Origin of the sequence: Corynebacterium sp. PCR 32 (assembly GCF_037464985.1) — a bacterium.
In the GTDB taxonomy this organism is placed as follows: Bacteria; Actinomycetota; Actinomycetes; order Mycobacteriales; family Mycobacteriaceae; genus Corynebacterium; species Corynebacterium kroppenstedtii_D.
In genome coordinates, this window is the sequence record NZ_JBAHVL010000008.1 from 1 (window position 1) to 57,671 (window position 57,671).

Annotated in this window: 46 protein-coding genes and 1 tRNA gene (1 of these 47 running past the window's edge); 28 read left to right on the forward strand and 19 right to left on the reverse strand. The window is 57.1% G+C overall.

Annotation, left to right across the window (positions count from 1 at the left end; all coding sequences use genetic code 11):
- Nucleotides 1-147 precede the first annotated feature (147 nt).
- The 6 genes from V5S80_RS09010 to V5S80_RS09035 all read left to right on the forward strand — a co-directional run bounded on the left by V5S80_RS09010 (nt 148) and on the right by V5S80_RS09035 (nt 5,854).
- Nucleotides 148-1,731 (forward strand): FAD-binding oxidoreductase, encoded by a 1,584-nt coding sequence (locus V5S80_RS09010; protein ID WP_395170442.1) that lies wholly within the window; start codon nt 148-150, stop codon nt 1,729-1,731.
- Between the two features lie 20 nt (nt 1,732-1,751).
- Nucleotides 1,752-2,696: a diacylglycerol kinase family protein gene (locus V5S80_RS09015; protein WP_395170443.1), complete on the forward strand. Its 945-nt coding sequence runs from the start codon at nt 1,752-1,754 to the stop codon at nt 2,694-2,696.
- Between the two features lie 84 nt (nt 2,697-2,780).
- A complete protein-coding gene (locus V5S80_RS09020; protein WP_395170444.1) occupies nt 2,781-3,347 on the forward strand; it encodes a TetR/AcrR family transcriptional regulator in 567 nt (188 codons plus the stop codon).
- The gene (locus tag V5S80_RS09025; RefSeq protein ID WP_395170445.1) at nt 3,344-5,053 is read left to right on the forward strand and encodes a glycerol-3-phosphate dehydrogenase/oxidase; all 1,710 of its coding nucleotides are present in this window, start codon (nt 3,344-3,346) and stop codon (nt 5,051-5,053) included. Before V5S80_RS09020 ends, V5S80_RS09025 begins: the two co-directional genes overlap by 4 nt.
- The gene (locus tag V5S80_RS09030; RefSeq protein ID WP_395170446.1) at nt 5,050-5,361 is read left to right on the forward strand and encodes a hypothetical protein; all 312 of its coding nucleotides are present in this window, start codon (nt 5,050-5,052) and stop codon (nt 5,359-5,361) included. Before V5S80_RS09025 ends, V5S80_RS09030 begins: the two co-directional genes overlap by 4 nt.
- A gap of 61 nt (nt 5,362-5,422) precedes the next feature.
- Complete coding sequence (locus V5S80_RS09035; protein ID WP_395170447.1) at nt 5,423-5,854, forward strand: DUF2871 domain-containing protein; 432 nt, start codon at nt 5,423-5,425, stop codon at nt 5,852-5,854.
- 47 nt (nt 5,855-5,901) lie between these two features.
- Here the strand turns inward: V5S80_RS09035 and V5S80_RS09040 are convergent, their stop codons facing one another.
- Nucleotides 5,902-6,072 carry a hypothetical protein gene (locus V5S80_RS09040; protein ID WP_395170448.1) on the reverse strand — a complete coding sequence of 57 codons (171 nt, stop codon included), beginning with the start codon at nt 6,070-6,072 and terminating at the stop codon, nt 5,902-5,904.
- A 64-nt stretch (nt 6,073-6,136) separates the two neighbouring features.
- Between V5S80_RS09040 and V5S80_RS09045 the strand changes: the two genes are divergently transcribed.
- The 4 genes from V5S80_RS09045 (at nt 6,137) to V5S80_RS09060 (ending at nt 11,552) form a co-directional block, all read left to right on the forward strand.
- The gene (locus V5S80_RS09045; protein ID WP_395170449.1) at nt 6,137-7,762 is read left to right on the forward strand and encodes an ABC transporter substrate-binding protein; all 1,626 of its coding nucleotides are present in this window, start codon (nt 6,137-6,139) and stop codon (nt 7,760-7,762) included.
- Nucleotides 7,763-7,847: 85 nt separating this feature from the next.
- On the forward strand, nt 7,848-8,774 hold the full coding sequence (locus tag V5S80_RS09050) for an ABC transporter permease (RefSeq protein ID WP_395170450.1): 927 nt from the start codon (nt 7,848-7,850) through the stop codon (nt 8,772-8,774).
- A 97-nt stretch (nt 8,775-8,871) separates the two neighbouring features.
- Nucleotides 8,872-9,795: an ABC transporter permease gene (locus V5S80_RS09055; protein ID WP_395170494.1), complete on the forward strand. Its 924-nt coding sequence runs from the start codon at nt 8,872-8,874 to the stop codon at nt 9,793-9,795.
- 53 nt (nt 9,796-9,848) lie between these two features.
- Nucleotides 9,849-11,552, forward strand: coding sequence for a dipeptide ABC transporter ATP-binding protein (locus V5S80_RS09060; protein WP_395170451.1), 1,704 nt, complete (start codon nt 9,849-9,851; stop codon nt 11,550-11,552).
- A 12-nt stretch (nt 11,553-11,564) separates the two neighbouring features.
- Here V5S80_RS09060 and V5S80_RS09065 read toward each other — a convergent pair whose 3' ends face one another.
- Genes V5S80_RS09065 through V5S80_RS09080 form a run of 4 tightly spaced genes read right to left on the reverse strand, consistent with a single transcriptional unit; the run spans nt 11,565 to nt 18,307 of the window.
- Complete coding sequence (locus V5S80_RS09065; protein WP_395170452.1) at nt 11,565-14,204, reverse strand: ABC transporter permease; 2,640 nt, start codon at nt 14,202-14,204, stop codon at nt 11,565-11,567.
- Nucleotides 14,201-14,983 (reverse strand): ABC transporter ATP-binding protein, encoded by a 783-nt coding sequence (locus tag V5S80_RS09070; RefSeq protein WP_395170453.1) that lies wholly within the window; start codon nt 14,981-14,983, stop codon nt 14,201-14,203. The genes V5S80_RS09065 and V5S80_RS09070 overlap by 4 nt, the downstream gene beginning before the upstream one ends.
- A gap of 48 nt (nt 14,984-15,031) precedes the next feature.
- Nucleotides 15,032-17,224: a hypothetical protein gene (locus V5S80_RS09075; RefSeq protein ID WP_395170454.1), complete on the reverse strand. Its 2,193-nt coding sequence runs from the start codon at nt 17,222-17,224 to the stop codon at nt 15,032-15,034.
- A gap of 21 nt (nt 17,225-17,245) precedes the next feature.
- Nucleotides 17,246-18,307: a pseudouridine synthase gene (locus V5S80_RS09080; RefSeq protein ID WP_395170455.1), complete on the reverse strand. Its 1,062-nt coding sequence runs from the start codon at nt 18,305-18,307 to the stop codon at nt 17,246-17,248.
- A 130-nt stretch (nt 18,308-18,437) separates the two neighbouring features.
- Here V5S80_RS09080 and V5S80_RS09085 point away from each other — a divergent pair, with 130 nt between their 5' ends.
- The 4 genes from V5S80_RS09085 (at nt 18,438) to yidC (ending at nt 22,721) form a co-directional block, all read left to right on the forward strand.
- Complete coding sequence (locus V5S80_RS09085) at nt 18,438-19,514, forward strand: LLM class flavin-dependent oxidoreductase (RefSeq protein WP_395170456.1); 1,077 nt, start codon at nt 18,438-18,440, stop codon at nt 19,512-19,514.
- Nucleotides 19,515-19,645: 131 nt separating this feature from the next.
- The gene (locus V5S80_RS09090; RefSeq protein ID WP_395170457.1) at nt 19,646-20,545 is read left to right on the forward strand and encodes a universal stress protein; all 900 of its coding nucleotides are present in this window, start codon (nt 19,646-19,648) and stop codon (nt 20,543-20,545) included.
- Between the two features lie 132 nt (nt 20,546-20,677).
- Nucleotides 20,678-21,298 (forward strand): TetR/AcrR family transcriptional regulator, encoded by a 621-nt coding sequence (locus tag V5S80_RS09095; RefSeq protein ID WP_395170458.1) that lies wholly within the window; start codon nt 20,678-20,680, stop codon nt 21,296-21,298.
- A 79-nt stretch (nt 21,299-21,377) separates the two neighbouring features.
- A complete protein-coding gene (yidC, locus tag V5S80_RS09100; RefSeq protein WP_395170459.1) occupies nt 21,378-22,721 on the forward strand; it encodes a membrane protein insertase YidC in 1,344 nt (447 codons plus the stop codon).
- A 64-nt stretch (nt 22,722-22,785) separates the two neighbouring features.
- Here yidC and V5S80_RS09105 read toward each other — a convergent pair whose 3' ends face one another.
- Both V5S80_RS09105 and V5S80_RS09110 read right to left on the reverse strand, forming a co-directional pair.
- Nucleotides 22,786-23,154, reverse strand: a complete 369-nt coding sequence (locus V5S80_RS09105) for an Lsr2 family protein (RefSeq protein ID WP_395170460.1) — start codon at nt 23,152-23,154, stop codon at nt 22,786-22,788.
- 387 nt (nt 23,155-23,541) lie between these two features.
- The gene (locus V5S80_RS09110; RefSeq protein WP_395170461.1) at nt 23,542-24,168 is read right to left on the reverse strand and encodes a DUF6474 family protein; all 627 of its coding nucleotides are present in this window, start codon (nt 24,166-24,168) and stop codon (nt 23,542-23,544) included.
- A gap of 205 nt (nt 24,169-24,373) precedes the next feature.
- Between V5S80_RS09110 and V5S80_RS09115 the strand changes: the two genes are divergently transcribed.
- Entirely contained in the window at nt 24,374-26,236 is a 1,863-nt protein-coding gene (locus V5S80_RS09115; RefSeq protein ID WP_395170462.1) for a TM0106 family RecB-like putative nuclease, read from the forward strand.
- A 39-nt stretch (nt 26,237-26,275) separates the two neighbouring features.
- Nucleotides 26,276-26,938, forward strand: a complete 663-nt coding sequence (gene msrA, locus V5S80_RS09120) for a peptide-methionine (S)-S-oxide reductase MsrA (RefSeq protein WP_395170463.1) — start codon at nt 26,276-26,278, stop codon at nt 26,936-26,938.
- A 46-nt stretch (nt 26,939-26,984) separates the two neighbouring features.
- Here msrA and V5S80_RS09125 read toward each other — a convergent pair whose 3' ends face one another.
- Both V5S80_RS09125 and V5S80_RS09130 read right to left on the reverse strand, forming a co-directional pair.
- Nucleotides 26,985-28,223, reverse strand: a complete 1,239-nt coding sequence (locus V5S80_RS09125) for an MFS transporter (RefSeq protein ID WP_395170464.1) — start codon at nt 28,221-28,223, stop codon at nt 26,985-26,987.
- A 24-nt stretch (nt 28,224-28,247) separates the two neighbouring features.
- Nucleotides 28,248-28,853: a superoxide dismutase gene (locus V5S80_RS09130; RefSeq protein WP_395170465.1), complete on the reverse strand. Its 606-nt coding sequence runs from the start codon at nt 28,851-28,853 to the stop codon at nt 28,248-28,250.
- Between the two features lie 505 nt (nt 28,854-29,358).
- Between V5S80_RS09130 and V5S80_RS09135 the strand changes: the two genes are divergently transcribed.
- From V5S80_RS09135 to V5S80_RS09145, 3 genes are all read left to right on the forward strand, one after another.
- Nucleotides 29,359-30,345, forward strand: a complete 987-nt coding sequence (locus tag V5S80_RS09135; protein WP_395170466.1) for an L-lactate dehydrogenase — start codon at nt 29,359-29,361, stop codon at nt 30,343-30,345.
- A gap of 340 nt (nt 30,346-30,685) precedes the next feature.
- The gene (locus V5S80_RS09140) at nt 30,686-31,405 is read left to right on the forward strand and encodes a glycerophosphodiester phosphodiesterase (RefSeq protein ID WP_395170467.1); all 720 of its coding nucleotides are present in this window, start codon (nt 30,686-30,688) and stop codon (nt 31,403-31,405) included.
- Nucleotides 31,406-31,439: 34 nt separating this feature from the next.
- A complete protein-coding gene (locus tag V5S80_RS09145) occupies nt 31,440-32,360 on the forward strand; it encodes a DUF5926 family protein (protein WP_395170468.1) in 921 nt (306 codons plus the stop codon).
- Nucleotides 32,361-32,444: 84 nt separating this feature from the next.
- On the opposite strand, the gene V5S80_RS09150 is transcribed toward V5S80_RS09145, so the two are convergent.
- Nucleotides 32,445-33,719 (reverse strand): LCP family protein, encoded by a 1,275-nt coding sequence (locus V5S80_RS09150; RefSeq protein WP_395170469.1) that lies wholly within the window; start codon nt 33,717-33,719, stop codon nt 32,445-32,447.
- 25 nt (nt 33,720-33,744) lie between these two features.
- Entirely contained in the window at nt 33,745-36,645 is a 2,901-nt protein-coding gene (locus V5S80_RS09155) for a glycosyltransferase family 87 protein (RefSeq protein ID WP_395170470.1), read from the reverse strand.
- A 253-nt stretch (nt 36,646-36,898) separates the two neighbouring features.
- On the opposite strand from V5S80_RS09155, the gene pheA reads away from it, so the two are divergent.
- The 3 genes from pheA to V5S80_RS09170 all read left to right on the forward strand — a co-directional run bounded on the left by pheA (nt 36,899) and on the right by V5S80_RS09170 (nt 39,676).
- Nucleotides 36,899-37,981: a prephenate dehydratase gene (pheA, locus tag V5S80_RS09160; protein ID WP_395170471.1), complete on the forward strand. Its 1,083-nt coding sequence runs from the start codon at nt 36,899-36,901 to the stop codon at nt 37,979-37,981.
- Nucleotides 37,982-38,086: 105 nt separating this feature from the next.
- Entirely contained in the window at nt 38,087-38,998 is a 912-nt protein-coding gene (locus V5S80_RS09165; RefSeq protein ID WP_395170472.1) for a histidine phosphatase family protein, read from the forward strand.
- A 9-nt stretch (nt 38,999-39,007) separates the two neighbouring features.
- A complete protein-coding gene (locus V5S80_RS09170) occupies nt 39,008-39,676 on the forward strand; it encodes an aminodeoxychorismate/anthranilate synthase component II (protein ID WP_395170473.1) in 669 nt (222 codons plus the stop codon).
- Between the two features lie 141 nt (nt 39,677-39,817).
- On the opposite strand, the gene pknB is transcribed toward V5S80_RS09170, so the two are convergent.
- The 7 genes from pknB to V5S80_RS09205 form a co-directional block, all read right to left on the reverse strand.
- Entirely contained in the window at nt 39,818-41,932 is a 2,115-nt protein-coding gene (pknB, locus tag V5S80_RS09175) for a Stk1 family PASTA domain-containing Ser/Thr kinase (protein ID WP_395170474.1), read from the reverse strand.
- 3 nt (nt 41,933-41,935) lie between these two features.
- Nucleotides 41,936-43,717, reverse strand: a complete 1,782-nt coding sequence (locus V5S80_RS09180; RefSeq protein ID WP_395170475.1) for a serine/threonine-protein kinase — start codon at nt 43,715-43,717, stop codon at nt 41,936-41,938.
- 3 nt (nt 43,718-43,720) lie between these two features.
- Nucleotides 43,721-45,184, reverse strand: coding sequence for a peptidoglycan D,D-transpeptidase FtsI family protein (locus V5S80_RS09185; RefSeq protein WP_395170476.1), 1,464 nt, complete (start codon nt 45,182-45,184; stop codon nt 43,721-43,723).
- Nucleotides 45,181-46,545: an FtsW/RodA/SpoVE family cell cycle protein gene (locus V5S80_RS09190; RefSeq protein WP_395170477.1), complete on the reverse strand. Its 1,365-nt coding sequence runs from the start codon at nt 46,543-46,545 to the stop codon at nt 45,181-45,183. The genes V5S80_RS09185 and V5S80_RS09190 overlap by 4 nt, the downstream gene beginning before the upstream one ends.
- Nucleotides 46,546-48,033 carry a protein phosphatase 2C domain-containing protein gene (locus V5S80_RS09195; protein WP_395170478.1) on the reverse strand — a complete coding sequence of 496 codons (1,488 nt, stop codon included), beginning with the start codon at nt 48,031-48,033 and terminating at the stop codon, nt 46,546-46,548.
- A 14-nt stretch (nt 48,034-48,047) separates the two neighbouring features.
- Nucleotides 48,048-48,557: an FHA domain-containing protein gene (locus tag V5S80_RS09200; protein WP_395170479.1), complete on the reverse strand. Its 510-nt coding sequence runs from the start codon at nt 48,555-48,557 to the stop codon at nt 48,048-48,050.
- Nucleotides 48,558-48,807: 250 nt separating this feature from the next.
- Nucleotides 48,808-49,776 carry a DUF3662 and FHA domain-containing protein gene (locus tag V5S80_RS09205; RefSeq protein ID WP_395170480.1) on the reverse strand — a complete coding sequence of 323 codons (969 nt, stop codon included), beginning with the start codon at nt 49,774-49,776 and terminating at the stop codon, nt 48,808-48,810.
- Nucleotides 49,777-50,081: 305 nt separating this feature from the next.
- On the opposite strand from V5S80_RS09205, the gene V5S80_RS09210 reads away from it, so the two are divergent.
- From V5S80_RS09210 to V5S80_RS09225, 4 genes are all read left to right on the forward strand, one after another.
- Nucleotides 50,082-50,168 (forward strand) — tRNA-Leu (locus V5S80_RS09210).
- 156 nt (nt 50,169-50,324) lie between these two features.
- Nucleotides 50,325-51,788 carry an NAD-dependent succinate-semialdehyde dehydrogenase gene (locus tag V5S80_RS09215; protein ID WP_395170481.1) on the forward strand — a complete coding sequence of 488 codons (1,464 nt, stop codon included), beginning with the start codon at nt 50,325-50,327 and terminating at the stop codon, nt 51,786-51,788.
- Between the two features lie 410 nt (nt 51,789-52,198).
- Complete coding sequence (locus V5S80_RS09220; RefSeq protein WP_395170495.1) at nt 52,199-53,164, forward strand: ABC transporter ATP-binding protein; 966 nt, start codon at nt 52,199-52,201, stop codon at nt 53,162-53,164.
- Entirely contained in the window at nt 53,164-53,913 is a 750-nt protein-coding gene (locus V5S80_RS09225; protein WP_395170482.1) for an ABC transporter permease, read from the forward strand. Before V5S80_RS09220 ends, V5S80_RS09225 begins: the two co-directional genes overlap by 1 nt.
- Before the next feature lie 395 nt (nt 53,914-54,308).
- On the opposite strand, the gene V5S80_RS09230 is transcribed toward V5S80_RS09225, so the two are convergent.
- Nucleotides 54,309-55,892, reverse strand: a complete 1,584-nt coding sequence (locus V5S80_RS09230) for a succinic semialdehyde dehydrogenase (protein WP_395170483.1) — start codon at nt 55,890-55,892, stop codon at nt 54,309-54,311.
- A 47-nt stretch (nt 55,893-55,939) separates the two neighbouring features.
- Between V5S80_RS09230 and V5S80_RS09235 the strand changes: the two genes are divergently transcribed.
- Both V5S80_RS09235 and V5S80_RS09240 read left to right on the forward strand, forming a co-directional pair.
- Nucleotides 55,940-56,722: an SDR family oxidoreductase gene (locus V5S80_RS09235; protein ID WP_395170484.1), complete on the forward strand. Its 783-nt coding sequence runs from the start codon at nt 55,940-55,942 to the stop codon at nt 56,720-56,722.
- Between the two features lie 347 nt (nt 56,723-57,069).
- Nucleotides 57,070-57,671 carry the 5' portion of a TIGR00730 family Rossman fold protein gene (locus V5S80_RS09240; protein WP_395170485.1) on the forward strand. 481 nt of this gene lie beyond the right edge of the window, so the window shows 602 of its 1,083 coding nt (coding positions 1-602); it begins with the start codon at nt 57,070-57,072; its stop codon lies off the right edge, out of view.

The window sequence follows — 57,671 nt, forward strand, 5'->3', positions numbered from 1 at the left end:
GTGTGTGGGTGCCCCGGGGGTGCGGGCGACACCACAGTTACACTTGTCGCGCAACTGTAAAACAGATAGCGTAGAACTATGTCGGAACACTCCAAAACACAACAACCCACAAACACGGACCCAGACTCTGCGCTTCCCCTCCCGCCAATGGCACACAACCTCTGGGGCACACCAGACGAAGCCAAACCACTCGGCTCCTCAATCACACGCATCATCCAAAAAGTACTAACACATCAAAAACCACAACCCAGCAAAACATCAGCAGAAATCACACTCACACCCGTCGCACTCAGCGACGACGACCTACACACCCTCGCCACCATCGTCGGCACAAACCACGTCACCACAGACAAAGAACAACGGCTCCGACGCGCACGAGGCAAGTCCTACCTCGACCTCGCCACCTACCGCACCGACCGCATCGTCAGCGCCCCCGACGCCGTCGTTGCCCCAGCAACCGAAGATGAAGTCCTCCAGATCCTCCAATGGGCCGACAAAGAATCCGTCGCCGTCGTCACCTTCGGCGGCGGCACCTCCGTCGTCGGTGGCCTCACCCCCGAGAACGGCCAACACCGCGCTGTCCTCTCCCTCGACGTCGCACGCTTCAACAAATTAGAAGATGTCGACCCCATATCCAAAGAAGCCACCTTCGGCGCAGGACTCTCCGGCCCCCACGCCGAACTCATGATCGCCAAACACGGTCTGCAAATCGGACACTACCCACAATCCTTCCCCTACGCCTCAATAGGAGGATACGCAGCCACACGCTCATCAGGACAAAGCTCAGCAGGCTACGGCCGCTTCGACGAAATGGTGCGATCACTCACTGTCGTCACACCACAAGGAATCATGAACGTCGGCCATAACGCCCCCATGAGCGCCGCAGGACCAGACCTCCGCCAACTCTTCCTCGGCTCCGAAGGAACACTAGGAATCATCACCCGCGTTCGACTCCGCCTCCACACTATTCCCGAACACAAAGAATACGAAGCATTCATGTTCCCAGACTTCGACGCCGCCGTCCGCGGACTCCGAGAAGTCACCCAACAACACACAGGCCCCACCGTCATCCGACTGTCAGATGAAATTGAAACAGCAGTCAACCTGACATCCTCACCAGACAAAATCGGTGAAGCAACACAACAAAAAGGCTGCCGATGCCTCACCATGTACGAAGGCACACCAGAACACACCGCCTCCCGCCACGAAGAAACACGCAACTTACTACTCAAACTCGGCGCCGTTTCACTCGGTGACGAACCCGTCCGACACTGGGAACAAGGACGCTTCGGAGCACCCGTCCTCCGCGACGCCCTCCTCGACGCCGGCCTCATCTGCGAAACACTCGAAACCGCCACCGACTGGTCCAACGTCAGCCACCTCAAAAAAACCACCACCGCAGCCATCGGACACGCTCTCGCGAAACACGGCACACCATCACTCATCATGTGCCACGTCTCTCACGTCTACGAATCAGGCTGCTCACTCTACTTCACAATCCTCGCCGGGCGCAGTGAGAACGACCCACTCGACGAATGGTGGGACGTCAAATCCGCTGTAAGCACAGCAATCGTCACCGCAGGTGGCACCATCACACACCACCACGCAGTCGGCACCGACCACAAGGACTACATGGCCGGCGACATTGGCGACAACAGCCTCAACCTGCTCAAAACAATCAAAAACGCCATTGACCCGTCAGGGATTTTGAACCCCGGAAAACTCATATAAAAACTCATAAGGACACCGCCATGGCCCACCCCTCACCCCCACCATCCCTGGAACTACCCCGAGCCAACCTCAAGAAAGTAGCGCTCCTCTCCAACACTATGTCGGGAAAAGGAGCCGCCACACAAGCCGCCCTGACCGCACGGAAAATCCTGCACTCCCACGGCATCGACGTCACCGACCTCACAGGACCAACCCCCGAGGACTCCCGCCACCTCGCGAAAACCGCACTCCACAACGATGCCTACGACGCCCTATTCATCTGCGGAGGCGACGGCCTCGTCAACCTCGTCCTCCAATCCGCCGTCGACGCCGACAAGCCAATAGGCATCATCCCCGGCGGAACCGGCAACGACCATGCCCGCGAACTAGGCATCCCCCTCCACGCAGCACGCGCCACCCGAGCCCTCATCTCAGGAGTAATCACCACATTCGACGCAGGCCTGATGTACACCGACGACGGGGACCAACGCTACTTCGGGACCATCGCATGCGCCGGATTCGACTCCCTGGTAACCCAGCGCACCAATGACATCTCCTGGCCCAAAGGACGGGCCCGCTATAACGTCGCCACCCTCATTGAATTCCTCCAATTCCACTCAGTCCCAGCACGCGTCACCCTCGACGACGACACCGTGATCGACCGCCACCTCACCATGCTCGAAATCGGAAACACAAAATCATACGGCGGCGGAATGTACATCACCCCATACGCTGACCCACACGACGGCGTCTTCGACCTCACCTTCGTCGGACAAATGAACCGCATGTGGGCCGCCACCAAGATGTTCCGAATGATGAATGGCGATCACGAAGGAATCAATGAAATCACCCACTATAGCGCCAAAAAAATACGCGTTGACATGCCAGGAATCCAAGCCTTCGCAGACGGAGAACCCTTCTTCAACTGCCCAGTGACCTGCGAGGTCGTCCCCAACGCAGTGAACTACATTGTTCCACGACCATAAACCCCGGACGACAATAAACAACCACAACACACCCCACCCACCACGAGAAAGAGAACTCACGCGTTGGCCCAAGAACATCGTTCGATGGACACCATCGACTCCGCCATCCTCGACGCCGCACGACAGATCATCCTCGAAGTCGGCCTGCGCAGTACAAAAATGGCCGCGGTCGCACGCAAAGCCGGAATCTCCCGACCGACACTCTACGCCCGATACGCGAACCTCGACCTCCTCAGCCGCGCAGTACTCACCAAAGAAATCGAATCCCTCCATGACGGTCTACCACTCGCCGTCTCCACCATCGACGACCTATGCGACCTCCTCGTCACCATCGCAGACCGCGCCCGTCAAACACCACTCCTACAATCACTATTACGAAACGACACAGATATCATCGCCGAATACCAATGGCGCCGCATGGGACGCAGCCAGACACAACTCATCAGCATCCTCGCAGAACAACTACGCGAACTCCGCCGACAAGGCGAACTCACAACACAAGAATCCTCCCAGACCATCGCAACATTTATCCAACATCTAATCCAAAGCTCAGTGCTGTCGTACCAAGCCCTAGAACCACACATTTCCGACGCAACCACGTGGGCACAAAACCTACGCGCCATGGTGAAAGGATATTTAACCCAACAATGACACACCCATCAGCGACCACAGCACACCACTCCGCACTCAACACCGCACAACGAACACGCGACCTCACCGCACTGCGTGAGGGAGCACCACTCGACCTTATCGTCATCGGCGGAGGAATCACCGGCGTCGGAGTAGCACTCGATGCCGTCACCCGCGGGCTAACAACAGCCCTCCTCGAACGCCGCGATATTGGCCACGGCACCTCACGCTTTTCCTCCAAACTTGCCCACGGCGGCCTGCGATACCTCACCAAAGGCGAAATAGGAATCGCACACCACTCCGCCGTCGAACGCGGAATTCTCATGGAACACACCGCCCCGCACCTCGTGAAAGCATTGCCACAACTCACCGCCCTAGGCCCCGATACAAACCTGATCCAAAAGGCAGCAATGCGCGCAGGTTTTATCGCAGGTGATCTCCTCCGAATCACCGCAGGGACAAAAGCCACCACACTGCCACGATCACGTTTTGCCACCGCACAAGAAACCAAAAAACTATGCCCCGAGGTCACACCACAAGGCCTATTAGGTTCATGGATAAACTATGACGGACAAATGGTCGACGACGCCCGCGTCGCACTCGCCGTCGCCCGAACCGCTGCCAGCCACGGCGCCCACATCCTCACACGGATCAACGTCACAGAAGCCAACGGCACAACAATCACCGCAACAGACGACCTCACCGGAGACCACTTAACCCTCACCGCACGCGCCGTCGTCTCCGCCACCGGTGTCTGGGCAGGCGAGTTAGCATCGGATATCTCCGTACGCCCCTCCCGTGGCACCCATCTGATTGTTCACGCCAAACGACTCGGCAACCCAACCGGAGCACTCACCGTCCCACTACCAGGCTCAATATCCCGATACTTATTCATCCTCCCCGCCCCACTCGGCCGATGCTACATCGGCCTCACCGACGAGGAACAACCCGGACCAATCCCCGACGTCCCCCCGACCCCCGAGGAAGACATCAACTTCCTCCTCGAGAACATCAACCGCATACTGAAAAACCCACTGACACACGACGACATCATCGGAGCCTTCACAGGCCTCCGCCCGCTCCTCGAATCAGGCGACCACACATCAACCGCCGACATGTCCCGGCGACACGCAGTTCTCACCGCGCCCAATGGGCTGATCTCCGTCGTCGGTGGAAAATTCACCGAATACCGCCTCATGGCAGAAGACACGGTGAACCACATCATCACCGAACGCCACCTCGCCGCTGGACCATGTGTGACACAACACACCCCACTCATCGGATCCCCAACACACCCGCACTACGCCGTGAACGCCGACCGACTCGACGACCTGCCCGACGGGCTGATCCACCGATTCGGTAACGAAGCGCCCAACGTCATCGACGCAGCCACCATTGAACGCCCCCGCGACACCATCACAGGAACCGATATTCTACGTGCAGAAATCGAATACGCCGTCACCCATGAGGGAGCACTCAGCGTCGACGACGTCCTCGACCGTCGAACACGAATCGGCCTCGTCGAAGACGACCGCGCCACGACCTACCACGAAGTCGCCACAATTGTCGAAACAGCCCTGGCCAACACCCACTCGATCACACCCCACGACCATGCCAACGCCACCAACACCGGGACCACCACCCATGAAAACCATGCCACTCACCACACAACAGTGAAGAATAAAAAAGGAAACAACAGAACCAACCACCAAGGAGAAGAACGATGAACCTGACCACCATCCGCACCAGACTCCGCCACGCAGCGACCGGCCTACTGGGAAAAGCAACCACCTATGCACAAACCAACCAGCCCGGACGAGTAGCCGCCGTCGTTGCCACTGGATTAGCCACATCAAGCAGCAAAAAATCCAGGACCAGCAAGAACGAACACCCAGATGAGCGGATCAGTGGGATCACAGCCGCAAACCAGGCAGCAGGCGTCCCCGACCACACGCATGAGGACATCCTGGGAACTGGACAACGAACCAACGGTGTCTACGCTGCAGCCGTCGCCGCTGGAATACCACGACACTAGGACACAAGAACACGCTCCGGACAACCAGACGCTAGGCAGCTGCGTTGCTACGCTGACACATATGAGGAAGCTTTACGTTGCTGCCACCGCATGGTTAGCTATCGGGCTGATCGCCGGCGTGTTCTACCGGGAATTCACCAGAGCCCACCATTTCGACGGTGAGACCCAACTATCCGTCGTTCATACTCATGCGCTCATTCTAGGCATGACAATGAACCTTCTATTTCTAATTTTCGTCCTTATACTCCGCATCGACAACCACCCACGATTCACCGCATTCTTCTGGATATACAACCTTGGAGCCGCATGGACCGTGAGCTTCCTGGCTATCCACGGCATCTACAACGTCCTCGGAAAAGACTTCCCGACAACACTCGCCATGTGTGCAGGAATGGGCCACATCATTATTACTGTCGGCTTCACCCTTTTCTTCGCCATCCTCAATAAACACGTCAAGCGGTGGCAACGACAGCACACCGATACATCGCAGTGAACGACTCACTCATATTCTTCGCGGGGGGGGGCGACGTTTCCGGGACGTTAAATTTCAGCTAAACCGTACGTCGACGCCTCACGGGCACGTAATCTAAAACGGTATTTGGCTAAAACCGAACTATACAGGGCTTTTGCCCAACATCCGACGTCGATAACGAAAACCGAATCGACCAACACATAGCCCTCGTATGGTTCGCTTCCCTCGACAATGCTCATTTTCAGGTGGACCAGCCCCACCCGAGACATGCAGCAACAGTCGCCCCGGTACAAGGAGTCCCACATGCGTCGACGTTCAGCGGCCACCATTCTGCCAGCACTGGTGTTATTGACAACCACTTTGGTCGCCTGTGGGGGAGGTGCGACACTCGACGGCGCAGGAGACCCACACATCATCAGAACCGCCGCCTCCGAACCCCAAAACGGCCTCATCCCCACCAACACCAATGAAAACAATGGTGGACAAGTCCTTGATCTTCTCTTCCGAGGCCTCGTGGACTTCGACGACACGGGCAAACCACACAACGTCGTCGCAGAATCCATCACCGCTAACCCGGAAAACACCGAATTCACAGTCCGGCTCAAAGACGGGTGGACGTTCACCGACGGAACCCCCGTCACCGCAGACTCCTTCATTGATGCATGGAACTACGGAGCCGCCGGACGGAACGCACAAAAACAACAAGACTTCTTCTCAAATATCAAAGGATTTGACGACGTCAAAGACCCCCACAGCAACGTCGAAAAAATGTCGGGACTACAAAAATTAAGCGATAAAGAATTCACCATTTCTTTATCCCAACCGAACTCTCAATTCCCCATTGCCGTCGGCGCGAAGGCATTCTCACCTCTTCCGCACGCATTCTTCGACGACCCCCAAAGATTCGGCGAACATCCCATCGGCAACGGCCCATACAAACTCGACGGCCCACACGCATGGACACACAACGGTTCCATCCGAACCATCAAAAACGACACATACGCAGGCGATGACAAAGCACAAAACAAAGGCGTCACCGTCAAACTCTATGAAAACCTGGACACCGCATACACCGATCTCCAAGCCCGAAACCTCGACATCATAGGCCTCACCATTCCACCATCAGCAATACAAACGTTCAAAAAGGACTTCCCCACCACCAATCTTGTCAAACCAACCGGAGGAAACGGAGGATTCGTCATCCCACAATGGCTCGACCATTTCGGTAATGATGACGAAGGACACCTACGCCGGCAAGCCATCTCTATGGCCATCAACCGACAACAAGTCGCCGACAAAATCATGAACGGCACCCGTATCCCCATGAAAGAGTTCACAGCCACCACCCTCGGCGACACTCCCGACGTGAAGGGAAATGAGGTCCTCAACTACAACCCCGAAAAAGCCAAAGAACTATGGAACAAAGCCAACAACATCACACCATGGAGCGGAAAATTTGAGATCGCCTACAACGGCGATGGCGGCCACCAAGAATGGGTCGAAGCTGTCACAAACAGCATCCACAACGTCCTCGGAATCGAAGCCACAGGAAAGTCCTACCCAAACTTCAAAGCCTTACGCAACGAAGTCGCCAACGGCACCATCCACACCGCCTACCGAAGCGGCTGGCAAGCCGACTACCCCTCCCAGGCGAACTTCCTCCAACCCCAATTCGCCACGAACGGATCCTCAAACGACGGAAAATACACCAACAAAGACTTTGACCGCCTCCTCGACGACGCATTAAAAGAACACGACCACCAAAAAGCACAGGACATCTACACACAGGCACAAGAAATCCTCATGCGAGACCTCCCCGAAATCCCACTGTTCTACTACACCGCATCCGTCGCATGGTCCACATCACTCTCAAACGTGAACTACAGCTGGAACGGAACCCCCACCTATACCGGGATCACCACACGCTAACACCCACGCGTGAAACCACACCGCTAGGCAACCCCACATCCGCACCACCACATGCGGATCACGCCACAACACACTAAGGACCCCCATGCTTTGGTACATCGGCAGACGACTCCTACAAATGGTGCCCGTCTTCCTCGGTGCAACATTCCTCATCTACGCCATGGTTTTCCTCACACCAGGCGACCCCATCGCAGCACTCGCAGGGGATAAACCACTGAGCCCCGACATAATTCACTCCATCCGCTCGCAATACCACCTCGACAAACCCTTCATTATTCAGTACCTCCTGTACCTGCAAGGAATCTTCACCGGCGACCTAGGCCAAACCTTCTCCGGCCAACGCGTCAGCACCGTGCTCGCACAAGCATTCCCCGTCACCGTCAGGCTCGCACTCATGGCCATCGTCATCGAAACCATCTTCGGCATCGGATTCGGCGTCCTCGCAGGCTTAAAAAAAGGAGGCCTCTTCGACTCCACCATCCTCGTCGTCTCCCTCGTCATCATCGCCGTCCCCATCTTCGTCATCGGATTCGTCGCCCAATTCCTCGTCGGCATCACATGGGGCATCGTGCCCGCCACCGTCGGAGCACAAGCAGGATTCACCAACCTCATCATGCCCGCCTTTGTCCTCGGCCTCGTCTCCTTCGCCTACGTTCTGCGGCTCACCCGCTCCGAAGTCGCCGACGCCCTCGGCCACGACTTCGTCCGCACCGCCTACGCCAGGGGAATGAAACACCGAACCGTCATCCTCCACCACGTCCTGCGCAACTCCATGATCCCAGTCGTCACCTTCATCGGCGCCGACCTCGCCGCCCTCATGGGAGGCGCCATCGTCACCGAAGGCATCTTCAACATCAACGGAGTCGGCGGCCTGGTCTACCACGCTGTCATGCTCGGGGAAGCACCCACGGTTGTCTCCGTTGTCACCGTCCTCGTCATCATCTTCGTGATCTCGAACCTCCTGATCGACCTCCTCTACGCCCTACTCGACCCGAGGATCCGCTATGCCTAACCCACTGCACACCTCCCATCACACGCCATCGACCCCCACACCAGAATCACCAGCGACCACACCACCGGCACCATCGACGACCCCGGCATCACCACGAATGACACGGTGGGTCGCCGACACAGCAATAGACGACCACCCCTCCCGCGACGATCTCCTCAACGATAAAAAACCACTGAGTACATGGGAACAAGCATGGCAACGATTACGCCACCGCCCACTGTTTTGGATCTCCACAGTCATCATCCTGACAATCCTCCTGATCACATTCTTCCCAGGACTCTTCACCTCCACCGACCCCAAGGCCGCAGACCTCAGCAAATCCCTGGAAGGCCCCGAACCATCCCACCCGTTCGGCTTCACGCGCCAAGGCTACGACGTCTACGCACGCACCCTGTACGGAGCACGAGCCTCCGTCATCACCGGGGTATGCGTCACCCTCGCCATCACCATCCTGGGCACACTAATCGGCGCGGTCGCCGGATACATCGGCGGATGGCTCGACGCGGTACTCTCCCGACTCACCGATATTTTCTTCGCCATCCCACTCATCCTCGCCGGCATCGTCCTCATGCAACTGTTCAGCGACCGCAACACCGCCACCGTCGTCCTCGTGCTCTCTGCATTCGGCTGGCCACAAATGGCACGCATCGTCCGGGGCGCCGTTATGACAGTAAAAAACAACGACTACATCACGGCCTCACACGCCCTCGGCTTGTCGCGAGGAAAAATTCTCCTGCGACACATCATCCCCAACTGCCTCGCACCAATCATCGTCATGGCCACCACCTCATTAGGAATCTACATTGTGGCAGAAGCAACACTGTCCTACCTGGGCATCGGCCTTCCACCACAGACGGTCTCCTGGGGCAACGACATCTCCACCGCACAGCACACACTCCGTGCAGCACCATCGACACTGTTCTACCCGGCCGGTGCCCTGGCCATCACCGTCCTCGGCTTCATCATGCTGGGTGACGCACTCAAAGATGCCCTCGACCCGAAGGAACGTACGGCCCCATGACATCGACACCTCACACCTCACCGCACAGCGACCACACGCGCCCACTAGTGCACATGCGTGACGTCGACATCGCCTTCGGAACGACGAAGAAACCTGCCCCCACAGTATTCGGCGTCAACCTGGATATTTACCCGGGAGAAACCGTCGCCATCGTTGGCGAATCCGGCTCAGGCAAATCGACCACCGCACACTCAATCATCGGCCTCCTCCCCGGCGGGGGCCATGTGACAGGCGGAACCATCATGTTCGATGGCCGCGACATCACACACGCCTCATCCAAGGAACTCACCGCACTTCGCGGAGCAGAAATTGGGCTCGTCCCCCAAGATCCAATGTCAAACCTCAACCCCGTATGGAAGGTCGGGTTCCAGGTCAAAGAAGCTCTGAAAGCCAACAACATCACCACTGGCTCCGCAGCACACCAACGAGCAATTGACCTCCTGTCGGAAGCAGGGCTACCCAACGCTGACACCCGCGTCAACCAATACCCACACGAGTACTCAGGCGGTATGCGGCAACGTGCCCTCATCGCCATCGGCCTGGCAGCCAAGCCCAAACTCCTCATCGCCGACGAGCCAACCTCCGCACTCGATGTCACGGTGCAACAGCAAATCCTGGATCACCTCGATTCACTGACACGCGAGATGGGAACGGCGGTCATGCTGATCACGCATGATCTAGGTTTAGCCGCGGAACGTGCGGACCGGATTATCGTGATGAACCAGGGTCGAGTGGTGGAATCCGGCCCCGCGTTGGAGATTCTTCAAGATCCATGGCACCCCTACACGGAAAAACTGGTGGCAGCTGCACCGTCGCTGCGTGCCCGACGGCACGATGTCATTGAGCAGCGGCACAAGGGCGCGCAGGCCGCCGACGACACGGCCCTCACGCGCACGTCTCATTCCCACGAATCACGCGACACCAGTAGCCACACCAGTCATGATGAGAACGACCACATCATTGAGGTACGCGACCTAGGCAAAGACTTTCCGATCCCAGGCGGCCCACCGTGGAAGAAGACAAACATGTTCACGGCCGCAACAGATGTAAATTTCTATATCCGCCGCGGAACGACAACTGCACTCGTGGGAGAATCCGGTTCAGGCAAGTCAACCGTAGCGAATATGGTGCTCGGCCTCGTGAAGCCTACCCGGGGCACAGTGACCTTCAATGGTCACAACGTGACCAGTCTCACAAGGAAGCAGGAACTCGCTTTTCGACGTCGCGTACAGCCAATCTTCCAAAATCCGTACGGATCAATCGACCCCATGTATTCGGTGTACCACACCATCGCCGAACCGCTGAAAATCCACAAGATTGGCGACCGCGCCAGCCGTGAGAAAAAAGTGCGTGAACTGCTCGACCGTGTCGCCATGCCGGCAGCCATGATGCACAGGTATCCGGCGGAATTGTCAGGTGGCCAACGTCAGCGGGTGGCGATTGCCCGCGCGTTAGCAGTGGAACCGGAGGTCGTCGTCTGTGATGAAGCAGTATCGGCCTTGGATGTCTTGGTGCAATCCCAAATTGTGAACCTGCTCAACGACCTCCAGGCAGAGATGGGACTGAGCTACCTTTTCATCACACATGACCTTGCGGTAGTGAAACAGATTGCCGACGACGTCCTCGTCATGAATCAGGGCCATGTGGTGGAACGCGGGACGACGGACGACCTGTTCGACAACCCCCGCGAGGAGTACACGCGGCGCCTCATTGATTCCATCCCTGGCGGGAAGCTCGAACTGAGCAGCGCAATGTGACCCCTCGCGATTTTAGTCGTCGATGGCCTCAAGAGGGCTGATTCGTGACGCGCGGATGCTCGGCCATGCTGCAGCGATGATGCCGACCACCGCGGAGGCACCGAGCATCGCAATGATTTGTCCCCACGGGATAACGATATTCGTGATTCCCTGGGTTCTCATTGCGTTCATGAACATCCACCCAATGTAGAGCCCGATCCCCACCCCGATTAGTGCACCGTACAGGGAAAGGTGGATGCTCTCGAGGGTGATCAGTCGTCGGACTTGGGCGCGCACCATCCCGACCGCGCGGAGCATGCCGATTTCGCGGCGCCGCTCCGTGACACTGAGTGCCAATGTGTTAATAATCCCCAAAATTGCGATGACCACTGAGAGCGCCAGCAGCCCGTAGAGGATAGACAACAGTTGGTTGATAAGTTGCGCTTGTTGCCCCTTGAACTCGTCGCGCGTTTGTACCTGAACAATGACGTAGCGCTTGATCTTGTCCCTGATCCGTGCCTGCGTGGTAGCAACGTTAACCGAGGGGTCAGTGCGGATCGCGGTCATGAGGCTTCGCCACGTGTACTTACTCGGACTGACTTTTTCGACGTCACGCTGTGACACCAGTGCTGTGGGAAAGAGTTTGCTGTCCATGACCCCGATCACCGTTGATGTGGTGTGGGCATGGGCGGGTGCTCCCCCGTGGACACTCGTGCTGGGGTCCACGTTGGGGTTGTCGAGGGTGTCGATATCGATGGAGCTACCTATGTGGAGGTTGTGCTTTTTCGCATACTTCGTGTTGATGATGGTCCCACCTCGTGACAGATCCTCACTTCCGGCACGCATCTTGAGGTCGATGTGGCCGTGGGGATTGTTAGGGGTGAAGATGAGGTATCCACGGTTGGTGTCATCGCCACGTAGGGTGGCGTTGGCGAGAGTATAGAACGGTGCGATGCCGGTGACACCGGGGACAGATGCGATGTCGTGGTTCACCCCGCTAGGGAGGGAGAATGTGCTGCCCGTGGTGGCGCCGGGTGGCGTTGCGACGAGTTCTGAGGTGAGTTCGTTGTCCACGAGGTCCGACACGGTACTTTTCATCGATGCGCCGATCATACCGACGGAGCTCACAAGGGCGAGGCCAAGTGTCAGTGCGAAAGCCGTTGTCGCTGTTCGTCGAGGATTTCGAGATGCGTTGGTGGCAGCGAGAGTGCCGATAGCGCGCCACGGGATTCCGAGAATACGGCCGATCCCGCCGACAAGCGGGAGGGAGAGCGCCGCGGAGACTGCGAGTGTGCCAATGATGATGGCCACAGCTCCACCACCGATGAGGATCATCCGGGGGCGGATGGGAAGAGATGTGGTGTAACCACCCCACCAGGCGAGGCCGGCCCCGATGAGGAGGATGGCGAGGCCGGTGAGTGTTCGCCCGCGCAGGGGGGCAGATCGCCCAGTGGAATTCATGGTTTCCACGGGGTGTGTGGAGCCCGCACGCCAGGCAGGGGTCCACGCGCTTAGGAGTGTGACAACAATGCCGATGATCAGTGGCCACACAATGGACGGCCACGTCACTGGTATAGAGGCATCGGGCATGCTGAGGCCGGCATGACCCAAACCGGTCAGGAGGAGGCGGACAAGCCCAAACCCCGCGGCAATGCCAATGACTGATCCAATGACACCAATAATGGCTGCTTCGACGAGTACTGAGCGTGTGATGTGCCCACGCGACGCCCCGAGCGAGCGTAACAGCGCAAACTCGCGCTGTCGCTGCGCCACAATCATTGAGAATGTGTTCGCAATGATGAATGTGCCGACGATCACGCCGATTGCGCCGAATGCGAGGAGGAAATAGTTGATGAAGGTCAACTGGTCCGAGATGGAGGACGTCATAGCTGTGGAGGCGTCGGCACCGGTCTGGACGGTTGCGCCGGGTACGGCGTGGGAGATGGCGTCGATAGCCTGATGGGTGTCCGCGCCGGGGTTGAGTGCCACGTTGTAGGAGCTGATGGAATGTCCGGCGAGGGTGCGGAATTCATTGGGTATCATGCCGACGCCGGCCCATCCGCCGAAGTCGGTTGCGGTGGTGTAGAGCCCAACGACGGTGACGGTGGTTCGGGTGGCAGGGGTGGCGATGATGAGGTGATCGCCGATGGAGATGTGGTTTTTCTTGGCTGCGCTGCTGTTGAGTGTGACGTCGCCGGGGTGGGTGGGGTGGTGTCCGCTGGTGAGGGACCATGCGGTGTTGGCTTGGTTGGCGGCATCGTAGGAGGGGAGGATGTGGGCGTTGGCGCCGCCGGTGTCGATCATGGTGCCGTCGTCGTGGGCGACGGCGACGTTCATGTCGCTCATTTCGTTGACGGCGCGGACGCCGGGTACGCGGGTGATGGTATCGCGTTGGTGTGAGAAGTCGCTGGAGTGTCCTGGTGTGACGGCGATGTCGACACCGTCGTACATGGTGGTGACGATCTGTGTGAAGGATCTGTTGAGCGTTGCGGTGAAGATGAATGATCCGGAGACGAATGCTGTTCCGAGGACCACAGCTAGGACGGTGAGGGCGAGTCGGATTTTATGGGCGCGGAGGTTCCGTGAGGAGATGGTCCACATGGGGTGGCGGTGTGTGCGCATGGTGGTCGTGGCGGGTTCTCCTGTTGTTACGGTGGGGATGGGTGTGTTCATGAGGGTTGGTTGGTGGTGTTGATGTTGGCCATGGTGGTGAGGATGGTTTCTGTGGTGGGGGCGGTGAGGTCATCGACGATGTGGCCGTCGGCGAGGACGATGACGCGGTCGGCGTAGGAGGCTGCTCGGGGGTCGTGGGTGACGATGACGACGGTGTGGTTGTAGTCGTCGACGACGGAGCGGAGGATACCGAGGACTTCGGTGGAGGAGTTGGAGTCGAGGTTGCCGGTGGGTTCGTCGCCGAAGATGATGTCGGGGCGGCCGATTAGGGCACGTGCGCAGGCGACGCGTTGTTGTTGTCCGCCGGAGAGTTCAGAGGGTCGGTGGGTGAGGCGGGAGGTGAGGCCGAATGCGGTGACGATGTGGGTGAACCATTCTTTATCGACGCGGCGACCGCCGATATCCATGGGGAGTGTGATGTTTTCTGAGGCGGTGAGTGTGGGGACCAGGTTGAAGGATTGGAAGACGAATCCGATGCGGTCGCGTCGGAGGCGGGTGAGTTGCTTGTCGTTGAGGGTAGACAGGTCGGTGTCGCCGATGAAGGTGGAGCCGTCACTGAGGGAGTCGAGTCCGGCCATGCAGTGCATGAGTGTGGATTTTCCTGAGCCGGAGGGGCCCATGATGGCGGTGAATTCTCCCGTGCGGAATTCGACGGAGATGTGGTCTAAGGCGGTGACGCGAGTGTCGCCGGAGCCGTAGTGTTTGGAAATGCCACGTGCATAGGCGATAGGGGCGGTGGTGGAGGGGGTGGATGATGATGGTGTGGGGAGTGAAGTCATGGTTTGCCTAAGTGGTGAGGTGGGTTGGTGGGGTTTTGTGTGTGGTTGTTAGAGGTGGTGTGTTCGAGGGATGGTGTAGCCGGGGCGGAGTGAGCGGGGTAGGTGTGTATCGCTGTCGAGTTTGGTTGTGTGTTCCCACTGGATGGTTCTGGGGGGACTATTTTTTATCGTTGGGGTATAGGAACCTGGCTTCGATGAGAAGGTCAGTGAGGTGCCTTTGGTGACGGCAAAGGTGATGTTCCTCAAAAAGCGTGAGAATGACATTGGTGAGCGATATGTCTCGAACAATGAGACGAAGTCAGGGTTTTGAAGTGCTGTGCGTGCGGAATGAATGTGTTTTTCGTTTTCCCAGAATGGGCTGTCGGTGAGGGGCATGGCGGTGTCGGCGAGTTGCCAGTATGAGGGCAGTGATTTGTCGTGGCCGATGCGCCCGTTGGGTATGCGATGTTGGCGGGCGGCGAGGGGGTTGGCGAGTCCTACTGGATCAACGATGCGGACGTCAAGAGGTGCGTTCATGCTGGTCATTCCAAGGTTGAGGAATGAGACTGTCATGGGGGAGTTGTTGAGCCCGCTTGCTGTGCGGAGGGTGTTGTCTGCGTGGTGGGTGGTGGTGTCTGCACGAGATGATGGTGTGCCAAGGCGTGCCAATGTGTTTTTCTCGTCAGGGGTGGCGGCGAGAGGGATGGGGGTCCATACTCCGCGGATGTCTTTGTATGGGGTGGTCATGATTGAGGCGAAGGGATGAACCTGGGTTGGGGTGGATGGTGTGTGCCTGGTGTGGTTGTCGATCTTTGGGGTGAGGCCTTTCAGTGAGGGAATGTAATTGATCATGCTGGGAGCTGCCAAGAAGTCTTCAGCCTTTGTGAGGGGATTATGGGAGGAGTGGCCTGTCACGCCGGTCCAAAATTCGCGCTCGTCGACGATGCTGAGTCCTTTGACATCGGCGAGGGTCGTTGGTGGGGTGTAGGGGTGTCCGGTGCCGAGGCGGATTATTCCCCAGGTGAGGATGCCAGCACATCCGGCGACGGTGATGAGCGTGGGAACCAGTGATGAGTGGTCAGCATCGTCGAGATATTGTCGGGGGGTGCCCCAATCCGACGGGCGTGTGGTCGAGGTGTGTGTTCGGCGGCGGGTGGGGGAGAAGGCAGTGTAGTGGATGGGTACCACGCCAATGGGCATGAGGAATGCGAATAGGGGAAGAAGCCACATTCTCCCATGCATAAAGTCGCCCCCGATTTTGACGACATAGAGAGTGTGAACAATGGCGCAGATCATCATGACGGTGGCAGGAAGGGGAAGCCCCCGCCGTTCCACGTGGAACACTGCGATGGCGATGATGATGGCAACGGGGAGGATCAGCCACAGCCAATAGGGGCTGGTGAAGTCCAGGACATAGTGCCACCCTTGGTCCCAGTTGGAATCAGAGGCTGATTTTGCGACAGCGGTGTTGGGGACGAGGAGACCGTAATAGCCCGCCCGGAACACTTCGTAGATCATGGGGAGAGGAAGGGCGCAGGCAAGGAGTGTCCATCGGCGATGAACGATGAGAAGGATAAGGAGGGTGGCAGCTCCGTAGAGTGCAAGTTCTGGGCGGACGAGCCAGCTCAACCCAGCCCAGATTGCGAGGGCATAGCCAGATCGGGGGACGTTTCGGTGTGGCAGGGGCAAGGAATCCTGGCGTTGAGGGTTGTTGTGTGTCATGTGCCAGAACACCAACAATGTCCACAGGAGCGCGATCCACAAGAGTGAGAGTCCCCATTCCAGGCCAGAGGTAGTGAAGTCACGGGCGGGAGGGAGACATATATATAACAGGAGTCCGCAGGGAACGATGATGGTGCGTCGAGCACGATGGAGTGCCACTGATCCCAGTGCGGCGATCATCGCCGCGAGGACCGACATCACCAGCCCAGTGTAGATTGCGATGCTTTCAAGTCGTGCTGATGAGAGTGAGGCGATTCCATAAATGATGTATTGCCACAGTACGGAGGTATTGACCTCTACACGTTCGCCGGCGTTGAATACGGGGCCATTGTCAGCCAGAAGATTGCGGACGGTACGCAGGACGATAAGGCCGTCGTCGCTGATCCATCGGCGCTGCCACCCGCCAATGCCGAAAAATAATGCAATGGTGACAATGCTTAGCCACGAGGAGACCGCAGGGAGTGCGGAACCTGTGTCCGCACCGGAGCGTATGCCAGTGACGCTACCGAATCGAAACTGCTTAGGATCCCTTGTGGCCATGTCAGGATAGTAACACTTGCTTCACATCGTGCTGGGCCAAATCCTGCCGCTACCCGTGAGGTGAAGTATGTGCGTGAGATCTGGTGCGGTGACAGTAATCGGACGCTGGAGTATGGGATCAATCCAGGTCAACTCGGTAGAACGTAGACATAGTGGTTGGTGCCAGGCTTCATTAATGCGTCGCTGGGTGTCGATAGCCTCTGGAAGTATTCGCGGATATACCTGATCGCCGACAATTGGCACTCTGAGAGAATTGAGGCAGAGGCGCAGTTGATGTGTTTTTCCAGACAGAGGATGCAGAGTATAGAGAGCGTGTGGCCCCTGGCCTAAGGGTTCACCACACCAGCCGTCGAAACGTTGACGAAGGGCATACTCTTCGTCCTTCGTTAATCTGCGTATTGATGAGATGACGGTCTCAGCATTGGGTTCCCCCTCCTCCAATCGTGCCTGAATGTGTCCGTGTGTTTTCCCCATCCTCTGGCGTATATGGAGTTGGCCTGCCTGTGCACATGTATCGGCAAGATCACGGCGAAAAGGGGCAATAGCTTGGTATGTTTTTTGTACCTCGCGACGGGCGAACATGGTTTGATACGACGCTCGGTAGCGACGGTCCGTGGTAAAGAGTAAAAGGCCGGACGTTGGCCGATCGAGACGGTGCGCGGGAACCATGTCGTTGTTGCCGGTGGCACGTCGAAGACGAACAGTGGCGGTTTGTGTGATGTGTCGTCCCCGGGGCATCGTTGCCAGAAAGGGGGGCTTGTCTACGACAAGGAGGCCCGGTGACGAGTACACCGGGGTGCACTGTCCGGGAACTCGTGTTTCTTCAGCAGGGATGCGATAGAACCAGATTTCGTCATGAGGGTGAAGAATGTCGCAGGGGGTGAGAATCCGGCCACGCCCGTCACGGACGAGCCCATGGGCAAAGCGTTCGGCGCGGGCAGCGTCAGTATCGGAGGGGTGGCGGTGGCGCTGAGAGGAAATAAGGTGCTCGAGGAACTCGTCGGCGCTGATGGGCGATGCGTCTGCTGGTAAACGGGCATGTGATGGGTTGAGGCCATCACGAATTCCAAGTGCACGAACCATGCACATCAGCATAAACGGCTAGTCGACAGTGCAAGAACATGAGGACCTTGACTAGTCGACGCGTACCGTGGATACACGTATATGGTGGTGAGCCCACGAACAACACTGTAAGTCAAAGGAAGAAATAGCGATGGTACACCCTGGCAATGAGATGATCGACCAATCGGATGTGGATCTCAGCACGATCGAACTTGGGCTTCTTGACCTCGTCCCTCTTACTGACGCTATGACGGTGCGCGATGCTCTCCAGGCGACAATCCGTTCAGCTCAGGCGGCGGAGCGTTCTGGGTATGACCGTTTTTGGTTGGCTGAGCATCACAATTCACAGGCGTTAGCGTCGTCTGCGACGGCGATCATGATTGGGCAGGTGGCGTCGACAACGCATTCGATGCGTGTGGGGGCCGGGGGGATTATGTTGCCCAATCATGCCCCATTGCATGTGGCGGAGGAATTTGGGACGTTGGATGCTTTGTATCCGTGCCGGATTGAGTTGGGGCTCGGACGTGCGCCGGGAACGGATCCGTTGACGGCGCAGGCGTTGCGTCGAGGGAAGTCTGATGTTCCTGATTTCGAGTCTGATCTGGAGGAACTGCGCCAGTATATGGGGCCGACACCGCGCCAGGTCAGCGCCTATCCGGGCGTGCGGAGCAATGTGCCGTTTTACATGTTGGGCTCATCTGAGGATGGCGCGATGATTGCTGCGCGGGCGGGACTTCCATTCGTGTTTGCCAGTCATTTTGCTCCGTTCCGGATGTCGACGGCGCTTGAGACGTATCGTCAGAATTTCGTGGCAGGGGCCTATGGTGAGACCACGGGCAGTGGTGTCTCTGGGGCGTCATTATATAAACCGCATGTAACGGTGGGGGTTAACGTGATGGTTGCGGAGACGGAAGAGAAAGCTCGCCATCTTTTCACGACGCATGAGCAGGCGTTTTATGGAATTGTGACTGGATCTCGTGGGATGTTTACGCCGCCGTGCGATGAGCGTGTGGGCAATGCGATGGTGTGGCAGCAGGTGGATGCGGCATTGCAAGTTAAGGCTGTGGGGACGCCGGATCAGGTGAGGGAGAAAATCAGTCGTATTGTTCGGGCGACGGGGGCGGATGGTGTGATGGCGTCTGTTTATGCCTACGAGATGGATGATCGGTTGAGGGCAATTGAGATGTTGGGTGACGCAATGAGGTCTGCCTCGTCCGCGAGAAACTAGTACGTCATTGTGGGGGTGACGTTGTGCATATCGGGGCTATACCGCCATGATCTATGGGGGTATCGTGGGAGGTGAGCAACATGATGTGCGAGCACTAACGCTCGCATGAGTGGCCTCGAAAGAGAGATGTCATGGTCAAGCAGAACGTTATTGTTGTTGCCGTTGATGGCTCCGCTGCGTCGCAGATAGCGACACGGTGGGCTGCGCACACCGCGGTGAAGCGGGGTGAACCTATTCGCCTGGTCAGCACCTATTCTATGCCTCAGTTTTTGTACGCAGAGGGTATGGTTCCACCCCAGGAACTCTATGATGATCTTGAGGCAGAAGCCATGGAGAAAATTGAGGCCTCACGGACGATCATCTCTGAAGTTGATGATTCGGTTGAGGTTAGCTACCAGGTGGAAGAGGGGAATCCTATCGATCTGCTGCTTGATATTTCTCCGACTGTCACGATGATCGTGATGGGTTCTCGTGGTTTGGGGGGCCTGTCGGGCATGGTGTTGGGGTCGGTGTCGGCTGCTGTGGTGAGCCATGCACAATGCCCGGTGGTTGTGGTTCGTGAGGATTCAGCGGTCTCGTCGGCGACGAAGCATGGCCCTGTCGTTGTGGGTGTTGATGATGCGGGTGTTGCCGACGCAGCGATTGAGATGGCTTTTGCTGAAGCTCGCGCCCGGTCGGCACCGTTGCGTGCAGTTCATACGTGGATTGACATGCAAGTTCAGGCTTCCCTTGCGGGGTTGAATGCAGCGTATAAGCAGTGGGAGGATATTGAAGACGATCAGCGGCGTCTGCTTGCTGAACACATCGGTGGATACAGGGAAAAGTACCCTGACGTGGAGGTTGAGGAAATCGTTACACGTGACCGTCCTGTTCGGGCACTTGGCGATGCTGCTGAAGATGCGCAGCTGCTTGTGGTTGGTTCTCACGGTCGTGGTGGATTCCGTGGCATGTTGTTGGGCTCGACATCACGTGCTCTCCTGCACGAGGCTCCGTGTCCCTTGATGGTTGTGCGTCCCGAAAGCACAGTCTAGGCCTGGTGTCGTGTGGCTATATAAACACTCTAAGTAGTAAGTTGGTCGGATGGTGGTTGTTGATGCCATTGGGCTGGAGAACCCGGCTGTAAATCCCAGTAGACCCCTGTAGGCAAGGAGAGTGACGGCGACGTGCCAGCTGCAAAAACAACGACTCGTCGTCGCCGTGATCGACCTAGCCCTCGTCAGCGATTGTTGACGGCAGCGACTCGGTTGTTTACGACCGAGGGTATTCGTGTGATCGGTATTGACCGTATTCTCCGGGAAGCTGATGTTGCTAAGGCAAGTTTATATTCTCTCTTTGGGTCGAAAGATAACTTGGTGATCGCCTGTGTGGAACAGCTTGATCAGGAGTGGCGAGCCCGGTGGCATGAACTTGCAGATCAACGTGAGAAGCCGCAGGATAAGATTTTGGCTTTTTTTGACGTGTGTATTAATGAGGAACCGGGGAAGAACTATCGAGGGTCTCATTTTCAGAATGCGGCAAGTGAATATCCGCGGCCAGAGAATGATGGTGAACGGGGAATCCGTCAGGCAGCATTGGAACACCGACGGTGGCGTCGTGACACGATGGCTGAACTTCTTACGAAGAAATATGGCTATGCATCTCGGACGATTGCTGAACAAATCATGGTGTTCTTGGATGGTGGTTTAGCTGGGGCAAAGATGAGCCATGATGTTGTTCCGCTTCAGATTGCCCGGGAATTGGCGCGGCAGTTGTTGTCAGCGCCCCCCGGCAACTATGTCATCTAGCAATGATGTTGGTTCTCTCACACTATTCTCTCGTGGTGGTGCACTAGTCTGATCGTGGCGCAGCTTTGAGAGGTGTTGCATGTTCTACAGTGTTTTTGCCTATCCTGTCTCGGGCGTGATCAAACTGTGGCATGTGCTCCTAATCTCATTGGGTGTCGATCCGGTTTCGTCGTGGATCGTATCGTTGCTTTTACTGGTGATGACGGTCCGCCTCATTTTGCTTCCCTGTGCCTATGCGCAATATAAATCGACGCGGATTCATGTGAATTTGCGCCCAGTTATTTATCGCATACGGAAAGAATATGAGGATAGGCCTGGTCGTGCGGCGCGGAAAGAACGCATTGCTCGTGAGAACCAAGCGCGGAAGGCTGCTGGGTTTCGGGTGAGCGCGGGGTGTCTCCCGATCCTCATTCAGTTATCATTTTTCATAGGTTTGTATCGTGTGTTGATACATATGGCCCGCCCCATGGGGAATGATGATTCTGTTCGACATCAGCCGATTGGGTTTTTGACCAGCGCTGATGTGAGCCAGTTTCTTGAGGCGAAGGCGTGGGGGGTGCCTCTGCCAGCATATGCCGCGCTGTCGTCGCACCGTTTGAATGAGATGGGGACGGATAAATCAACGATCTACGCTGTAGTCATACCACTCGTGCTTATCGCGTCGATCGTCACGATGATAAATGTGACGTATTCGATATTTCGGAGTCACCGCCAGCTTGAGCATGAGAATGTTATCGCTGTCAGGATGCACAAAGTTATGGTTCCGGTGTCGCTGGCTGCTAGTGCAAGCCCCTTGGTGTTTGGGCTCATTGGTCCAGTGCCAGTGGCTATATTGTTCTATTGGGTGGGGAATAATTTATGGACGATGAGCCAAAATATTCTTCTCTATCGAACACTTGATAAAAAATATCCGTACACCCCGGAATTTGTGGAACATTATGAGCTCACCAAGGCTGCGCATGATGAAGACACACGGATGAAGAAAGAGAAAAAACGTGCTCTGGTGAGAAATGCGTGGCGGCGTCGGGCGGTGGGGATTGCCCATCCATGGCACATCCCGCGTTTATGGGTGGAGGGGCACCATGAGAAAGCGGTCTATAGGCAGCAGATGAGGCAGCGGAAACTTGAGAAGAAGCAGAAAAGGCTAGCCAAGAGAGCCGCGGATCGAGCAGCCGATAAACATGCGGCGGCACACTCGGCGGCGAGAACTATGGTGACTGACCAGGGCGGTCGTCATGCTCTGAAAGAAAATGTGGCGGCGCCCATGAGGTCACAGCCACAAGAAATCATTGACACACAGACTCGCGCTGCAATCGTGCCACAACGGGTAGCGCATACGATGGCAAAACCAGTGGAGCTTCGTGGCCCCTTATGCCCTGACTGGATGCCTGCTGAGCGCATTCATAAAAACTGCGATGAATAGCGCGGCATGCGCCATTCATCGCAGGAGGGCTTACGTTACGTAGACGGCGGGCATTGATTCCGGTTTAGGAATCCTTGTTTACAGGATGTGCGCGATCGTAGGCCTCGATGATGTCTTTCTTAATCTGGCCACGGGGGGCAACATTGTAGCCATTGTCGTTGGCCCATTTCCGGATTGCGCGGTTACGAGCCTTCGTTGCCTCTGACGACACGTTGTTGCGGTATGAGGAGCGTCGGCGACCACGGCCGCTTTCCTTTGTTGCCGAGGAAATGAAGGGCTCTAACACCTCGTGGAATTTACGGGCGTTGCCTTCGGACACCTCCAGCATGTACGCCGTGCCGTCAACGGTGAAGTGGATTTCTGTCGCATCGGACTCGGTAAGTTCGGTGCCGTCAAGGTCATCAAAAATTTGCGGAACGTATCGACGTGCCATTGTGATCTCCTCTTGTCAATGTTTTTCTAATGGTGAGAGAATCAGCCCGCTGAACCTTATGGTTGTAACCATATGTTGATAACACCATCTGCTACACCATTATGTGTACAACCTTGGACAATGTCTAATCAAGTGTCAAATCATGCTGACCCGTCATTCCTTGATTAATTGAAGTGACGTTTTAACAATCCGGTAGTGAGATAGAAGAAAAAAAGGGGGAAGAGGTTCCGAAATGGAAAAACCGGCCAACGGTGTCGGCCGGTTTTATTCTGGAGGGCTCATATCCCAACAGAAGGCATCTGTAACTTTTGTGACGTGAATAACAGGGAATAGGCGGAACACTTACCTCTTTGACAATGACAACCAGAGATGACGGTTAGTGTGAGATTATCGTGTGATTTTTCGATGAATCTCAGACTGCATAGCATCAAGTTCGCCTGATGCCTTGGATAGTGCCCTGTCGCGCTGCTGCTTCGGCATTTTCTCGGCACTCTCAATGTTGTTGAGCAGAAGCGTGAGCCGCTGATTGACATCCTTGGCAAACCCAGACGGGGTATTTTTCGCTTGATCGCGGATGTTTTCAATTCGAGCTTTCAGTGGGCCACCGTCACCACGAAACCGTGAGAGCTCTTGTGTGGAAAGGCCAAGTTTCTTGGCTTTGGTTGCCACGCCACGACCTTCAATCCCGTTGACGGCGCGATATATCAAAGGGATAACAACCGGTGCCGCAATGCGAATGGCGCTGGCGAACTTGACTGCCTTAGCGGGGGAGAAGCCTCGAGCGCGAATCTGCTGAACAGCTGACTTCGCAAGATCCTTCTCATGCTTGCGTTGATCCTTGCGATCCTTCGCATCCTGCTTCATGACCTTTTTGGCGGTCTTGTTCAGATATTTCTCTTTTTTCGCGTTAAGTTTCTTTTCGTCCTTCGCGCGGGACTTTGCCTGACGCTTCGCGATCTTCTCAGCTAATTTACGGTCACGACGTTTCTGACGTGCTCGCTTCAGTAATCCCATGATCCGTCCTCGTTGAGTCCAGAGTCGACGCCGTGGCGCGTCACCGGCCGGCCGTCGCACTGCGCTGTCGTGTTGGAATGGTCAGTAGGTCATCTCAATATGAACTACTTCTCTCCTTTTCTACTCTAACGGCTATCCTGCCATAGAGCGTTAATTCTGATCCCCTCATCACAGATTGCGCCTATCACCTGAAATAATGAACATAATGACTGCACCGACACCCCACCCCTCGGAAATACCGATAGACGCAACAGAGCTATCGGGATGTCGGTATCGCATTCGGCAGCGACGTACCCTTGAACGAGACGGAAACACACGACCATCACGCGGTCCCAGTTGTGCGCGACGGGCGCGATCTGAACTTGAACGCGCACGTGTTTTCAGCCAACTATGTGCCGATGGCGATGTCATTCCCGGTGTTGGCATGAGGCGCTCCCTCACCATGACAACCGCCGATTGTGCCGGCTGGTCATTGATATCTGACAGTGCCGGCCATAGCAGTTACGATGCACCACATGGTGATGGCCAGGCACAGGACGCTGCGGAGCTTTCCACCCTGGAAGCCTTAGCAGAGGGCGTTCGCATTATCGCGAACCCTCAGCTCACAGTGCGGATCCCCGTCGCATTGTTGCAGGACAACCGGCCAGGAGTTGATATTGTCAATCCGTGGTGGGCAGCTGAACCCACGAATCCGGCATTACGCGCGGATGATGACATCATCATTCGTACTGCTCCTGATTTGCTCGTTCGTGTGGATTCATCCCCCATCCCCCATGAGGCACGGTACATGCCAGTCAACGTGAGCACCCATCAGGGCATCATCCCGGATCCCAAGAACCGCATCATGTCCGTTGCCTTAGCACGATTGGGTGTATCGGCTCCCGTGTGGCGTCCTGGACGTGCGAAAACTCACTCGCCAGACGTCTACCCCTTAATTGCGGCTCATTATGCCCTCCGTGAGGTGGGATTATCGTCAGGCATGGTCGGTATCGTTGGGCAAAATTCTCCCGATGTCGCGGTATGGCCTGTCGACAAGGCAACCGGAGGATTCGCGGACGCAGTCCGAGTACCTATCTCTGCACAGCCACGAAAAATCAAAGCCTGTTCAACCTGCCGCTTCGAGGATGATTGCCATGCTGAATTGGAAGCCATGGATGATATCAGCCTCGTTCTTCACGGGGGACGAGCCGACACCTACCGTGCCGACGGCATTACCACTGTTCATCAACTCGCGAACGCTGCCTACGGTGAGGTGAGCATCATGGCCTATGCCTATACACAAGGCTGGACTGCCGTACACCGAACCGTCCAACCACAAGAAGTGGTACGCCGAGCCGACGTCGAAATCGACGTGGATATGGAAGCCTACCTTGATCGTGGATGCTACCTGTGGGGAACATGGGACGGTGTGGAATACCGCCCATTCATTACCTGGCAACAACTGAATACCGTTGCTGAAGCGCGAAATTTCGCACAGTTTTGGGCCTGGCTCATGGATCAGCGACAGCATGCCCACGAGCGGGGACAAAGTTTTGCTGCCTACTGTTATGGGGCACAGGGGGAGAACATGTGGCTCAAACGATCTGCTCAGCGTTTCGGAGGACTCACCTTCCCCCGAGACGCGAACCCGACCTCCATCACAGGCCCCACGCCCACTGTTACTGCGCCTACCCTTGCAGAGGTTAACCAATTCATCCGCTCCCCAGAATGGGTTGATGTCTATGCCGCCGTCAACAGTGCATTAATTGGCTCCTCCGGACTTGGATTGAAAACGGTGGCACCACTAGCGGGATTTCACTGGGAGGACTCCGACATGGACGGTGAAGCATCCCTAGCAGTGTTCATGCAGGCCCAGGGTATCGACCCACGCACCACGTTGACGGCCTCCACCGAAGCGCAGCCCGACGGTTTCGCTACCATGACTGACACCGACGCCCGTGCTCTCCTTCTCCGATACAACAGGGACGACTGCCGTGCCACCGCTGCGGTCAGGAACTGGCTCACAGCAGGCGCACCCGGAGTACACACCATGCCCACCGAGCCACGTTTCACAACTGACGTATTGTGATGTGAACCGCATGAACCCCCATCCAACTAGACTGCACGTATGGGATTTCTCTTCGATGCGCAGCCCACACCAACACACCTTGTGAGCAAGGACGACGCCCTCGTAGGGCGTAAAGAGTCAATCGTGCCGGTCCCCTCAGCACATACCGTCACCGGAGCACCCATCGATGGGCCGTGGCCTGATGGACTGCACAGTATCGTCCTGGGATTAGGTTGCTTCTGGGGAGCAGAAAAACTGTTCTGGACGATGGATGGTGTCTGGAGCACTGCAGTGGGATACGCTGGCGGCTACACCCCGAACCCCACCTATCGGGAAGTATGCACGGGCAAGACAGGCCACGCGGAAACGGTCCGTGTGATCTATGATCCGGCAACGCTGCCCTATGCGCAGCTCATTCGTGCATTCTTTGAAGCCCACGACCCGACCCAGGGCTTCCGGCAGGGCAACGACGTGGGAACCCAGTATCGCTCAGTGATCTATGCTGAGAATGAGGATGACGTGCGGGCGGCTCGCGAGATCGCAGAGTCCTTCGCTCACCGCCTTGCTGCCGCCGGTTACGGCGACATGACCACGGAGATTTCGCTGCTTAGCGACACCCCGACGGGCATGATGTACTTGGCAGAAGACGAACATCAGCAGTATCTCGCCAAGAACCCTGGTGGGTATTGCCCCGTTCACTCAACAGGTGTCGAGTGCCAATGAGAAATACGGCGGCAGAATAGTGCTGGTTGCGTGAGGACACCGAATGCTACGGTTTCGGCTGTGGCGAGGTATCTGGCACCGATGCTGACGATGGGGTAGTGGCTGCCATCAATGCTGCGATCACCATCGTCACAGTAAGGCTGGTGAGCAGCCACATGACCAAGCCGTTCCATCCCCACGCGTGAAAGATGCGGCCAGACAGCCAGCCAACAAGGGATGACCCCATGTAATAGCAGAACAAATACATGGACGACGCCTCCGCGCGGTTTCTCGTCGCGGCAACCCCAACCCACCCGGATGCCACGGAATGCGCTGCAAAGAAACACCCAGTGAACAGGACGATCCCTAGTACGCTGCTCATAAGCTCAGGGGAGAACAACAGTGCCATGCCAGCTATCATGCCGATCGTTGCACCGACAAGGACACGCGCCCGACCATACTTCTCAACCATCGCCCCCGCGCGGGTCGAACTCCACGTGCCGGAAAGATAGAGGACAAAGATAGCGCCAGCAAGCCCCTCGCTTAGGTGAAAATGGCTGGTCAAACGGTAACCCACGTAGTTATAGACCGATACGAATGCGCCCATGAACAAAAAAGCGAGGGTGAACAACGCGCTCAGCCGTGGATCCTTCACATGCTGGGCAATAGCGTGGAACTCTGAACGGAGGGTCAAGCTTTTTGGTTGAAAACGACGCTGATCGGGTAACGACCAGGATGTAATCAGTGCGACAATAATCGCTACCGCGACTGTCACTGCGAGAGCCCACCGCCATGATGCGAATTCGAGAACACCCGATGGAATCACACGCCCAGACAGCCCGCCAACCGACGTCCCCGCTACATATAACCCCATCACATGAGGAACATGCTTGGGATGGATCTCCTCCGACAAATATGCCATCGCCGTTGCCGGTACGCCAGCAACCGCCACTCCCTGAAGAGCGCGCAACGCAATCAGCATCTCGACTGACGTCGACAAGGGAAGAAGAAGACCCACCACTGTGGCGCACACTGCGCTGACCATGATGACACGCCTGCGTCCGACATGCTCAGAGACCACTGACGCCGGGATGATCGATAACGCGAGCATCCCTGTCGTTGCAGACACCGTCAATGACGCCGTCGCTGGGGTGACAGTGAGATCCTCTGACAGCACTGGCAAGAGGGCCTGTGTGCAATACAGGGCATTAAACGACGCTAACCCCGCACCCACCATGGCAAGAATGACCTTGCGGTACATGGGTGAGCGCGGGGTGTAGCCGTCAGGAAAGTCTTCACTAGTCATATCCTGACACCTGACTGGGGTGCGTTACTTCGCGACTGCCTTGGCGTAACGCTCGGCAACGTCCTCCCAGTTAAAGACGTTCCATACTGCCTTGACGTAGTCAGCCTTGACGTTCTTGTACTGCAAGTAGAAAGCGTGCTCCCACATATCGAGCATCAGCAGGGGAGTGAAGTCAACCGATACGTTGCCCTGCTGGTCGGTCAATTGCTCGATGATAAGTCGGCCGGCAATGTGGTCAAACCCAAGCACAGCCCAGCCGGAGCCCTGAAGGCCAGTTGCGACGGCAGAGAAATGGTCCTTGAACTTGTCGAAGGAACCGAAGTCGCGGTTGATAGCCTCGGCGAGATCGCCGGTAGGCTCGCCGCCACCGTTCGGAGAAAGGTTCTTCCAGAAGATCGAGTGGTTGGTGTGTCCACCGAGGTTGAATGCGAGGTTCTTGGAGAGTGCGCGAATTTCGTTGGCATCAGCGCCCTCTTCGCGAGCTTTTTCTAAGTTTTCCAACGCCGCGTTGGCGCCAGCAACATAAGTTGCATGGTGCTTGTCGTGGTGGAGTTGCATAATCTCACCAGAGATATGGGGCTCAAGAGCGTCATAATCGTAGGGGAGGGCGGGAAGTTCATAAACAGCCATATCATTACCTTTCATTCGTTGTTCACGCGCGCCCTCACTAACCTGGCGCGCACGTTCGTGCGCACTGTGATTATTTCAACATTGTGACCTGCACAACGAATCTGTGCGCGCCACCCAGTGTTGTGGAAGCTGAGGGGTTTTGCAAGCTTTCTCGGGGAGAAATTTCTCTCTATTTTCGGAATTGTCACAGTCAATGAGTGCAGGTGTAGGGCACAAAATAAGAAAAACCCTTATCAATGGGGAAAAATCCATAAGGTTAGGTGACCCTGGGTGGAATCACAACCATACCCCCTCAAAGAGGGGGAGTGTGGCAATGAGAACCCTCTCACCCACGACAAGAACACCACACCGAACCAATCAGAAACGGGGGACCGCTGTGTGATTGCCCACAAACTCACTAGAAAAACCGGACAAAAGCGGGCACACTGACACGACAAGGACAACCTACGGCACCCCACGCCGTCGCCCTTCACAGTTGGCACCCCATCCACTGGAGGAACCCCTCATGTCAAACCACACCACCCGTCACCTTGGCAACAAAATTGTCCTCATCGGCGCAGGCGACGTGGGAATCGCCTACGCATTCGCCCTCATCAACCAGGGCATCTGCGAAGAACTCGCCATCATCGACATCGACCAGAAAAAAACCACCGGCAACGTCATGGATCTCAACCACGGCGTCGTCTGGGCCTCCGGCCCCACCAATGTCACAGTCGGAACATACGATGACTGCACCGACGCCGCCATGGTCGTCATCTGCGCCGGTGCCGCACAAAAACCTGGTGAAACCCGCCTACAACTCGTCGACAAGAACATCACGATCCTCACCAGCATTATTAACGAAGTCATGACACACGACTTCGACGGCATCTTCCTCATCGCTTCCAACCCAGTTGACATCCTGACCTACGCAACCTGGAAAATCTCCGGCCTGCCGAAAGAACGCGTCATCGGATCAGGCACAATACTTGACTCCGCACGATTCCGCTCCATGCTAGGCGACATGTACGACGTCGCGCCCACCTCGATCCACGCCTACATCATCGGCGAACACGGCGACTCCGAATTACCAGTCCTATCCTCCGCCACCGTCGGCGGCGTATCGATGCGCAAAATGCTAGAGAAAGACCCCGAACTCCACGGACGTTTAGAAAAAGTCTTCGAAGAAACCCGCGACGCCGCCTACACCATCATCAACGCCAAAGGCTCCACCTCATTCGGCATCGGCATGGGACTCGCACGCATCACACGCGCAATCCTCCACAACCACAACGTCGTTCTCCCCGTCTCCGCATACCTCAACGGCGAATATGGCGAAGACGACATCTACATCGGCACACCAGCCCTAGTGAACCGCAGCGGGATCCAACGCGTGATCGAGCTAGAGATGGACCAACACGAAACCGACCGCATGAAAGCATCCGCCGCACAACTCCGTGCCATCAAAGATCGCTTCTACGGACCACACGCCGACCACCAAACAACGACATAACACCGAGACCCACCACTGTGGGCCCCACCACCCAGAGAACAGTTAACGCGCGCATTCGCAACCATCACGTTATGCTAAAAGTCACATCTGACGAATGCGACAACGACCCACCCAATGCAGTGACCGCACCGCTCCATCCCCAGCGCACCCGTCCATCATGGCACGCGGTAAACAACCGATGGACCCCGGATCCCACTGCATGCCCCAAGCCTGTACACGGATCACGGATGTGCCCCACGCCCCACATTCCCACCATCGACGCGACACACATCCGCGACACCACCGCACACACCGGGCTGCCACCACGCGCAGATAACATCGACGCCGACAAAGGACGCCCATGGAGATCATCGCCCACCGTGGAGCCAGCTGGGACCAGCCTGAACAAACATTATCCGCCTACCACACCGCCTTGGACGACGGAGCCGACGGAGTCGAATGCGATATTCGCCTCACCAAAGACGGCCACATCGTATGCGCTCACGACCGCACCTTCGAACGAGTCGCAGGAGACAAACGACCAATCGCAGAACTAACCCGGAGGGACCTCGACAGCATCAACGTCGGAACCACCGACGAACCACAACAACCACTACTGTTCACCACCCTGCTAGACCTCGTCGAAAAACATGACTGCGGACTCTTCGTCGAAACAAAACACCCCTCCGGTCATGGCCGTCTCGAAAGCGAACTCGCCTCACTACTACGACAACGAGGACACCTCGACAACCCCCGCCTCCACGTCATCTCTTTTTCACCCCGATCGCTGACACGAATGCACAACCTCACACCCACCGTCCACAGAATCCTCCTACGCCGCGAATTCCACCACCCACTGAGCCCACTCTTTGGCCGATTCGATATTCCGCAAGCCTACGGACCCTCTATCCTCAACGCGAAGCTATGGCCACGCCTCATCCACCGCGGCGACGGCTGCTACACATGGACAGCCAACACACGAAGTGATGTCATATGGGCAGCGACCCACGGCATCGACTGGCTAGCCACAGACAAACCACGCCAAGCCCGCGCCTGGATGAACGAAGCAACCATGAACTAGCTAGACCAAGGACCAGCCAGGTAGCCTAGGCCAGGTGTCGAGGAAGAAAAAGAAGAACGAGAACCTGCCCGAAGGAATGACTCGCCGTCAGGCGAAACTGGCCAAACGAGCAGCTGAACGCGCCGCATTAGACCGCGATCCACGGCCCTTCGGAGGCTTCGCCTCAGAAGCCGACCTTATTGCCATGCAGGAATTCGCCCCCTCCGCGCGAGCGAAAATCTCAGTGAAAAACGTTGACTACCCCGTCTACCTCGTGACGGTACTCCCCGGGGCAACGGCAGCCATCGTCCGCGCCGCCGACGGCGACGACACCCCCGCCGCCTTCGTCGCACTACAAAGACAACACCGAGGACCCAACCCCCACAAGGACCTAGCCCATAGCCTCATCTGGCTCCAGAGCGCCACACCAGGACAGACACTAGGAACCTCCATCGCCGACGGCAACGAACCACCCCTCAGTGACCTCATCGACCCCTCTGAGGAACTCAACATCCAGGTCGAAAAAGATTTCGACTGGTGGCTTCCCGAGGGGCAGGCCGTTGACCCCGCTATGCAACACAACATGAAGCAAGTGAACGAATCGATGCTCCCAACAGAACGCATCGATGTCTCCGTCCCAGGAGCTGTCTGGTGGACCGACGGCGGGGACAAAGCCTACATTCGATGGATCCGCCCAGACGACGAAGACACACTATTTACCGCACTAGCCCGCCTCTACGCAGCAGGCAACCTGACCCTAGGGGAGAGCACACGCTTCGCCGGCGCGTTCCGCACCCACGGCGTTGCTGTACCTGTCTTCGACGTCGACCCGACCATGCCCGCACAAGAATTCCACACACCCATCAAGGAACTCGCTGTCGAGCTCGAAAAAGCACTGGCCATCGACACACCCCTAACAGCGGACGAACGCAAAGCACGCGACACCATTCGCTCCCGCCAAGTCACTATCCGCTAGGAACACACCCCCGGGGGCGAGCGTCCGCACTGAGGCCACTCATTGCCGCCACCACGGCTGGCGCACACGGGTACGCCAGCCGCACTAGCGCAACGATCTGAAAAGTTCCTGGGCGGCCTCATCATCCCACACATCAACATCACCCACGTCAGTCGACTCATACGATGCGATGGGGATGGATTTCGTCTCCGGAGACCGTCCCAAGCCGATACCCAGGCGCGCTAAATCCCACACATGATCATGCTTATCCACCGTGAATGAATCAGACATCCGACTGACAAACGGGAAAAAACGGAACGGGTTCATGAACGTTCCAGGAGAAATAGCTTTCTTCACCAGCGCAGCCAGGAACGTGCGCTGATTCCGTGCACGCCCAATATCACCATCATCCATAGAATGCCGTGACCGAACAAACCCCAATGCTGTAGGACCATCAAATTTTTGACACCCTGGCTGCACATTAATACCCGCTAACGGATCATCCATGGGCTGTTCAACGCAAATATTGACCCCACCAACCGCGTCGACCACACTCGCAAAACCGCCAAAACCGATTTCCGCATAGTGGTTAATTCGGAGGCCAGTTGCCTGCTCTACGGTCCGCTGAAGGAGCTTCGGGCCACCCAAAGCAAACGCCGCATTAACCTTATTTTTCCCATAGCCAGGTATGTCAACGTACGAATCACGAGGAATAGACACCATCGTCGCCTTCCCCAAGAGAGGAACATGCGCCACGATGATGGAATCGGTGCGGCCACCACCGGTATCACCACCAGTCGCCAACTTGGCCTGCTGATCCTCAGACAAGCCTTCACGCGAATCCGAGCCAACAAGCAACCAATTCGAACCCGACCCTCCGCTAGGGCGACCAGCGTAATTCTCTAACGCATCAACCCTGTGAAGGTGAAGATCCACCCATACCAACGTCCCGATCGCAACAAGAAACAGAACACCCACCAGCGCTCGTAGCTTGCGCCACCACCCAGACAACAATCCACGGCGACGACCAGACGACCGCCATCGACGTCGAGAAGGTTCACTCCCCGGCCTCGACGGACGTATCGGACCTGACGGACCCACCGGCCCCGGAGGATCACCCCAATAGGGCTGAGATGACGCCTGATCAGATAGTGAACCGTAGGGGTCCGACTCGCCCATACGGCGACGATGCTCTTCAATCCCGCGAGGAGGCACAGAAGGGGACGTAGGACGACGCTCCGGAGAATGCACAGCGCCATGACCACCACTCACCGTGGCATCGGTGTGACGTGGCCGGCGTCGGATAGGACGACCATAGCGGTCGACGAGCGGACGGCCGTCGGGGCCGCGGAGGTAATCGTCATCGCTCGTGATGCTCATGTGGATAATGCTACTGGGTGCCGCATCACAGTGCCCCGTGACGCCTCCTGACCAGCCACGACGCGCCCGCCGCAACCGGCAACGACCCAGTCAAATCACGACGATACCGGCGAGGAAGAGAAGCACTCGACAACTCCAGCCCGCGACCACCACCATCATAGGCCTCCCACCACTGATTGACACCGAGCCGACGACGAGACCGAACCGGGGCCCTCCACAGCGCCATCACGCACATCACAAGAATCAACCCGATCAACGCAATCAAACCGCCGGGCACCACATGCACTTTCGCATGAACCGTCGATCCCGCCACATCAGCAAGAGGTGGAACAAAGAAAAGCCCCAAACACATCACAAGGAAACCAGCGAGCCGACGCCGCACCGCCAGAGCAAGGGCCCCACACGCGGGCAAGAGAGCAACCTGAAAATAATGTGTCCACACCAAACCAGAACACGCCGTAGCGATACTCGTGATCCCCACCATCATCAACGGAAACGCATAATCCCGACGCTCATACGCCGCAATCAGGACCAGCACAGCAAGAAGAAAGGCCACGATCAGAGGAATAACCACAACCCACATGGGAGGGTCAGTCACGATAGGAACCAACACGTGGGGATTATCGTTACGACGATCCCTCATCATGATCGACGCAAAACTCTGGCTCTCCAGTGCCACAATGCGTGAACTCGACAATGTATGAATGACCTGAATCCACGTACGAAATGCACCAAAACCAGCTGTCACCACCGACAGCACGAACCCAACAACCGTGGTCACCGCAGCAATACTCGCCGTCATGCGCGACCGCCGGAACAAGAACATTGCGACCACCAACGCAAACGGGCTCAACTTCACAATGCTGACCACGCCCAACACAACACCCGCCGACCGCGGCCGAACACGCGCCGCCGCAATAGCGTAAGCAATTCCCGCATAAATCAAAGTGCTCGTCTGGCCAAGGAAAACCGCCATAGAAAATGGTGCCGAAACCCACACCACCACAACAACAGGCAGCAACACAACCACAGGAATTGTGCGCCCCACCCACATCCGATAAGCACACGCAACAGTGATCACCATCGCCCAGCCGGAGAAAAACCCTAACAAGACCGTCGACAACCCATAACTCATGATATGGGTAAGCACACTGACCGCCTCAGCAACCACAGGTGCCTGAACAAACGGATGCGGAAGAAACGACGTCACATGCTCGTTAGCAAACGGCGCCCAATACTCGCCAGACCAGCGAGCAAAATCATGATGATCATAATCATAAATATGTGCCTCATTGCCTTGAGCCACCAACTTGCCCGCAATCCACAACGACGACCAATCATCCGTCTGCCGGTGCGAATTCCACGCCAGAACCGTGATCAGACCCGACACCACCGCGACAATATGCCCCGCCCGGCCCACAATATGCTCACTCGACGACACCAACCTGGCCACGACACCACCACGCGAACCCCACGACCCACGGCCACCAGCACCCCTCGCACTAACAACGGACACCCCGCCCCACGGCACCCGAACGCCTGACGGCACCCGATAACCACGCCCCACACCACGCTCACCAACGACACGCCTACCCGGCACTAACACCGCAACAGCCAACATCACGAGCAACACAACCGTCGCCAACAAAGGACCACCAGGACAATAAAGACCCGCCTGCACAAAAAAACGCTCACGATGCTCCGGCGACACCACATCAGACAACGGCGGAAAATAAAACACACTCACCATAACAAGGCCAGCGACCGCCCACCGCCGCCACGGCATCAACGCCCACACACCAAACGCCGGCAACACACTAATAAGGAAATAATGCGTCCACACAAAACCAGAAAAACACGTAGCCACACAAATAGCGCCAACCACAACGATCTCAAACGCACGCTCACGACACCGATACGCAGCAAGAGCTAACACCAACGCCACAACAGCAGCAACCACCATCGGCAACGCCACCATCCACCCAGGAGCATCCCCCACCGTCGGCGCGCCCGCAGGACCCTGGCCAATCACATGACGCTTCATAATCGACACCAACGTCTGACTCGTCGGCGCAATCACCTTAAACGTGGAAAACGTATGAATACGCGCACGCCAAATACCATGCAGCGACCACCCCACAGTCACCACAGAAAACACACCACACACCACCGCCGTTGCGATGGCAACAAGCGACGCCCGCCGCGAACGACGAAACAACAACATCAACGGAATAAGCACCAACGGCGTGAGCTTCACCACACTGACTAAACCCAGCCACACACCAGCCAACCACGGACGATCACGTGCCGCGGCAATACTATAGGCCACCCCAGCCATCACAAGAGGCGTCGTCTGCCCCAACGTAATAGACCACTGAAACGGAGTAGACAGCCACACCACCAACACCACACCCGCCAACAACCCCCACGGAATCGGCCGACGACACCACACATAAAACGCACTCGCCACCAACACCACAAGGGCCCACCCCGACGCCACCGTCATCAGGAACACAGAACCACGAAACGACGTCACAAACGTCAACACCTCGGCAAGCTGCGCAACAAACGGCGCCTGAACAAACGGATGCGGAGAAAACGCCGTCACATCTTGACCAACAAATGGCGCCCAGAACGGGCCAGCCCACGCAGCAAAATCATCCGGCACAAAATCATAAATATGCGGACCATCACCCTGGCGCAGAAGCTTCCCCGCAATCCACAACGCTGCCCAATCGCCATTCTCACGGGTTCCCCGCCACACCACCTGTGTCACAAGCCCCACAACAAGGCCCACCACATGCACCGGCCAACCAATGATCACACCCGGACCGCGTTCCCAATTCCGGCCAACCACACTGCTCAACGCCCCACGAACCCGACAAACGTCAGACCGCCTACCCCCCTCAAGCGACAAAGCAGGCACAAAGTATCCTTCCGATAAAAATATCGCCTACCAGCTATAACACCCATACCAACGCGGTTACGGCAACAAAAACAACCTCCGCGGGTGTGCAAGCGACGCAACCACAGTTCACACTCAGCGTTCAGTATATCGAAACGCATGAGGCCACAGTTACAACACATACACCGCACACCCACCCCACGCCGGCAACAACCCAGCCAACAACACCCGTGGTTTAGAGTTAACCATAACCACAACGACGCAGGCAGGTGTAATGAACAACGACCACTCACACGACACAACCAACGACCCAGCGCCCAACCACACCACCCCCGTCGTAGCATTCCTCGGACCATCAGGAACATTCACCGAAACCGCAATGCGGAACTTCGCCTCCCGCGGATGGTGCACACCACCCCGACACAAACCAGCCCAACATACCGACACCGCGCCATCCATCACCGTCCATGACCACCGCATTATCCCACTCCCTGTCGAATCACCACAGCACGCCATCGACGCCGTCGCCCACGCCCACGCTGACTGGGCATGTGTCGCCATCGAAAGCTCAGTCGAAGGCCCCGTCACCAGGACATACGACGCCCTCGCCGGCACAACCCCACTACAGATCTACCGCGAACTCATCCTCCCCATCGAGTTCTCCATCCTCGTCCGCCCCGGCACCCGCCCCGACGACATCCGCACCTGGAGCGCACACCCCGTCGCCCACCCACAAGTGACATCCTGGATCACCCACAATCTCCCCACAGCCACATACCTCGCCGCCCCTTCCAACGCCGCCGCCGCAGAAATGGTCACCCTCGGCACAACCGACGCCGCCGCCGCACCCGCCCACGCCGCACAGCTCTACGGCCTCACCCCTCTCGCCAACGGAGTAGCCGACATCGCCAACGCACAAACCCGCTTCGTTCTAATCAGCACACCAGGAGAACCCACCCGCCACACCGGAGACGACCGCACATCCGTCGTCTTTAACGCACGAAATGAACCAGGAGCACTAGCACGTGCGCTCACCGTGGTCTCCTCACACGGAGTGGACTTGACCAGAATCGAATCACGCCCAACCCGAAAAAAACTCGGTGAATACCGCTTCTCCATGGACATGCGCGGGCACATCAACGACCCACACATAGCCGCCGCAATGCAACACCTCTACACAACCGTACAAACATTACGTTTCCTCGGATCATGGCCCGCAGACAACAACCCCCACACTGACACCACACAAAAATCACCCGCCCACACGCCAGCGACACCACCCGACCGGTTGTCAGCCGAACAATGGGTGGCTCAACGGGCACGCGGCACCACACCAACGAACGATGTGCTGTGGTAGCGATACACCAGGATAAGGGCCACGCACACTGATTTAGCAGGCGTGTAAACCCCCATGGCAGCCCGACAACTACTCACGATCAGTGGACGAGAACGGACAGATAACGTGAATACAACACGACACAGACGCACAACAGATGGACATACACACATCAACCAGCGCGGCCAGCTCATCCTCTTCCGCCACGGACAAACAACCTCCAACCTCATCACCGCACTCGACACCGCTGTTCCTGGCGCCGATTTAACGACAATGGGCGTTGAACAGGCATTCACTGGCGGCGAACGCATCGTCGTCGATCGCGCACTCTCAAGGGCTGCTGTAAACCTCGACAAAAATGACGGCTCGCCTACCCCAGACGCGCCGCGACCTGTCATCATCAGTTCCGAAGCACTCCGAGCCACGCGTACAGCGCAGCTTGTTGCACAGGGAATGATGAACCAGGGAGCGATAGTGTCAACAGCATCACCAACCCCTCACGGGCTGGTGCTCACTCCCATCACCGACAACCACAATGACCAGACAATACCTACGGCAATTCCAGGATTAACTGAAGTCGTTGCCGGCGACCTGGAAATGAATACGGACCCTGAGTCGATCGAAACATATCGGCACACACAACTGCAGTGGTCGAAGGGGAGCATGCATGTTCGCATGCCGGGCGGACAAACAGGCTGGGAGACACGTCGACGTGTCCTCGAGGGACTAGCGCCGCTCCTCCCCATCCTCATGCCAGGGGCTGTGAACACCGAACCCCGTACCATCCGTGATCTCATTGCTGTTATTCACGGTTCCCTCATGCGCTTTATCGCAGGCCAACTCGCCGGGGTGGAGGCACACTTTGTGCAGGATTCCTACATCACGAATTGTCGGTGGATTGTACTGGAAGCTCCGGCCAGACTCGATCTCGCTCACGCGACATACCACGATATTGAACAATCGTGCGGCACGTGGCACGTGAAACAGTGGGCATGGTTGCCAGGTGAACATGTTCGCTTGCAGAATTCGGACCGTTAGTATAATTCTATGCGTATTCTCGTTGTCGATAATTATGACAGTTTTGTGTACAACCTTGTGCAGTACATCGGCCAATTAGGGGAGCATTGCACGGTATGGCGCAACGACGACGAACGTCTCATCGATTCCGATGACGATCGAGCCGCTGGCCGATCAGTAGTTCAGCATTTCGACGGAGTATTGATCTCACCCGGGCCGGGAGCCCCCTCAGCAGCGGGGCACTCACTTGCGATTATCCACGCGTGTATTCGCCATGAGATTCCGATGTTTGGCGTGTGCTTGGGACACCAGGCACTGGCTGAGGCGTTGGGCGCCTCGATAATTCGTGCTGGCGAACTGCTGCACGGGAAGACATCACCGGTACATCATGACGGCACTGGAGTGATGCGGGGATTGCCGGACCCCGTGACGGTTACGCGATATCATTCGTTGACCGTCGATGAGCAGTCACTGCCGAAGGAATTAGTGGTGACAGGCCGGTCGGATTCGGGAATGGTGATGTCCATGCGGCATGAGACTTTGCCGATGCATAGTGTGCAGTTCCATCCAGAGTCCATTATGACGAGTTATGGCCACCGGATTGTCGCCAATTGGATGGCATGTGCGGGCTTCCCGGTTGATGAATCTCGTGTGCAGCAATTGGAGAACCAGCATCACGCTGCCCTGGCTGGGCTGTAGAACCCAGTGCTACATACTGGTCGTGACCCAATAACGGTGATACGGCCACGCACCTGTGTTGGGCCTGTCCGTGATGCGGAGACCACCGCGCAGGAGCCGATCATGGCCCTCAGAGGGCGCGGTGGTCGCGCTACCCCGATGCTATGGCACGAGACTGAAGGTGCCGACTCCGACATCGATGGTGGCATCCTTACCAACGGGCTGACCAGCGGGGACGGACTGGGACAGGATTTCGTTGAGCCTGGTGATGTCGTTGGTCTTCTGATCGTGGGTGGTTAAATGTGATGCCCCACCGGTCCATCCGGCAGCGCGGAGCGCAGAGAGCGCCTGGCTGGTGCTTTGCCCAAGGATATTGGGCATAGTTACCTGGTTGCCTCGTGACACTTGGAGCGTGACGGTGGAACCCTTAGGCAGTTGGCTTCCTTCGTTGGACGCGTGGAGAACCTTGCCTTCGGGTTGGGGAGAGTCAACGTCGCTAATGACGACCTTGAACCCTGCTCCTTCGAGGTTGCCGCGCGCGTCATCGACGGATTGCCCAGTGACGACGGGCACGCGGACACGCTCAGGCCCGGTGGACACCGTAATGGTCACAGAACTTCCCTTGGACACATGGGAACCAGATGTTGGAGATTGTTCGATGATCTGACCCGAGGAAACGCTGTCAGACGGTGCTTCTTTCACAGTTTGGTCAAGGACAAGCCCCGCCTCTTGCAGCAAGCGTGATGCTTCTTGTGTGTCTTTTCCTGTGAGGTCGGGGACAGCGGTTTGTTCTTTGCCGGTGGAGACCGTCAGCGTAATTTGGGTGCCTTTGGGTACTTGTGACCCGGCCGCCGGGCTGGTGTCAATAACATGACCCTTTTCGACCTCAGCGTTGGACGTTTCCCGGGTTTTTACTTTGAATCCAGCGTTTTCGAGTTTGGCGATGGCTTCGGCTTCAGGAAGGTTTTTGACGTCGGGAATATTGACCTTCTTATTGCCTCCCACGTAGGGAAGACTGGTTGAACCGTCGCCTTCATGGAAGTACGACCACGCGAGCATCCCACCAAGGCCAAGGATAAATACGATGACAAGAGTCCAGATGATTCGCGTCCACGTGGAGAGTGCGCCGCGTGTGGGTTGTGTTTGATTCGCGGCGGGAGCGGTGCTGCCGTAGCTGGTGTTGTGGCGGGGAGGGGGAGTGGGCGCGCCCATCGTCCGTGGCTGGCGTGTCGACGCGTGTGTGCTGCTGTAACCGTTGGAGGGGTCATCTCCCGCGGCGTAGCCAGCTGCAGCCGCCCCGGCAGTGGGCATGATGGTCGTGGCGGCTTCACTGGCTCCATCATGGCGGGGTGGTGTGGTGGGAGGATAATCGTTGATGGTGGAGGGGTGGGGGGTGATGTGGTTGTGCGCGGCCAGTGGTGTGCGGTGGTCGGCGAGGCGTCGAAGTTCGTCGGCGAAGTCGGCTGCGTTGTCGTAGCGGTCGGCGGGGTCCTTCGCCATGGCTGTCATGATGACCGCGTCCACGTTGGTGGCGGTGGCGGGTGTGAGGCTGACACCGGGGACGTGGGATGGGAGGACGGGCGTGCTTTGTACGTGTTGGTAGGCGACTGAGAAGGGGGATTCGCCTTGGAAGGGGGGGCGTCCTGTGATGAGTTCGTAGAGGACGCAGCCGCTGGCGTAGATGTCGGATCGTGGGTCTGCGGAGCGGCCGCGTGCTTGTTCGGGGGAGAGGTATTGGGCTGTTCCGATGACGGCGGCGGTTTGTGTCATGGATGAGGTGGCGTCGCCGAGTGCTCGGGCGATGCCGAAGTCCATGACTTTGACGGCTCCGGTGGCCGTGATCATGATGTTGGCTGGTTTGACGTCGCGGTGGACGATTCCTGCTTCGTGGGAGAAGTGGAGGGCGTCGGCGACGTCGGCCATGACTGAGGCTGCGTATTCGGGGTTGAGAGGGCCGTCGTCGCGGACGATGTCGCGAAGGGTGCGGCCGCGGACGCGTTCCATGACGATGTAGGGGACGGAGCCGTCGGCTTCGCTGGTTTGGCCGGTGTCGTAGACGGCGACGATGGCGTGGTGGTTGAGTTTGGCGGCGTTGAGTGCTTCGCGGCGGAAGCGTTCCAGGAAGGTGTTGTCGCGTGCGAGATCGGGTCGCATCATTTTAACGGCGACGTCGCGTCCGAGGAGTGTGTCAGTGCCGGCGTAGACGTCGGACATTCCTCCGGTGCCGATGATGTCGGAAAGTGTGTATCGGCCGCCTAATAGAGTGTTCGAATCCATGGTTTAGACCCCGCTCCGAGCGTTATATCCGTTGTTTGATCCGGCCTGGGAGTTGCGTCCTTGGCCGTTGGCTCCTCGTGTTCCAGGTCCTCCGTTGCTAGCGGAGTTTTGGTGATTGTTGTTGGATCCTGTGCCCCCGCCTCCATTGGGGTTGCCTTGTCCGCCGTTGCCGCCGGTGGTGCCGGTGGAGTTGTTGCCACCGGTGGTACCGCCACGGTTGTTGGGGCTGTAGTCAGGGTCGTCATCGGTGGTGTCGTTGGAGTTGTTGCCACCGGTGGTGGTGCCGGTTCCGGAGCCGGGGTTGTAGCCTCGGTATCCGGGGTAGGTGGGTTGGATGGGACTGGTGTCGTAATCCGGGGTGGTTTGTTGTCCGGTGGTGCGTTGAGGCGGGTCGTAGGTTTCCGCCGGGTTGGTGTTGTGGTTGTCGTTCTTGTCGGGGACGACAGTGGTGATGACGCTGGTGACGGTTTCTCCGGTTTCGTCCCGTCCGCCGTCTCGGTGGATACCGAATGCCATCCAGGCTCCGATGGCGACGACGATGAGAACGAGCAGGCCGATGAGGGCCCAGAGCCAGTGGTTTGCTGCGGCCGCCTTGGGTGTGGTGTGTCGTCGTGCGGAGGTGGGGGTGGCGGATGTGTTGCTTGTTGTGGCGCCACGGTTGGTTGCCGCGCCTCCGAGGGAGGGGCGGACGGTGCCACCAGGTTGTGGTGCTGGCCCCTGGACATCGGGGGCGGGGGTTTGTGGTGTGGTGGTGACCTGTGCGATGGATTCGCCGGGGGACGGTGGTGTCACGAATTGCGTGGTGGGGAGGGGGTGTCCGTCGGCGGCGAACATGGCGGTGGGGGCGTCGGCCCCTTCGGGGGTGACCATGCCGTCTTGGTTGATTTGTTGGTGGAGTTTTTCAGGGAGGGGTGGCATGTTGCCGTTGCGTACTTGGGCGACGGCCATGGTGAGTTCTGCGCCGTTGGCGTAGCGGGCGTGGGGGTCTTTGCGTAGTGCGGTGGCGATGAGTTCCCGGGAGGCTCGGGTGATGCTGTCGGGTAGTGCGGGGGGCATCGTGTTGATGTGTGCGATGGCGACGGAGACGGTGGAGTCTCCGCGGAAGGGGCGTTGGCCGGTGAGCATTTCGTAGCCGACGACGCCCAGGGAGTAGATGTCGCTGGCGGGGCCGACTTTCATGCCTTGGGCTTGTTCGGGGGATACGTATTGTGCGGTGCCGACGACCATGCCGGTGCGTGTGAGTGGGACGGCTTCGGCGGCTTTGGCGATGCCGAAGTCGGCGACTTTGACGGTGCCGTCGGGTGTGATGAGGAGGTTTCCGGGTTTGATGTCGCGGTGGACCATGCCGGTGGCGTGGATGGCTTGGAGTCCGAGGGCGCTTTGTTGGAGTACGTCGAGTGCGAGTTTTTCGGGGAGTTTCTTTTCGCGTGCGATGACGTCGGCGAGGGATTCGCCGCGCACGTATTCCATGATGATGAAGCAGAAGGTGAGTCCGGCGTCGAGGACTTCGCGGTAGGCGTGGGTGTGGACGACGTTGGGGCTGTCGATGAGTGAGGATGCGTTGGCTTCGTTGCGGAAGCGTTCGCGGAATTCTGTGTTGTCGGTGTATTCGGGTTTGAGGACTTTGATGGCGACGGATTCGCCGTTGTCGTTGTCGGTGGCGAGCCAGACGGTGGACATGCCGCCTCGGCCGATGATCCAGTTGAGGCGGTAGTGGGTTCCTACGAGGCGTTGGACGCGCTCAATGTCTGAGCGATCTGGTTGGAGATCGTTGTCCTTGGTCATGGTTTACACCCCGTCCTTGAGTGCCTGGGCGATGACGGCGCGGCCGATGGGGGCTGCGACGGATCCGCCTGTTGCTGCTTGTCCTCGGTTGCCGCCGTTTTCGACGACGACGGCGACGGCGACGTCGGCGTCGTGGGAGGGGCCGAAGGCGACGTACCAGGCGTGTGGGTTGGAGGATCGTGAGTTTTCGCCGTGTTCGGCGGTGCCGGTTTTGGATGCGATGTCGGCGCCGGCGTAGCCGCTGGTGCGTTTTTCGGATCCGATCATGAGTTGGGTGATGCGGTTGGCGATGTCGTTGTTGACTGCGGTGGTGATTTGTTGGGGTTTGGTGGTTTTGATGGGTTTGAGGCTGGAGTCGGTGATTTGTTTGACGAGGTAGGGCTTCATCCTTTTGCCTTTATTGGCAATGGTGGCGGCGATGATGGCGTCTTGGAGTGGTGTGATGGAGACGTCTCGTTGGCCGATGGAGGATTGTGCCAGGGAGGGTTTGTCGGGGATGTCACCGACGGTGGAGGTTTGGACGGGGAGTCCGAAGCCTTTGGTGTCTTCGCCGATGCCGAATGCTTTGGCGGTTTTTTTGAATTGTTCGGCGCCTGCTGCCATGCCGAGTTCGGCGAAGGCGGTGTTACAGGAGAGTGCGAAGGCGGTGGAGAGGGTGGTGACGGATCCGGTGCCGCATCGGTGGCCGTCGTAGTTTTCCATGGTGGTGTAGCTGTCGGGCAGGGTGATTTGTGGTTCTGCGGTGACAGTGGTGTTGGCGGTGACGTTGTTTTTTTCCATGGCGGCGGCTGTGGTGATGAGTTTGAATGTGGAGCCGGGGGGGAGGGTTTGTTGGGTGGCGTGGTTGAGGAGGGGGGAGTTGTCGTTGGTGTTGAGGTTGGCCCAGGTTTGTTGTGCTTTGTCGGTGTCGGGGGTGACGATGGTGCGTGGGTTGTAGCCGGGGGTGGAGGCGAGTGCGAGGATTTCGCCGGTGGATGGGCGTATGGCGACGACGGCTCCGGTGTATCCGCGGCTGGTCATGGCTTCGTAGGCGGCGCGTTGTGTTTTGGGGTCGATGGTGAGTTCGATGTTGGCGCCTTGTGTTTTTTTGCCGGTGAGGGTGTCGGTGAATCGTTTGGTGAATAGGGAGTCGTCGGTGCCGTTGAGGATGTTGTTTTGGCTGGCTTCGATGCCGGCTGTTCCGTAGCGGTCGGAGAGGTAGCCTTCGATGGGGCCGAAGGCGTCGGGGTCGCTGACGTATTCGCGGTTGTAGGTGTCGTTGTCGCCTTTGATGGAGTGGGCGAGGATTTCACCTCCGGCGCTGATTTGTCCGCGTTGGCGTGATTTGAGGCTGTAGTACTGGCGTCGGTCGAGGGGGTTTTTGGCGAGGTGGTCGGTTTGGAATCCTTGGATCCAGGTGAGGTTGGCGACCATGGCGACGACGAGGAGGAGGCAGAAGATGGTGACTGCGCGGATGGAGCGGTTCACTGGTTTGCCTCCTTGTGGTTGGTGGTGGGTTGGGGTCCTTGGGGTGTTTTTGTCGTTGACCCGCTTACGCTAGCTGGTTGTCGTGCTGAATTGGAAATGCGCACGATGATGGCTAAAAGCATGTAGTTGGCGAGGAGTGATGATCCGCCGTGTGCGACGAATGGTGTGGTCAGTCCGGTCATGGGGAGGAATCGTGAGATGCCTCCGACGACGACGAAGACTTGGATGGCGATGGTGAGTGATAGTCCGGAGGCGACGAGTTTTCCGTAGGTGTCGCGTGCTTTGAGTGCTGTTTTCATGCCTCGTGTGACGAAGATGGCGTAGAGGATGATGACGGCGGAGAGTCCGACGAGGCCGAGTTCTTCGCCGATGGCGGCGAGGATGAAGTCAGAGTGGGCGACAGGGACTGATTCGGGGTATCCGCGTCCGAGTCCGGTTCCGGTGATGCCGCCCCAGGAGAGGCCGAAGAGTGCTTGGGAGAGTTGGAGTCCGCCTTCGTGGTAGTGGCTGATGGGGTCGATGAAGTTGTCGACGCGGGTTTGGATTTTGGCGGAGATGTTGTAGATGCCGACGGCTCCGATGGCGGCGAGGCCGAAGCCGATGATGATCCAGGATGGGCGTGAGGTGGCGATGTAGAGCATGCCGAGCACTGTTCCGAAGAGGAGGAGTGCGGGGCCGAAGTCGTTTTCGCCGGCCATGATGAGCAGGGCGATGCCCCAGACGACGAGGATGGGGCCGAGGTCGCGGAGGCGTGGGAAGCGCATGCCGAGGAATTTGGTTCCGGCGACGTTGAAGAGTGCGCGTTTATTGGTGAGGAGGGAGGCGAAGAAGAGGAGGAGGAGGATTTTTGAGAATTCTCCGGGTTGGATGGAGAAGGGGCCGATTTGTACCCATACGTTGGCGTCGGCGTTGAGGCTGGTGGGCCAGACCATGGGGATGGCCATGAAGATGAGTCCGGCGATGCCGAGGAGGAAGGAATAGTCCTGGAGTGATCGGTGGTCGCGGAGGCCGACGATGACGGCGGTCATCATGGCGACGCCGATGACTGTCCACATGATTTGTGACCTGACGAGGTTGTTTTCTGTGGCGAGGTCGAGGCGGTAGATCATGACGAGGCCGATGGCGTTGAGGAGTGCGGCGACGGGGAGGATGATTTGGTCGGAGTGGGGTGCTTTCCACAGGATGACGAGGTGTGCGACGGTGAAGATTGCGATGAATCCGCCGAGGACGTAGGCGACGTCGGTGGTGATGGTGTGGTCGGCTGCGATTTCGACGGCGATGATTGCGAGTGCGAGGATCGCGGTGACGGCGAGGAGGAGCCCGAGTTCGATCCAGCGTAGTGGGCGTCGTGTGGTGGTCATTTATTTCACCTCCCGACAGGTATCTCCGGGGGTGGTGAGGTCTCCGGGTTGTGGGGTGTCGGCAGCGGTGTCGGGGTTGTCGGGTTTGCCGTGGGAGGATTCGCGGGTGACGCAGGTGGGGAGTGCTTGTTTGGCTAGCCGTTCCATTTGTGATTGGACGTCGTCGTAGCTTCCGGAGGGAAGGTTTTTGATGGTGGCCCGTACTGATGGCGGGAGGTCGGTGGTGTGGAACCGGTGGCATTCCTTGGCGGAGTTGGCGTCAAGGAGTGTGAGGTTCCCTTTGGCGTCGAGGCATGCGCGTTGGTAGGTGTGGTGGAGCGGTTGTCCGAAGATTGACTCGCTGGTGCCTTTGTAGACGACGAGTTCTTGGTTGTCGTCGGCGATGTAGTAGCGGGTGTCTAGTGTGGATTTTGCCCACCAGAGGCCGCCTCCGATGAGGAGTGCGAGGGTGAGAGCGATGATGCCGCTGGTGAGGATGATGCGGCGTCGTTTTTTGCTGCGGGTCGGGGGTGTTGTGGTGGGGTTTGGGGCGATGACGGAGCTGCGGCGGGTGTATGTGTCGGAGGTGTCTTTCGGTGTGTCTTCCGGTTCGTCTGTGTGTGTGTTGGGTTGTTCTTGTGGGATTCGTCGTTCTGCTTGTGCTTTTTTGTTTTGTTGTATGAGTTTCATGCCGACTGCTCGCCCTGCGGCGGTGTCGGGTCGGGCGATGTCTGTTTGTTCTGGGTCGAGTGCGCCGACGAGGACGGGGGTGGTGGGGAGGTGTTCGGTGGTGGTGTCGTCGACGATGTCGCCGAGGACGACGGTGACGTTGTCGGGGCCTCCGCTGCGGAGGGCGAGGTCGATGAGGCGTTCGGCAGCGTCATCGAGGGTGCTGTTCGAGAGGATGTCTTGGATGGTGTCGTGGCTGACGGGGTCGGATAGGCCGTCGGAGCATAGTAGGTAGCGGTCGCCTGGTTGGACGTCGCAGTACATGAGGGTGGGTTCGACGGGCCGCCCGGTTAGTGCTTTGAGGATGAGGGAGCGCTGGGGGTGGTTGGAGACGTCTTCGGGGGAGAGTTGGCCTTCGTCAACGAGGGATTGGACGTAGGTGTCGTCTCGGGTGATTTGTTCTAATTTGTTGTTGCGTAGGCGGTAGCCGCGGGAGTCGCCGACGTGGCAGATGGCGAGGGTGTCGTCATGGAAGAGGAAAGCGTCGAGTGTGCAGCCCATGCCGTCGGTGGCTGGGTTGATGTCGATTTGGTTGGCGATTGCTGCGTTGCCGTCAGCCATGGCCTCGGCTAGTTGGGCGCACATGTCATCGTCGGGTCCGATCTCATCGACGTGTGCGATGTGGGAGATCATGAGTTGGGAGGCGATTTCTCCCGCTGCGTGCCCGCCCATGCCGTCGGCGAGTGCGAGGAGGTGGGGGCCGGCGTACGCAGAGTCTTCGTTGTTTCCGCGGATGAGCCCGACGTGTGATGCCGCCGCGTAGGTTAGGGCGTAAGCCATCTACTCATCCCTTCTTACTGCACGTGCAGTGTTGTTCGGCCGACGCGGATGGTGTCTCCGCGGGTGAGGGTTTCCAGCTGGTCAATTCGTTGTTCGTTGAGGAATGTTCCGTTGCGTGATTCTAGGTCTTCGACGTACACGTCGTTTCCGTTGCGGATAACGCGTGCGTGGCGAGACGATGCGAAGTCATCGGAGAGGACGAGGGTGCAGGAGGATGCTCGTCCTATGAAGACTTCTGGTTGTGAGGTGAGGTCGATGGTGTGTCCGCGTTGTGGTCCGGTGCCGATGACGAGTTCGGACAGTGGTGTTCTGTTGCGTTGGTTGCGTCTGCCATCGGGGTTGTGAGAGGCGGTGGGGTCTGTTCCGCTCTGTGGGGCGGCCGCGTGTGGCCCGGTGAGCATGGTGGCTGCGGGTGAGGCTGAGTCACGCTTGAGGGCTCGTAGGGTGAGGGCGATGAAGAGCCAGAGCAGGATGAGGATGGCGAGTTTAACTAGGAACAACACCGTGCTTTGCATGGTGGGCATCCTCCTTGGTCGTGCAGGTGCGCCGTCTGTGTCGACGCGGTGCTCGGTGTGTGCGATCGGTGGTTCATGTCGGCATCGCGCGCCGGGTGTCCAGTGGCCTTATTGGCGCATGTGGACACCCCACCGACTCAAGTCGTGCCCTACTTTACCTTCTTCGGTAGGTGGGGGTGCCAACCTGGCAGCGTAAAGCCGGTGTTCGCAGACGTGCGGTAGTGGATTTGCTCGTGGCGTTGTTCGGTGGGCTGGTGTGTTAGCCCTGGGGTTTGTTTATTCGCACCTCTATATAGGAGTGTCCGATGGTGATGACGTCGCCGTCAGCGAGGAGCCAGTTTTCGATGGGGGTGTCGTTGACGGTGGTGCCGTTGGTGGAGTGGAGGTCGACGAGGACGGCTTCGTGGCCGTCCCATATCAATTCAGCGTGTTGTCGTGATACGCCGGTATCGGGGAGTCGGAAGTCGGCTTGGTTGCCGCGGCCGATCGTGTTTGTTCCCTCGTGGACGTGGTACGCCCGGGAGGATCCATCTTGAAGGAGGAGTGTCACGACCGCTTGTTCGGGTGTGGGCCCGTGTGGTGATGTGTGTCCGGTGTTGGTGCTTGCGGGGTCGTGGGTGGTGGTGGGATGTGTAGGTTGAGGGACTTCCGACCATGCTTGTGCCTGCTGGTAGTTGTCATAGTCAACGCTGTGGGGGAGGTTGTTGTGTGGTGTGGAGCGTTGTTGTGCTTGTTCGTGGGCTGCGTCGTTGACGTGTTGGGATGAGTAGGCCTCTGTGGGTGGGTGTGCTGGTCGTGCGGTGCGTTGTTCGGAGACTGCGGAGTGGCACTTGAGTTGGCCGGTGTGTAGTCCTTTGTCGCTTTTGAGTTCGACGGTGGTGGTGGCGTAGGTGTGCCAGCCTTCGTTGCGGATGAAACGGCCGAGGAGGTCGGAGAGGCTGAAGTTGAGGTTGGGGTCGGCGTCGTTGAGTTTTTCTAGATCGGTTGTTGCGAGGTAGACGACGTACCGGTCAGGGGCATATAGAGTGCCGTGGGGTCCATACACCAAGGAATCCTCGGCTTCTTGCTTCAAGAGTTCCTCAATTTCGGCGGGGATGACGGATCCGCCGAAGACGCGTGCGAATCCATTGTCCATGCCTCGTTGCAGGGAGCTATCGAGCTTGCGGAAACGCCCGAGCATATCCATATGAATAGGGATACCTTTCTTGGCGGTGCGTGAGCCTTTCATGGGTACGCTTCTGCGCGATGAGCGCGGTGACGGTACCTCTATTATGCGAACGTGCTGTTCGCCACGCGGTGCCATTCGAGAGAAGTTCTGGCCATTATACGAATTTCGTCTGTAAATACATAGGAGAGCAGCGTAGTCTACCGAGTGTTTGGTGGGGTTGGCTGCGGATTGTGCGAGGTGTTGAGGGTATTTTGTTGCAGGATTGTGCTGCGTGTTTGATATCACAGTCCTGTATTTTTTATATCGTTGACCTCTGTTTTTGTTTTCGATGTGTGGGGGCGTGCTATGCTAACGGGCGTTGTTTCGGGCGAGTGGCGGAATGGCAGACGCGCTGGCTTCAGGTGCCAGTGTCCTTTATGGACGTGGGGGTTCAAGTCCCCCTTCGCCCACCATATGCGGTGTAGAAACCGCGCTAACCGGAGATTATGAGCGTACGGCGTTCATGATCTCCGGTTGTGTTTTTCCTGCGACATTTCTGACGCGTCAGACTACGGCGAATTACGCTGGTGGTTAGCTCTGCCCCGATTCGTTGTGTGAAAGGTGTCGTCGTGTCTGTTGATGTGAAAGATCTTCTTGGTCATACTCCGACTCAGTTGTTGATTAATGGGACGTGGGTTGATGCGTCGGGGTCGGAGACGTTTCCTGTGGAGAATCCTGCGACGGGTGAGATCATCGCGCAGGTCGCGAGTGCGAATAGTGATGATGCGATGGCGGCATTGGATGCGGCCTCACAGGCTCAGTATGAGTGGTCGCATACGTCGTCGCGGGAGCGGAGCACGATCCTGAGGACAGCGTTTGATCTGGTTCAGGAGAACTCTGAGGAATTAGCCACGTTGATGACTGTGGAGATGGGGAAGCCGCTTGCGGAGTCTCGTGGTGAGGTCGCGTATGGCGGGGAGTTTCTCCGGTGGTTTTCTGAGGAAGCGAATCGGATTGGTGGCCAGTATTCGACGAGCCCTGAAGGGTCGTTGCGGTTATTGGTGTCTCGACGTCCGGTGGGGCCGTGTTTCCTGGTGACACCGTGGAATTTTCCGTTGGCGATGGGTACGCGCAAGATTGGTCCTGCGTTGGCGGCGGGGTGCACTGTTGTGCTGAAGCCTGCGCGTCTTACGCCGCTGACGTCGTTGTATTTCGCTGAGTTGCTTCGTCAGGCGGGTGTTCCGGATGGTGTGGTGAATGTGGTGCCTTCGGCGTCAGCGTCGTCAGTGTCGGATCCCATCTTGGGGGATTCACGGTTACGGAAGGTCTCGTTTACGGGGTCGACGGGCGTTGGTAAGCATCTGTTGGAAGCTGCATCGAAGAATGTGTTGCGGACGTCGATGGAACTGGGTGGTAATGCGCCGTTCATTGTTTTTGATGACGCGGATCTGGATAAGGCTGTCGAGGGGGCTATGGCTGCGAAGATGCGGAATATGGGGGAGGCTTGTACGGCGGCGAACCGGTTTATTGTGCATGAGTCGGTGGCCGAGGAGTTCTCGGAGAAGTTGGCCCTGGCGATGAAGGGCTTGACGTGTGGAAATGGGTTGGATGAGGGGACGACGTGTGGCCCGTTGATTGAGAGGAAAGCTCTGGATAACGTGGCCGCTGTCGTTGATGATGCTCAACAGAGGGGTGCGACGGTGCTCTGCGGCGGTGAGGTTCTCGAGGGCAAGGGTTATTTTTATACGCCGACGGTGCTCTACCCTGTGCCGACCGATGCGCGAGTATTTGGTGAAGAGATTTTTGGGCCAGTAGCACCGATTACGACATTCTCTACGGACGGCGAGGCACTTGAGTTAGCCAATGACACCGAATATGGATTGTCATCCTATGTGTTTACGACGAATGTTCAGCGGGCGTTGCGCTGTGCGGAGGACCTTGACGCGGGGATGACGGGTGTGAATGTGGGGGTGGTGTCTAACGCGGCGGCTCCATTCGGTGGCGTGAAGCAGTCCGGGCTGGGCCGTGAAGGTGGTGTCGTGGGTATTGAGGAATACCAGGAGGTTCGCTATATCGCGATGCCGACGGAGTGAATGCACCGTGTAAGCAACACGACGGCTGGAAATGCAATCTTATAATTCCGCTTCGGTGGGAAGGAAATGGGTAATCTAAAAGACCCAAACGGGGGTGAGATAATTAGTTCAACGGTTATTTTAACATAGTTGTTGTAAGCTAGAACACAACTCAGATATTGTTAGCGCTATAAAAAAATCCCGAGCCTTATCGCTTAATGCCGAAGGGGCAACATGGAAGTAGGCAAAGTGGCCGAGGTGGAGGAATAAAGTAAGCGAAATTAGATTCGAAATTGAAGAACTCGCTTTCTTATGTATATCGCCCATGGTTGTGGGTGCGTCAGGTTGTGTGAGCACTGTCGGCTCTTCTGACTGTCCGATATGCCGTGGGTGCAGCGGGTTGTTTAAGAAGTAAGTGGAAAGGAATTGTGATGAATGTGGCGGTTGAGTTTGATCAAGTTACAAAAGCATTCCGAAAACGGAGAAAAGTAACTACTGCTCTCGACAACTTTACGGCGCACATTCCTAGTGGTGTGAGTTGCTGTTTTATAGGCCCGAATGGGTCAGGGAAATCCACGGCATTCAATCTGCTTACAGGCTTGCTCGCTCCGGGGGAAGGGAGCGTCAAAACATTTGGGCATAATCCAAGTGCAGATCAAAAAGCTGTGGCGAAGTTGTCTGCAATACAGCTTCAGTCGAGCAAGCTTTTCCCGTCGCTTACTGCAGAAGATATGTTGACACTATGGTCCCATATCTACGGAAACGCAAAAAGTCCAAAATCCATCTTGACGAGCTTAAAGATGGAATATTTTAAAGATCGACCAATTGAGAAGCTATCTGGAGGTCAATATCAGTTAGTCAGCGTGGCTTCAGCGCTGATTGCCAACGCTCCGTTGACTATTTTGGATGAGCCAACCAACAATCTTTCCCCTGAAGTAAAAGCAAATGTTTGGGATTATATAAGCAAATACGCTAAAGATCGGGAAAAAACACTTATTTTTTCCACTCATACGATGGAGGATGCCGAAAAATATAGCGATTGGGTGGTGTTGCTTAATGGGGGAAAGACACTCTATGTGGGCCCCACTAATGAACTAATTTCAAAGGCTTTTCCTTTAAGTCAAGAAATTTCCTTCACTGTCTCACTGGAACATTCAGAAGATGAAGTGTTTAAAAATGAGCTTAATAAGATAATGAAAAATGAGGTAAACGTCGGTCAGGAGAAGGTGGATGATGGTATCGCGTATATTATATCCACGCAGCCTGAGGAAAAAGACAGAATTTTGCACGACATTGCTCGTCTTGACAATATTAAAGATCTAAACTGGCGAAAAAAGAATCTTGAAGACACTTACAATGAAATAGTGATGAAAGCGACCCCACTGGAGCTAGATTAATGAAAAATGTAAAACTGGTCAAGACTCTTATGCTGGTTCAGTTGAAAGAAATGTTGTTTGACCGAACGCTTATTATTTTTGTAACGTTGTTCCCGTTTTTCTTTCTTTTTTTATTTTATTTTCTTTCCCACCTCAATAGTGGCAATGGTGGTAGTGGTATACTGGCTACATCATTGCCTTTGGGCTTAGTTGTTTGCTCTGCTAATTGTTCTATGATGATTACCTCTGGTCCTTTAGCGAAGTACCGTAAGAGTGGAGTGTTGACAGCGTTGGCGACAACGCCGCTATCGAAGAGTCTTTTTATGGCGACCCACGCCGTTTTACGATTTGTCTTTGTCAGTGTTCTCTCGCTGATCGTGATCACGTGTGGAATATGGCTGAATATGGTTTCAGGCTCGAAGTTTTTGCCGGCTTTTCTCGCTGTGACTGTGGCGAACCTCTTTTTCCTTAGTCTCGCATATCTGGTGGGGGCTCTTTCATCTTCAGACCAGGCTGCAGGGTACTTCGGAAGTCTTGTCATGATTCTGGCGGCTTTGGGAAGTGGTCTAGGATTTCCACTCAGCTCCTTGCCGTCGTGGTTAGAACTCGTATTTAGGATTCTTCCGACATCCGTCGGGGGTGGTGTTATTACACAGACCGTAGGGGCGCCATGGCCAGTCGGATATGACAGGTTTTGGGTAGTAGCGGGTTGCCTTGCATGGACTGTAGCTTTTTGCGCTCTCGCCATCAAGGCGTTTAAATGGAAGTGACGTGAATCATTGGGTGAAGAAAAGAACTCTCATGTCTTTGGTGACATTGAGTTCTTCAATTTTTCTCAATCATATCCGCTATCCTTTATCCACTTTCGTTTCGAGCCTCCGTGCTCGTAGCGCTACCAATAGTGCAATGTGATGAACGTGTATTCTTAAATACATATTCTTAAATACACGATGCTTAAATTGTTAAAGGTGTGTTCCCTGGCGAACTAAGAATCCCTGGCGTGGCGAATAGCGCCGAACATGGGGGTTGTCCACCGCGGCGGTACCGTGTGGTGGCGTGACGCAGTCTGGGGATGGGCCGCGGTGGTGGCGCCATGGGCACTGAGGGATACCAGGAAGTTCGCTACATCACACTGCCCATGGAGTAGAGGCGGCCCGCCTGTGGATTAGCGTAGGAGTTTCGTTGCTTTGCCAGCTCGGAGGGCCAGCGAGACAATGCGTGAGTACGCTTTGCGGCCAAGCGCTGGGGGGCCTTGGATGGGCATGATTCGTTGTTCGGCGATGTTTTGGGTTTCGGTGTATTTCATGAGCCCCTCACGACCGTGCCGTCGGGACATCCCAGATTCCTTGACACCACCGAGAGCAGTGTCCACGGAGCCCCACGTTGCTGTGTAGCCGTCATTGATGTTGATGGATCCCGCTTCGATCCGCGGGGCAATATCCCAGGCGGTTCGGGGGTCGCCGAAAATGGATGCGTTAAGCCCGTAGGTCGTGTCGTTGGCCCGGCGGAGAGCCTCTTCGACGTTGCGGACCTTATCGATGTAGATCACGGGGCCAAAGACTTCTTCCCGGCGGAGACGAGCCTCGGGTGGTACATCGGTGAGGACAGTGGGCTCGTAGAAGTATGGGCCAAGATCGGGGCGGGCACGGCCACCGGTGACGACAGTGGCGCCGTGTGCTCGAGCATCGTCGACGAATTCGGTGACGGTGTCAAGTTGTTGTTGGCTGGCGAGTGACCCCATCTCGTAGTTCCAGTTGAGTCCGGTGCCGAGGGTAATAGCGTTGACGGCGTCGGTGAGCCTGTGGAGGTAGTCGTCGTAGATCTTCTCTTCGACATAGATCCGCTCAATAGAGACGCAGAGTTGCCCCGAATTGGAGAAGCAACCATGGATGGTGCCATCAACGGCGCGGTGGAGGTCGGCGTCAGCCTGCACAATCATGGGGTTTTTGCCACCGAGTTCGGCGGAGAACCCGACAAGCCGGCGGCCGACGTGTTCGCCGAGTGTCTTGCCCGTTGCTGTGGAGCCGGTGAACATGAGGTAGTCGCAGTGGTCGGCGATAGCGGTGCCAACGACTCGGCCGGGCCCGGTGACCACTTGGATAACGTGTGCCGGGAGCCCTGCCTCGAGCAGCAATTTCAGGGCAAGGAGGGTGCAAAAAGGGGTGGAGGAGTCCGGTTTTGCGACGACTGTGTTTCCTGCTGCGATAGCAGCGAGTGCGTCGGAAATCCCGAGGGTGAGGGGGTAGTTCCACGGGCTGATCTGGCCCACTACTCCCTTGGGGTAATGGTATTCGCGGGATCGGGTAACTATGGGGAGTGCCCCGGGATGGCGCGAGGGCCGGAGGAATGACGCGAGGTGGTTTCCGTAGTAGCGGGCGTTGATGGCGACGTCCATGACTTCGTCGAAAGCGGAGGCGCGATTTTTGCCTGTTTCGAGTTGGATCATGTCGAGGAGGAGTTCACGGTGTGTGAGGACGAGGTCGTGGTAGCGGAGGAGGATGCGTGTGCGTTCTGCGAATGGTGAGGCCCGCCAGGATCGTTGGACCTGACGGGCAGTGGTAAAGGCATCCGCAACGTCTTCTTCTGTTCCTGTACCAACCCAGCCGAGGGTCGAGCCGTCGAAAGGGCTCTCGATGGCGGTGGGTGTGCTGGAGTGCAGGCTTCCAGTGCGGGCATTGACGGTTAGGCTACGGAGAGATTCTGCGAACTCATCGGGGAGGGGACCGAGGGGTAATCTTTTAAAATTCATAAAGCGAGTCTATGACATTGGGTCGCGTGGCGCGGTAGATTGACTCCATGGCAAACACCCACAGCAAAAGCATTTTCATTTCCGGCGGCGCCGCAGGCATTGGCCGGCAGGTCGTGCTCCGATTCCTGTCGGCTGGCTGGACGGTTGGCGCGTATGACATCGATGAGGCGGCACTCGCGTCACTACAAGAAGAATTCCCGCAGGTAATCACTGGCCGGCTTGACGTTACTGATGCTGGCCAATGGGAGGATGCTCTTGCTGACTTCACGTCGCACACCGGGGGCACGTTGGATGTCCTCGATAACAATGCTGGTGTAATTGGCGACGGTGACATTGTTGATCAGTCCCCAGAGGTCATTGCCAGGCAAATTGATATCAACTGCACCGGGGTGGTCTTGGGGGCGCGTGCGGCGCATCGCTATCTTAAGCGGACGAAGAATGCTCACATGGTCACCATGGGATCGGCGTCTGGAATTTATGGGCAACCGCATATCACCCCGTACTCCGCCTCCAAGTTTTTTGTACTTGGGTTCACGCAGGCAATGGATTTGGAGTGGAGGAAGGATGATATTCGTGTCGTGAGCCTCATGCCGTTGTGGGCCAAGACGAAACTTGCTGACGTTGAGGCTAAATCGACGAAGAGGCTTGGTGTGAATATCCGCCCGGAGGACGTTGCAGAGGCGGTGTGGAAGGCTGTGCATCCGGCGAACATTCTGGAGCGGCACCGTCACATGTATTCCGTCTCGACGCCTGATCTTGTTCTGCGATATCTTGCGCGGCTTGTGCCAGCCCCGATTGTGCGCTTCGCAAACAGCATTATTGCTGGTTGATTGCTTTCAAGGATGTGAATGGTGAGGGTGGTGTACCCCAGGGGCGGGTAGGTGTCGCGTCGGACGAGTGAATCGTGGAGGGGCGACATCATTTCTCAGTAAGTACACAGGTGTATACCGCTAATTATTCAGTAAGCCTTCGTAGATTGTGGCATTGTCAGCGAAACAGAGAAGTGGTCCACCTCTTCTCGCGAGTGAAAGCCTGGTGATTCATTTCGAACTTTGAGGGAGCAATGGGACAAAAGGGACGTGCCGCACCTGTCAACATGGTGCGGCACGTCCCTGTGTGATCTCGTATTTGCGCTCCCCGGCCGATGGCCCCAGGAGCGTTGTTAGACTCTCCAGATATGCCTGTGATTCGCGTGAGCGCTGCCATTATCAGAGACGTTAACGGCAATTTTTTGCTCGTACGTAAAAAGGGAACGTCAGCATTCATGTTTCCCGGTGGCAAACCGGAACCGGGGGAAACGCCAGACCAGACGCTTATTCGTGAGCTTGATGAAGAGCTTAAACTCCGTGTGGCACCGGATGATCTCACTTTCCTGGGCACCTTCCGCGCCACTGCCGCCAATGAGGCCAACACCGACGTTCTTGCCGATGTGTTTATTGTCGACGGTATGCCGCTCGGGGGGACCAGTAGCGATGCCACCAAGGCTGCCCGTGACGCGCACCGCATTGTCGTGACACCGTGTGCGGAGATCGACGACGCGCGGTGGGTGAGTAGCCGTGATCGTGATGTGACCATCGCGCCCTTGACCCGTGACGTCGTGCCCACGCTGAAAGGCCGGGGATTTTTGTTGTTCACTGGGTCGGCGGAGGGCAATAGGCCTGAGTATCGTGAGGCTGTCGAAGACTTCGTTCACGCGATCGGCGCACATGGTGACCATATTGTGTATGGCGGGGGGCGCGCCGGGTTGATGGGGGTGGTGGGGGATACCGCTGCTGCTGA

Excerpts from the sequence above, each read along its gene's own strand:
- V5S80_RS09080 (WP_395170455.1), bottom strand. The coding sequence starts at position 18,307 with ATGGTTCGTGCACTTGGAATTCGTGATGGCCTCAACCCATCACATGCC.
- V5S80_RS09015 (WP_395170443.1), top strand. The coding sequence starts at position 1,752 with ATGGCCCACCCCTCACCCCCACCATCCCTGGAACTACCCCGAGCCAAC.
- V5S80_RS09195 (WP_395170478.1), bottom strand. The coding sequence starts at position 48,033 with ATGGCTTACGCCCTAACCTACGCGGCGGCATCACACGTCGGGCTCATC.
- V5S80_RS09105 (WP_395170460.1), bottom strand. The coding sequence starts at position 23,154 with ATGGCACGTCGATACGTTCCGCAAATTTTTGATGACCTTGACGGCACC.
- V5S80_RS09115 (WP_395170462.1), top strand. The coding sequence starts at position 24,374 with ATGACTGCACCGACACCCCACCCCTCGGAAATACCGATAGACGCAACA.
- V5S80_RS09220 (WP_395170495.1), top strand. The coding sequence starts at position 52,199 with ATGAATGTGGCGGTTGAGTTTGATCAAGTTACAAAAGCATTCCGAAAA.
- V5S80_RS09180 (WP_395170475.1), bottom strand. The coding sequence starts at position 43,717 with ATGACCAAGGACAACGATCTCCAACCAGATCGCTCAGACATTGAGCGC.
- V5S80_RS09060 (WP_395170451.1), top strand. The coding sequence starts at position 9,849 with ATGCGTGACGTCGACATCGCCTTCGGAACGACGAAGAAACCTGCCCCC.
- yidC (WP_395170459.1), top strand. The coding sequence starts at position 21,378 with ATGTTCTACAGTGTTTTTGCCTATCCTGTCTCGGGCGTGATCAAACTG.
- V5S80_RS09045 (WP_395170449.1), top strand. The coding sequence starts at position 6,137 with ATGCGTCGACGTTCAGCGGCCACCATTCTGCCAGCACTGGTGTTATTG.
- V5S80_RS09030 (WP_395170446.1), top strand. The coding sequence starts at position 5,050 with ATGAACCTGACCACCATCCGCACCAGACTCCGCCACGCAGCGACCGGC.
- V5S80_RS09040 (WP_395170448.1), bottom strand. The coding sequence starts at position 6,072 with ATGAGCATTGTCGAGGGAAGCGAACCATACGAGGGCTATGTGTTGGTC.
- V5S80_RS09135 (WP_395170466.1), top strand. The coding sequence starts at position 29,359 with ATGTCAAACCACACCACCCGTCACCTTGGCAACAAAATTGTCCTCATC.
- pheA (WP_395170471.1), top strand. The coding sequence starts at position 36,899 with ATGAACAACGACCACTCACACGACACAACCAACGACCCAGCGCCCAAC.
- V5S80_RS09200 (WP_395170479.1), bottom strand. The coding sequence starts at position 48,557 with ATGCCCACCATGCAAAGCACGGTGTTGTTCCTAGTTAAACTCGCCATC.
- msrA (WP_395170463.1), top strand. The coding sequence starts at position 26,276 with ATGGGATTTCTCTTCGATGCGCAGCCCACACCAACACACCTTGTGAGC.
- V5S80_RS09065 (WP_395170452.1), bottom strand. The coding sequence starts at position 14,204 with ATGAACACACCCATCCCCACCGTAACAACAGGAGAACCCGCCACGACC.
- V5S80_RS09075 (WP_395170454.1), bottom strand. The coding sequence starts at position 17,224 with ATGGCCACAAGGGATCCTAAGCAGTTTCGATTCGGTAGCGTCACTGGC.
- V5S80_RS09035 (WP_395170447.1), top strand. The coding sequence starts at position 5,423 with ATGAGGAAGCTTTACGTTGCTGCCACCGCATGGTTAGCTATCGGGCTG.
- V5S80_RS09205 (WP_395170480.1), bottom strand. The coding sequence starts at position 49,776 with ATGAAAGGCTCACGCACCGCCAAGAAAGGTATCCCTATTCATATGGAT.
- V5S80_RS09085 (WP_395170456.1), top strand. The coding sequence starts at position 18,438 with ATGGTACACCCTGGCAATGAGATGATCGACCAATCGGATGTGGATCTC.
- V5S80_RS09020 (WP_395170444.1), top strand. The coding sequence starts at position 2,781 with ATGGACACCATCGACTCCGCCATCCTCGACGCCGCACGACAGATCATC.
- V5S80_RS09130 (WP_395170465.1), bottom strand. The coding sequence starts at position 28,853 with ATGGCTGTTTATGAACTTCCCGCCCTCCCCTACGATTATGACGCTCTT.
- V5S80_RS09025 (WP_395170445.1), top strand. The coding sequence starts at position 3,344 with ATGACACACCCATCAGCGACCACAGCACACCACTCCGCACTCAACACC.
- V5S80_RS09140 (WP_395170467.1), top strand. The coding sequence starts at position 30,686 with ATGGAGATCATCGCCCACCGTGGAGCCAGCTGGGACCAGCCTGAACAA.
- V5S80_RS09235 (WP_395170484.1), top strand. The coding sequence starts at position 55,940 with ATGGCAAACACCCACAGCAAAAGCATTTTCATTTCCGGCGGCGCCGCA.
- V5S80_RS09190 (WP_395170477.1), bottom strand. The coding sequence starts at position 46,545 with ATGACCACCACACGACGCCCACTACGCTGGATCGAACTCGGGCTCCTC.
- V5S80_RS09010 (WP_395170442.1), top strand. The coding sequence starts at position 148 with ATGGCACACAACCTCTGGGGCACACCAGACGAAGCCAAACCACTCGGC.
- V5S80_RS09055 (WP_395170494.1), top strand. The coding sequence starts at position 8,872 with ATGACACGGTGGGTCGCCGACACAGCAATAGACGACCACCCCTCCCGC.
- V5S80_RS09150 (WP_395170469.1), bottom strand. The coding sequence starts at position 33,719 with ATGAGCATCACGAGCGATGACGATTACCTCCGCGGCCCCGACGGCCGT.
- pknB (WP_395170474.1), bottom strand. The coding sequence starts at position 41,932 with ATGGATTCGAACACTCTATTAGGCGGCCGATACACACTTTCCGACATC.
- V5S80_RS09170 (WP_395170473.1), top strand. The coding sequence starts at position 39,008 with ATGCGTATTCTCGTTGTCGATAATTATGACAGTTTTGTGTACAACCTT.
- V5S80_RS09230 (WP_395170483.1), bottom strand. The coding sequence starts at position 55,892 with ATGAATTTTAAAAGATTACCCCTCGGTCCCCTCCCCGATGAGTTCGCA.
- V5S80_RS09050 (WP_395170450.1), top strand. The coding sequence starts at position 7,848 with ATGCTTTGGTACATCGGCAGACGACTCCTACAAATGGTGCCCGTCTTC.
- V5S80_RS09110 (WP_395170461.1), bottom strand. The coding sequence starts at position 24,168 with ATGGGATTACTGAAGCGAGCACGTCAGAAACGTCGTGACCGTAAATTA.
- V5S80_RS09225 (WP_395170482.1), top strand. The coding sequence starts at position 53,164 with ATGAAAAATGTAAAACTGGTCAAGACTCTTATGCTGGTTCAGTTGAAA.
- V5S80_RS09090 (WP_395170457.1), top strand. The coding sequence starts at position 19,646 with ATGGTCAAGCAGAACGTTATTGTTGTTGCCGTTGATGGCTCCGCTGCG.
- V5S80_RS09125 (WP_395170464.1), bottom strand. The coding sequence starts at position 28,223 with ATGACTAGTGAAGACTTTCCTGACGGCTACACCCCGCGCTCACCCATG.
- V5S80_RS09070 (WP_395170453.1), bottom strand. The coding sequence starts at position 14,983 with ATGACTTCACTCCCCACACCATCATCATCCACCCCCTCCACCACCGCC.